49 protein-coding genes (1 of these 49 running past the window's edge) are annotated in these 57,671 nt (G+C 48.6%); 28 read left to right on the forward strand and 21 right to left on the reverse strand.

Annotated features, from left to right (window positions below):
- Positions 1-114 precede the first annotated feature (114 nt).
- The 3 genes from FJ444_RS13560 to FJ444_RS13570 are packed head-to-tail and all read right to left on the reverse strand — an operon-like array spanning position 115 to position 2,593.
- Positions 115-426: a putative signal transducing protein gene (locus tag FJ444_RS13560; RefSeq protein ID WP_140958989.1), complete on the reverse strand. Its 312-nt coding sequence runs from the start codon at positions 424-426 to the stop codon at positions 115-117.
- Positions 426-1,541 (reverse strand): PilT/PilU family type 4a pilus ATPase, encoded by a 1,116-nt coding sequence (locus tag FJ444_RS13565; protein ID WP_140958991.1) that lies wholly within the window; start codon positions 1,539-1,541, stop codon positions 426-428. The genes FJ444_RS13560 and FJ444_RS13565 overlap by 1 nt, the downstream gene beginning before the upstream one ends.
- Before the next feature lie 11 nt (positions 1,542-1,552).
- On the reverse strand, positions 1,553-2,593 hold the full coding sequence (locus FJ444_RS13570; RefSeq protein WP_140958993.1) for a type IV pilus twitching motility protein PilT: 1,041 nt from the start codon (positions 2,591-2,593) through the stop codon (positions 1,553-1,555).
- Positions 2,594-2,629: 36 nt separating this feature from the next.
- On the opposite strand from FJ444_RS13570, the gene FJ444_RS13575 reads away from it, so the two are divergent.
- From FJ444_RS13575 to FJ444_RS13590, 4 genes are read left to right on the forward strand one after another with little or no spacing between them, the layout of a single operon-like run.
- Positions 2,630-3,316 (forward strand): YggS family pyridoxal phosphate-dependent enzyme, encoded by a 687-nt coding sequence (locus tag FJ444_RS13575; RefSeq protein ID WP_140958995.1) that lies wholly within the window; start codon positions 2,630-2,632, stop codon positions 3,314-3,316.
- A 58-nt stretch (positions 3,317-3,374) separates the two neighbouring features.
- Entirely contained in the window at positions 3,375-4,196 is an 822-nt protein-coding gene (gene proC / locus FJ444_RS13580) for a pyrroline-5-carboxylate reductase (RefSeq protein WP_140958997.1), read from the forward strand.
- A gap of 16 nt (positions 4,197-4,212) precedes the next feature.
- On the forward strand, positions 4,213-4,752 hold the full coding sequence (locus FJ444_RS13585) for a YggT family protein (RefSeq protein ID WP_140958999.1): 540 nt from the start codon (positions 4,213-4,215) through the stop codon (positions 4,750-4,752).
- Positions 4,753-4,763: 11 nt separating this feature from the next.
- Positions 4,764-5,204 carry a DUF4426 domain-containing protein gene (locus FJ444_RS13590; protein WP_255439173.1) on the forward strand — a complete coding sequence of 147 codons (441 nt, stop codon included), beginning with the start codon at positions 4,764-4,766 and terminating at the stop codon, positions 5,202-5,204.
- Here the strand turns inward: FJ444_RS13590 and FJ444_RS13595 are convergent.
- Positions 5,201-5,692 (reverse strand): GNAT family N-acetyltransferase, encoded by a 492-nt coding sequence (locus tag FJ444_RS13595; RefSeq protein WP_140959003.1) that lies wholly within the window; start codon positions 5,690-5,692, stop codon positions 5,201-5,203. The two genes, FJ444_RS13590 and FJ444_RS13595, sit on opposite strands and share 4 nt — an antisense overlap.
- A 139-nt stretch (positions 5,693-5,831) precedes the next feature.
- Here FJ444_RS13595 and FJ444_RS13600 point away from each other — a divergent pair, with 139 nt between their 5' ends.
- Complete coding sequence (locus FJ444_RS13600) at positions 5,832-6,305, forward strand: tetratricopeptide repeat protein (RefSeq protein WP_140959005.1); 474 nt, start codon at positions 5,832-5,834, stop codon at positions 6,303-6,305.
- Positions 6,306-6,426: 121 nt separating this feature from the next.
- Complete coding sequence (locus FJ444_RS13605; protein ID WP_140959007.1) at positions 6,427-8,718, forward strand: S9 family peptidase; 2,292 nt, start codon at positions 6,427-6,429, stop codon at positions 8,716-8,718.
- Positions 8,719-8,801: 83 nt separating this feature from the next.
- Here the strand turns inward: FJ444_RS13605 and yaaA are convergent, their stop codons facing one another.
- A complete protein-coding gene (yaaA, locus tag FJ444_RS13610; RefSeq protein WP_140959323.1) occupies positions 8,802-9,578 on the reverse strand; it encodes a peroxide stress protein YaaA in 777 nt (258 codons plus the stop codon).
- A gap of 298 nt (positions 9,579-9,876) precedes the next feature.
- Here yaaA and tal point away from each other — a divergent pair, with 298 nt between their 5' ends.
- The 3 genes from tal to FJ444_RS13625 all read left to right on the forward strand — a co-directional run bounded on the left by tal (position 9,877) and on the right by FJ444_RS13625 (position 12,946).
- Positions 9,877-10,839: a transaldolase gene (gene tal, locus FJ444_RS13615; RefSeq protein ID WP_140959009.1), complete on the forward strand. Its 963-nt coding sequence runs from the start codon at positions 9,877-9,879 to the stop codon at positions 10,837-10,839.
- Positions 10,840-10,887: 48 nt separating this feature from the next.
- Positions 10,888-12,537: a glucose-6-phosphate isomerase gene (pgi, locus tag FJ444_RS13620; RefSeq protein WP_140959011.1), complete on the forward strand. Its 1,650-nt coding sequence runs from the start codon at positions 10,888-10,890 to the stop codon at positions 12,535-12,537.
- A 232-nt stretch (positions 12,538-12,769) separates the two neighbouring features.
- Positions 12,770-12,946, forward strand: a complete 177-nt coding sequence (locus FJ444_RS13625; protein WP_140959013.1) for a DUF3545 family protein — start codon at positions 12,770-12,772, stop codon at positions 12,944-12,946.
- A 63-nt stretch (positions 12,947-13,009) separates the two neighbouring features.
- Here the strand turns inward: FJ444_RS13625 and ung are convergent, their stop codons facing one another.
- The 7 genes from ung to FJ444_RS13660 form a co-directional block, all read right to left on the reverse strand.
- The gene (ung, locus tag FJ444_RS13630; protein WP_140959015.1) at positions 13,010-13,669 is read right to left on the reverse strand and encodes a uracil-DNA glycosylase; all 660 of its coding nucleotides are present in this window, start codon (positions 13,667-13,669) and stop codon (positions 13,010-13,012) included.
- Positions 13,669-14,958, reverse strand: a complete 1,290-nt coding sequence (gene thrC, locus FJ444_RS13635; RefSeq protein ID WP_140959017.1) for a threonine synthase — start codon at positions 14,956-14,958, stop codon at positions 13,669-13,671. Before thrC ends, ung begins: the two co-directional genes overlap by 1 nt.
- Positions 14,959-14,970: 12 nt before the next feature.
- Entirely contained in the window at positions 14,971-15,927 is a 957-nt protein-coding gene (gene thrB / locus FJ444_RS13640; RefSeq protein ID WP_140959019.1) for a homoserine kinase, read from the reverse strand.
- A gap of 21 nt (positions 15,928-15,948) precedes the next feature.
- Positions 15,949-18,414 (reverse strand): bifunctional aspartate kinase/homoserine dehydrogenase I, encoded by a 2,466-nt coding sequence (gene thrA / locus FJ444_RS13645; RefSeq protein ID WP_140959021.1) that lies wholly within the window; start codon positions 18,412-18,414, stop codon positions 15,949-15,951.
- A 393-nt stretch (positions 18,415-18,807) separates the two neighbouring features.
- Entirely contained in the window at positions 18,808-19,326 is a 519-nt protein-coding gene (locus FJ444_RS13650) for a PepSY domain-containing protein (RefSeq protein ID WP_140959023.1), read from the reverse strand.
- Between the two features lie 115 nt (positions 19,327-19,441).
- Positions 19,442-21,499 carry a PAS domain-containing hybrid sensor histidine kinase/response regulator gene (locus FJ444_RS13655; RefSeq protein ID WP_140959025.1) on the reverse strand — a complete coding sequence of 686 codons (2,058 nt, stop codon included), beginning with the start codon at positions 21,497-21,499 and terminating at the stop codon, positions 19,442-19,444.
- Between the two features lie 51 nt (positions 21,500-21,550).
- Positions 21,551-23,653 (reverse strand): bifunctional diguanylate cyclase/phosphodiesterase, encoded by a 2,103-nt coding sequence (locus tag FJ444_RS13660; protein WP_255439175.1) that lies wholly within the window; start codon positions 23,651-23,653, stop codon positions 21,551-21,553.
- A gap of 376 nt (positions 23,654-24,029) precedes the next feature.
- Here FJ444_RS13660 and FJ444_RS13665 point away from each other — a divergent pair, with 376 nt between their 5' ends.
- Positions 24,030-27,422 carry an ATP-binding protein gene (locus tag FJ444_RS13665; RefSeq protein WP_181405163.1) on the forward strand — a complete coding sequence of 1,131 codons (3,393 nt, stop codon included), beginning with the start codon at positions 24,030-24,032 and terminating at the stop codon, positions 27,420-27,422.
- Positions 27,423-27,430: 8 nt separating this feature from the next.
- Here the strand turns inward: FJ444_RS13665 and FJ444_RS13670 are convergent, their stop codons facing one another.
- A complete protein-coding gene (locus FJ444_RS13670) occupies positions 27,431-27,820 on the reverse strand; it encodes an STAS/SEC14 domain-containing protein (RefSeq protein ID WP_140959028.1) in 390 nt (129 codons plus the stop codon).
- 148 nt (positions 27,821-27,968) lie between these two features.
- On the opposite strand from FJ444_RS13670, the gene aceK reads away from it, so the two are divergent.
- Positions 27,969-29,747, forward strand: a complete 1,779-nt coding sequence (gene aceK / locus FJ444_RS13675; RefSeq protein ID WP_255439176.1) for a bifunctional isocitrate dehydrogenase kinase/phosphatase — start codon at positions 27,969-27,971, stop codon at positions 29,745-29,747.
- Positions 29,748-29,865: 118 nt separating this feature from the next.
- On the opposite strand, the gene FJ444_RS13680 is transcribed toward aceK, so the two are convergent.
- Genes FJ444_RS13680 through FJ444_RS13690 form a run of 3 tightly spaced genes read right to left on the reverse strand, consistent with a single transcriptional unit; the run spans position 29,866 to position 31,299 of the window.
- Positions 29,866-30,249, reverse strand: a complete 384-nt coding sequence (locus FJ444_RS13680; protein WP_140959030.1) for an MAPEG family protein — start codon at positions 30,247-30,249, stop codon at positions 29,866-29,868.
- Positions 30,250-30,304: 55 nt separating this feature from the next.
- Positions 30,305-30,832, reverse strand: coding sequence for a DUF3833 domain-containing protein (locus FJ444_RS13685; RefSeq protein ID WP_140959032.1), 528 nt, complete (start codon positions 30,830-30,832; stop codon positions 30,305-30,307).
- Positions 30,832-31,299: a chalcone isomerase family protein gene (locus FJ444_RS13690; protein WP_255439177.1), complete on the reverse strand. Its 468-nt coding sequence runs from the start codon at positions 31,297-31,299 to the stop codon at positions 30,832-30,834. Before FJ444_RS13690 ends, FJ444_RS13685 begins: the two co-directional genes overlap by 1 nt.
- 221 nt (positions 31,300-31,520) lie before the next feature.
- On the opposite strand from FJ444_RS13690, the gene FJ444_RS13695 reads away from it, so the two are divergent.
- The 4 genes from FJ444_RS13695 (at position 31,521) to nspC (ending at position 35,388) form a co-directional block, all read left to right on the forward strand.
- Positions 31,521-32,417, forward strand: a complete 897-nt coding sequence (locus FJ444_RS13695; protein ID WP_140959034.1) for a 1-aminocyclopropane-1-carboxylate deaminase/D-cysteine desulfhydrase — start codon at positions 31,521-31,523, stop codon at positions 32,415-32,417.
- Between the two features lie 99 nt (positions 32,418-32,516).
- On the forward strand, positions 32,517-32,924 hold the full coding sequence (locus tag FJ444_RS13700; protein ID WP_140959036.1) for a hypothetical protein: 408 nt from the start codon (positions 32,517-32,519) through the stop codon (positions 32,922-32,924).
- Between the two features lie 115 nt (positions 32,925-33,039).
- Positions 33,040-34,242, forward strand: coding sequence for a saccharopine dehydrogenase family protein (locus FJ444_RS13705; RefSeq protein ID WP_140959038.1), 1,203 nt, complete (start codon positions 33,040-33,042; stop codon positions 34,240-34,242).
- Positions 34,243-34,257: 15 nt separating this feature from the next.
- Positions 34,258-35,388: a carboxynorspermidine decarboxylase gene (gene nspC, locus FJ444_RS13710; protein ID WP_140959040.1), complete on the forward strand. Its 1,131-nt coding sequence runs from the start codon at positions 34,258-34,260 to the stop codon at positions 35,386-35,388.
- Between the two features lie 36 nt (positions 35,389-35,424).
- Here nspC and FJ444_RS13715 read toward each other — a convergent pair whose 3' ends face one another.
- Entirely contained in the window at positions 35,425-35,691 is a 267-nt protein-coding gene (locus FJ444_RS13715) for a hypothetical protein (RefSeq protein ID WP_140959042.1), read from the reverse strand.
- Between the two features lie 177 nt (positions 35,692-35,868).
- On the reverse strand, positions 35,869-36,702 hold the full coding sequence (gene rsmI, locus FJ444_RS13720) for a 16S rRNA (cytidine(1402)-2'-O)-methyltransferase (RefSeq protein ID WP_140959044.1): 834 nt from the start codon (positions 36,700-36,702) through the stop codon (positions 35,869-35,871).
- A 247-nt stretch (positions 36,703-36,949) separates the two neighbouring features.
- Here rsmI and FJ444_RS13725 point away from each other — a divergent pair, with 247 nt between their 5' ends.
- The 11 genes from FJ444_RS13725 (at position 36,950) to FJ444_RS13775 (ending at position 49,296) form a co-directional block, all read left to right on the forward strand.
- The gene (locus FJ444_RS13725; RefSeq protein ID WP_181405164.1) at positions 36,950-38,857 is read left to right on the forward strand and encodes a penicillin-binding protein activator; all 1,908 of its coding nucleotides are present in this window, start codon (positions 36,950-36,952) and stop codon (positions 38,855-38,857) included.
- Positions 38,854-39,204 carry a YraN family protein gene (locus FJ444_RS13730; protein ID WP_255439178.1) on the forward strand — a complete coding sequence of 117 codons (351 nt, stop codon included), beginning with the start codon at positions 38,854-38,856 and terminating at the stop codon, positions 39,202-39,204. Before FJ444_RS13725 ends, FJ444_RS13730 begins: the two co-directional genes overlap by 4 nt.
- Before the next feature lie 45 nt (positions 39,205-39,249).
- Entirely contained in the window at positions 39,250-39,849 is a 600-nt protein-coding gene (locus FJ444_RS13735; protein WP_140959048.1) for a phosphoheptose isomerase, read from the forward strand.
- Positions 39,830-40,438: a BON domain-containing protein gene (locus FJ444_RS13740; RefSeq protein ID WP_140959050.1), complete on the forward strand. Its 609-nt coding sequence runs from the start codon at positions 39,830-39,832 to the stop codon at positions 40,436-40,438. Before FJ444_RS13735 ends, FJ444_RS13740 begins: the two co-directional genes overlap by 20 nt.
- Positions 40,439-40,783: 345 nt before the next feature.
- Positions 40,784-41,446 carry a GntR family transcriptional regulator gene (locus tag FJ444_RS13745; protein WP_140959333.1) on the forward strand — a complete coding sequence of 221 codons (663 nt, stop codon included), beginning with the start codon at positions 40,784-40,786 and terminating at the stop codon, positions 41,444-41,446.
- 17 nt (positions 41,447-41,463) lie between these two features.
- A complete protein-coding gene (gene prpB / locus FJ444_RS13750) occupies positions 41,464-42,342 on the forward strand; it encodes a methylisocitrate lyase (protein WP_140959052.1) in 879 nt (292 codons plus the stop codon).
- A 96-nt stretch (positions 42,343-42,438) separates the two neighbouring features.
- Positions 42,439-43,563 (forward strand): 2-methylcitrate synthase, encoded by a 1,125-nt coding sequence (prpC, locus tag FJ444_RS13755; RefSeq protein ID WP_140959054.1) that lies wholly within the window; start codon positions 42,439-42,441, stop codon positions 43,561-43,563.
- A gap of 68 nt (positions 43,564-43,631) precedes the next feature.
- The gene (gene acnD, locus FJ444_RS13760) at positions 43,632-46,223 is read left to right on the forward strand and encodes a Fe/S-dependent 2-methylisocitrate dehydratase AcnD (protein WP_140959056.1); all 2,592 of its coding nucleotides are present in this window, start codon (positions 43,632-43,634) and stop codon (positions 46,221-46,223) included.
- Between the two features lie 78 nt (positions 46,224-46,301).
- Complete coding sequence (gene prpF, locus FJ444_RS13765) at positions 46,302-47,480, forward strand: 2-methylaconitate cis-trans isomerase PrpF (protein WP_140959058.1); 1,179 nt, start codon at positions 46,302-46,304, stop codon at positions 47,478-47,480.
- A 131-nt stretch (positions 47,481-47,611) separates the two neighbouring features.
- Positions 47,612-48,043: a hypothetical protein gene (locus FJ444_RS13770; RefSeq protein WP_140959060.1), complete on the forward strand. Its 432-nt coding sequence runs from the start codon at positions 47,612-47,614 to the stop codon at positions 48,041-48,043.
- Between the two features lie 374 nt (positions 48,044-48,417).
- Positions 48,418-49,296, forward strand: coding sequence for a hypothetical protein (locus FJ444_RS13775; RefSeq protein ID WP_140959062.1), 879 nt, complete (start codon positions 48,418-48,420; stop codon positions 49,294-49,296).
- On the opposite strand, the gene FJ444_RS13780 is transcribed toward FJ444_RS13775, so the two are convergent.
- The 3 genes from FJ444_RS13780 to FJ444_RS13790 all read right to left on the reverse strand — a co-directional run bounded on the left by FJ444_RS13780 (position 49,274) and on the right by FJ444_RS13790 (position 52,682).
- Positions 49,274-49,720, reverse strand: a complete 447-nt coding sequence (locus tag FJ444_RS13780) for a hypothetical protein (protein WP_140959064.1) — start codon at positions 49,718-49,720, stop codon at positions 49,274-49,276. The two genes, FJ444_RS13775 and FJ444_RS13780, sit on opposite strands and share 23 nt — an antisense overlap.
- Before the next feature lie 61 nt (positions 49,721-49,781).
- The gene (arcB, locus tag FJ444_RS13785; protein WP_140959066.1) at positions 49,782-52,145 is read right to left on the reverse strand and encodes an aerobic respiration two-component sensor histidine kinase ArcB; all 2,364 of its coding nucleotides are present in this window, start codon (positions 52,143-52,145) and stop codon (positions 49,782-49,784) included.
- 336 nt (positions 52,146-52,481) lie between these two features.
- On the reverse strand, positions 52,482-52,682 hold the full coding sequence (locus FJ444_RS13790) for a hypothetical protein (RefSeq protein WP_140959068.1): 201 nt from the start codon (positions 52,680-52,682) through the stop codon (positions 52,482-52,484).
- 106 nt (positions 52,683-52,788) lie between these two features.
- On the opposite strand from FJ444_RS13790, the gene gltB reads away from it, so the two are divergent.
- Together gltB and FJ444_RS13800 are read left to right on the forward strand one after the other, a co-directional pair.
- Positions 52,789-57,252, forward strand: a complete 4,464-nt coding sequence (gene gltB / locus FJ444_RS13795) for a glutamate synthase large subunit (RefSeq protein WP_140959070.1) — start codon at positions 52,789-52,791, stop codon at positions 57,250-57,252.
- 15 nt (positions 57,253-57,267) lie between these two features.
- A protein-coding gene (locus FJ444_RS13800; protein ID WP_140959072.1) for an FAD-dependent oxidoreductase crosses the window boundary here: on the forward strand, positions 57,268-57,671 show its start. 1,012 nt of this gene lie beyond the right edge of the window; the window shows 404 of its 1,416 coding nt (coding positions 1-404); the start codon lies at positions 57,268-57,270; its stop codon lies beyond the right edge, outside the window.

The raw sequence follows: 57,671 nt of genomic DNA on the forward strand, positions 1-57,671 counted from the left end.
ACCTGCGAACATGCGCCGCGATCGCTGAACACCTAGAACGAACAAAATTAATACAGCAAAGATCAACACGCCCTAATTTCACAATAGAAAACCAGTCGCCGATGCACCATTTAGCTACTCACAAATACGAGGCTGCTGGCACTGCCAACACAAATTGAAAGCAGCCTCCTGAGGCTCATTACAACTACCGCATACCCACTCGCCGTGTTCACATTGCGCAGAAAGTTCGTCCAACACTTTGTTGGCTATAATCAGGTCGTCTTTGTCCATCAGCCAGAGTTCAGGTTGTGTGTCCTGAATGGGCAAATCTCCGGCTGCGCCACTGATGAACTGATTGCGGATTAAACAGGCGATGCCCTGCGCTTGTAGGGCATCGTAGTATTGCTGAAGGGTAAAAGCGCTATCGCTTTGACAGAGTCTGATCATTAGTCCATATCAATTGAAACGCCAGACAACGAACCCAGACCGTCGCCCTTATTGCTGTTGGCATCAAGCTTAATCATTAACCTTAAATCATTGGGTGAATCAGCATGATGCAGCGCTTGTTCCATGGTGATGCGATCGGCTTTGTAAAGATCGAAGAGGGCCATATCAAAGGTTTGCATACCTTGCTCACGCCCTTTCTCCATGGCTTCTTTCAAACCGCCCATTTCGTTGCGCTGAATCAGATCGCGAATAAGCGGTGAATTCAACAGTATTTCAATGGCGGCAACCCGCCCTTTGCCATCAACAGTTGGCACCAATTGCTGTGCAACAATCGCCCGAATGTTCAGACTCAAATCAAACCGCAGCTTGTCGTGCATGTCTTTGGGCGCTAAATGCATAATGCGTTCAATCGCCTGGTTGGCGTTGTTGGCGTGCAAAGTTGCCACACATAAGTGCCCGGTATCGGCAAATGACATCGCGTACTCCATCGTTTCCATGGAGCGAATTTCACCAATCAGGATCACATCCGGCGCCTGACGCAATGAGCTTTTTAACGCATCATCAAACGACTGAGTATCAATACCCACTTCACGCTGCGTAATCACACAGTTTTTGTGCTCGTGTACAAACTCAATGGGATCTTCGATAGTAAGAATGTGCCCGTGCGAATGCGTATTGCGATGCCCGATTAACGCCGCCAGCGATGTTGATTTACCAGTACCAGTGCCCCCCACAAACAACACCAGCCCGCGTTTAGCCATAATAATGTCTTTGAGTACGGGCGGTAGGCCCAGATCGTCAGCATTGGGAATTTGCGTCACGATACGACGCACCACCATGCCAGCTTGGTCGCGTTGCCAGAAGGCACTGCAACGGAATCGCCCTACCCCTTCCCGGGCAATGGCAAAGTTACACTCCTTGGTACTGTGGAAGGTCTTTTTCTGGTCCTCGTTCATTGAGGCATGCACTAAATCCAATGCACCTTGTTCGCTAAGTGCCTGCTCAGTAAGCGGTGTGAGTTTACCGTTAATCTTGGCACTCACAGCAAACCCGGCGGTTACGAATAAGTCTGACGCGCCCTTGTCTACCATCATCTGTAAAAACTGATCCAACATGCGCTCGCTCCCTAGAATCCCGGTCGTTGCTTATCGATCATTTTAGACATGGCATCCTGCTGTGTGATCACGCCGGTTGCCACCAGGCGCTGTAAACACTGATCCATGGTTTGCATGCCGTGCGACTGGCCGGTTTGAATAACCGAGTACATTTGCGGCACTTTGTCTTCGCGAATAAGGTTGCGAATTGCGGGTATACCTACCATGATTTCGTGTGCAGCTACCCTGCCACCGCCAATTTTCTTCAGCAACGTTTGTGAAATAACCGCGCGCAGTGACTCCGATAGCATGGAGCGCACCATGGCCTTCTCTTCCGCTGGAAACACATCAATGATACGGTCGATGGTTTTAGGTGCAGAGTTAGTGTGTAACGTACCAAACACCAAATGGCCGGTTTCCGCCGCTGAAATGGCGAGTCGAATGGTTTCCAAATCACGTAACTCCCCCACCAGGATCACATCCGGATCCTCACGCAGAGCGGAACGCAATGCGTTCGAGAAACTATGTGTATCGCGGTGCACTTCACGCTGGTTAAGTACGCTCAATTTATTTTGGTGCACAAATTCAATGGGGTCTTCAATGGTGAGAATATGTTCGCGCTTGTGCGCGTTGATATGGTCAACCATGGCTGCCAGCGTAGTACTTTTACCCGAGCCTGTTGCGCCGGTTACCAGCACAATTCCGGTTGGCTGATTGATGATTTCTTTAAAAATGGGTGGCGCACCCAGTTCGTCCAAGGTGAGTACTTTGCTGGGAATGGTACGTAATACAGCAGCAGCACCGCGGTTTTGCACGAAGGCATTAACCCGGAATCGCGATAAATCTTTTACCTCAAACGAAAAGTCGGTTTCGAGGTTTTCTTCGTACTCTTTACGCTGCTTGTCGTTCATGATTTCGTAAATTAATGCATGAACCTGTTTATGATCCAACGGATCAACATTCAGTCGTCGCATTTCTCCGTCTACACGAATAATCGGCGGCAATCCGGCCGACAAGTGCAGATCCGATGCGTTATTCTTTACACTGAAAGCTAAAAGTTCGGTAATATCCACAACCTGGTTTCTCCCAACCACTAGATGAGTTCGTTAATGCAAACAATAGCAGATCGCCTGACAAACGCACGTCAAGAAATTGAACACGCCATTGCTGATGCACACCGTCCTGCTCATTGTGTCCGATTACTGGCAGTAAGCAAGACTAAACCGGTATCGGATATCAAAGCAGCGTATGAAGCCGGACAACGACAGTTCGGCGAGAATTATATTCAGGAAGGCGTTGCCAAAATTGAACAATTAAAAATGCTCTCAGACATTGAATGGCACATGATTGGCCCCATACAATCAAATAAGACAAAATTAGTGGCGGAGCATTTTGACTGGGTACAATCGGTTGACCGCCTTAAAATTGCCACACGATTAAACGAGCAGCGCCCGGCTGGTATGCCGCCGCTGAATGTGTGCATTCAGCTAAACCTGGAACAAGAAGCCACTAAATCTGGTATTTTACCGGCAGAGTTACCCGGTATTGCAGAAGCAATTTGTGCTCTGCCGAATCTGAAGTTGCGGGGCCTGATGGCAATACCCGCAACCAACGTAAGTGAGGCACAGCAGTGCGATACGCTAAGCCAGCTGCACGCTCTGTATACAGAATTACAGGCTTCGGCAGATGGCATAGACACACTATCGGTAGGTATGAGTAACGACATGGCACTGGCCATTGCTCATGGTTCAACCATGGTGCGTATTGGCACGGCCATTTTTGGGTCGCGCAACTAAGAACAGGTTGTGTCAGCAATACCCGTTTTTTAACGTCAACAGAATCAACAGGAGACGCATGCAACATCGCAAACTTGCCTTCATTGGTGCAGGCAACATGACACGCAGTATCATTGCGGGATTGGTTGCTTCAGGTTACCCGGCAGGTCATATTATGGCCAGCAACCGTTCACGCCCGAAACTCGATGCGTTGGCTGCCGAGTATGGCATTCAGGTAACTCAATCTAACGGTGATGCCTGTGCATTTGCCGACGCCGTAGTGCTATCGGTAAAGCCGCAAATGATGGAAGAGGTATGTGCTGCTTTGCAACAGGACACTGATTTAACCGGCAAACTGTATATTTCTATCGCGGCCGGCCTGCCTGTACAACGATTACAGCAAATGCTGGGCGCTGAATACCCGGTTGTGCGGGTTATGCCTAATACCCCCAGCCTGCTGGGTCTTGGCATGTCAGGACTGTATGCCGATGCGTCGGTAAGTGAAAGCGATCGGAAATATGTAGATGCGGTGATGGCTGCCGTAGGGAAAACACTTTGGGTAACCGAAGAAAGTGGCATTAATGGCGTGATTGCAGCAGCAGGCAGCAGCCCTGCCTATTTCTTCTTATTCCTGCAAGCCATGCAGGAAGAAAGTATGCGCATGGGTTTCAGCGAAGAGGATGCAAGGTTGCTGGTTCAGCAAGCGATGTTGGGCGCCGCGCAAATGGTATGTGAAAACCCACAGCTAATGCTGAGCGAACTGCGCGCGCAGGTTACGTCTAAAGGCGGAACAACCGCCGCAGCGATTCAGTCGTTCATGGATGACAATATTTCCGGTATGGTATCAAAAGCAATGCAAGCGGCGGTATCCCGGGCCGAAGAAATGGCTAATTCTCTTTAACTAATAGGAACGCAACATGAACGCGATGGTGTTTTTAATTAGCACTATTTTTAATTTGTACCTGATGGTGGTGTTACTGCGATTTTGGCTGCAACTCAGCAAAGCTGACTTTTACAACCCACTCAGTCAGTTTGTGGTAAAAGCTACGCACCCGGTGATAGGCCCAATGCGCAGGATCATACCGTCGGTGGGCTCCATTGACGTGGCTACCCTCATTCTGGCGTTGTTGGTTGCCATGGGTAAATACCTTGCGCTCAGCTTATTGCTGGGCGGCAATATCAACCCATTAGGCATGATCATCATTGGCGCGTTGTCGGTTTTAAAAGAATTCCTCACGCTGGTATTCTGGGTATTAATTATGCGCGCCATTTTGAGCTGGGTGTCGCAAGGCGGAAGTCCGTTTGAATATGTACTGCATCAGCTTACAGAGCCGCTATTAAGCCCTATTAGACGCGTGCTTCCCCCCATGGGCGGAATGGATTTATCAGTGCTGGTGGCCATTATCGGGCTTAAATTCGTAGAAATGCTACTGGCCGATTTTTTACCCTTTTATTAATGAGGTTTGCGATGCTTAAGCAGTTGAGTCAGCAGTTCTGGCAACTGTGTTGCCTCACATTAGCGTTACTCACGTTTACCGTGTCCGCTGAGCAAAAAATGCAACTTGGCGAATGGGACGTTCACTATATCGTGGTGAACTCTACGTTCTTTAGCCCCGACACCGCTCGTGAATACGGTATTGTACGCAGCAAATACAACGCGCTGGTGAACATCTCAGTACTCGACACTGCGACGCAAAAAGCGCAGTTTGTAGGCGTGGAAGGCAGTGCAACCAATTTGCTGGGCACCGAAAAAGCGCTAACGTTCAAACGGGTACAGGAAGGCGATGCCATATACTATCTGGCGGTATTGCCTTTTCGCGACCAGGAAACATATCGGTTCAGCATCCGCATTCAACGCGGTAACGACAGTGAGACACTGAAGTTTCAGCAAAAGATGTACGTTGATTAGGCAAGCGATTCCTCACACAAAAATGGGTGCCGATACTGAATAAAATCGCACCCACTTATCCTTACAGTCTGCTCATCTGTAAAACCCACACGTTTCAGTAAGCGGCTACCCGGCCGGCTTAACGGTAATACAACCAGCATACTTCCAGCACCAAATTCCCCAAGCGCATACTCAAGCACCTGTTTGAGCAAAGATAAACCGGCTCCCATTGCACGTCTTTGTACTACCAGCACAAACTCTCGCTCGCCATTGAATACCTGACATCCGCCCCAGCCAATGAATTCACCATCCCGTTCGATTTGCCAAATACCGTAACCATGCTCTTGCCAGTGGGCACGCGACCGTGCAATCCACTGCTGAACAAATTCAACCGAAAAGCTGCCAGCCATTGATGCAAGTGGCAAATGCCGCCGAATTGCGGTGTCGTTCAATAAACGGCAAACATCATCCGTATCCTCGATGCACAGTTGACGAAAACTAAGTGACATAGTGGTTCATATTTCAGTTAAGTGGTAATGCACTCAATAGACCGGAGTAGTAGCGGATTCATTCCCAAGTAGCATATTTTCAGATTGTTCCACCGCTTATAGTGTTTACAAATCATTTACACCAATAAGGGAAATGGCCATGCGATACGCGCTTGTCGTATTTTGTTTGCTTCTCGCTTGCCGGGCTGCTCACGGCACAGAAGAAACCGGCAATGAATTAAGCTACGAGCACTTTGTGCATAGTGATAAACCCATCAAGTGTTTGTACGGCTACGCCGCCGAAAAAGTGGGCGATCACGATGCAGCCATTGCCATTTTTGAAGACTGCATTGCACGCTGGGAAAGCGTGTATTCGATGATTTGGCTGGCACAAATTTACGATTCTGGCATAGGCGTACCGCAGGACCTGGAAAAAGCCGCTGCGTTGTTAAAACGGGGCGCACATACCCAGGATGAAGCGGGTTACACCAGTCTGGCTAAGTATCATTATGGTATGATTTTGATTGAGGGGCGTGGCGTAGCAGCCGATAAGCAAGCTGGCATAAACTGGTTACAACGCGCCGCCGACGAAGGTGTAGACGAGGCGCGGGAATATTTGGCATCCATGCCGTAAGCACGCATACGCCCAAAACGCCACAAACCGCGTTATTTTTGCTACCAAGCGAGTTTGTTGTTACGCGTAATTTTCCTATACTGGCTCCCATTAAATAACGATAACGAAGGTGGGAGCTACATTGAAAACACTAACGACAACACTACTGGCCAGTTTACTGGCTGGTCTTGCCTTAACAGCCTGCAGTTCAACGTCGAGTACGACGACTGAACCAGAAAAGCCAGCCTTGTCTCTTGAACGCATCTATAAAGACAACACATTCAAAAGTGAACGCGCGCCCTATTTCCGCTGGTTAGACGACGGCAGTGGCTACACGGTATTAGAGAGCCGAAGCATTGGATCCAACATCGACACTGAACACGGTGTAACGGGCAATGACATTGTGTTCTACCAGCCAGACGGAAGCGGTAGAAAAGTCCTTGTCACCGTAGAGCAGCTCACTCCGCAAGGCGCTACCGCTGCTCTGAGCATTGAAGATTACCAATGGTCTGCCGACGGTAACTGGGCGCTCATCTTTACCAATGGGCAAAAAGTCTGGCGTCATCGCACCCGCGGCGACTACTGGGTATTAAACCTCAACACCAACCAATTGTATCAGTTAGGTGGTGAACAGCCGCCAGCAACCAGCCTTATGTTCGCCAAATTCAGCCCGGACAGTCAAAAGATAGCGTATGTCAGAAACAACAATATTTATGTGGAAACGCTGGGTAAATCTCAGGTTACCGCACTGACAACCGATGGCAGCGACACCATTATCAATGGTAATTTCGACTGGGTTTACGAAGAAGAATTCACCATAACTGATGGATTCCGCTGGAGCCCCGATAGCCAGAATATTGCTTACTGGCAGTTGGATGCGTCCGGGGTGAAGTATTTTACCATGATCAACAACACCGATACGCTGTACCCTACCCTCACTCAGTTTCCCTACCCGAAAGCGGGAGAGCAAAACTCAGCGGTAAAAGTAGGTGTAGTGGAATTGGCCTCCAAACAAACCCATTGGGCAGCATTACCTGGTGATAATCGCGATCGTTATATTCCGCGCATTAGCTGGGCTGGCACCAGCGATGCCGTACTAATTCAGGACGTTAACCGCCCGCAGAATACCAATACCCTGCGGTTATTTAACTGGAAGGCCAACGCGCTCAACACCATTTACACCGACAAAGACGAGGCTTTCCTTGAATGGTTTTACGAAGCTGAATGGGAACAGGATGGCAGTCACTTTGTGTGGCATAGCGAACGCGATGACTGGCGTCACCTGTATCGTATCGCCCGCGATGGCAGTGAGATCATCGACCTTACCCCAGGCAACTACGATATTGTGGATTTAATTACGCTGAATGAAGCCACCAATAGCTTTTACTTTACTGCAGCGCCTGATCACCCTGAACAACGCTTTTTATTTAAAGGTACCCTTGACGGTAGCAAACCGGTAGAGCGCATCACGCCAGACGCGTTTGCGGGTAACAACCGTTATTACATGTCGAAAGACGCCAGTTATGCCATGCATACCCACAGCCGGTTTAATCAGCCGCCGGTCAGCCAAATCATTAAGACTGACGGGCACAGCACCATTACGCAACTCACCACCAATGCGGAATTAAAGACGCTGCTGGCTAAGGAAGTGCTACCTTCCCACGAATTCTTCACGGTAACGGCACAGGACGGTATGGAACTGGACGGCTGGGTCATGTTCCCGGCCAACATGGATCCCACGAAAAAGTATCCCATTATTTTCTACGTATACGGTGAACCCTGGGGCTCAACCGTGCAGGACAGCTGGGGTGGCAACAGCTATCTGTGGAATAGTATGATGACCCAACAGGGCTTTATCATGGCGTCGGTTGACAACCGGGGTACCCGCGCACCGAAAGGCCGCGACTGGCGCAAGTCGATTTATAAAAAGATTGGCAGTGTTACCGTACGTGACCAGGCCGATGCGCTGGATGCTATGGCTGCCCGCTGGTCGCAAATCGATACCAGCCGCGTTGGCGTGTGGGGGCATTCAGGTGGCGGTAGTTCAACGCTGAATTTATTGTTCCGCCATGGCGATAAATACCATGTTGGCGTTGCCCAGGCACCGGTTGCTGACATTCGCTATTACGACACAATTTATCAGGAAAGGTATTCGGGCAACCCCAATACCGACCCGGATAGCTTCACACAAACCTCGCCCATAACGTTTGCCAAAGATCTGCAAGGCAAGCTTTTACTGGTGCACGGGACCGGCGATGACAACGTGCACTATCAGGGTACGGAAGCGCTGATCAATGAGTTAGTGAAGCACAACAAACAGTTTGAATTTATGTCGTACCCCAATCGCAGTCACAGCATTGCGGAAGGCGAAGGCACGACGTTGCACCTGCAAACTATGAAAACACAGTATTTTATTGAACACTTAAAGCCCTGATCATGCTTGAGCATGTTTAAACAAAACAGGCCGCTGATTGCGGCCTGTTTTGTTTTCACTCATTTTGCTTATGCGAATTGGTATTACACCTGCTCTTCGCGCAAAAACACCAGTTCAGTTGCACTGCTTTGCGCTTCGCTGTAGTAGTAACCGTCGGTATCGAATCCCTTCAGGCCAGCCACATCATCAACGCGATTCTGAATAATATAACGGGCCATCAACCCTCGCGCTTTTTTGGCAAAAAAACTAATGATCTTGTATTGACCATTTTTCTTGTCTTTAAATACCGGCGTTACAATCATGCCATCAACCTGTTTTGGCTTAACCGACTTAAAATATTCGTTTGAAGCCAGATTAACCAGCACGTTATCGCCCTGCGCTGCCAGCGCTTTGTTTACCTCAGTGGTAACGGTATTACCCCAAAACTCATACAGGTTTTTACCACGCGAATTAGCCAGCCTGGTACCCATTTCCAAACGATAAGCCTGCATCAGATCCAATGGACGAAGCACGCCATACAAACCCGACAAAATACGTAAATGCTGCTGAGCATAGGTAATATCGTCCGCAGATAAGGTGTGTGCATCCAAACCGGTATACACATCACCATTAAATGCAAACAACGCCTGGCGCGCGTTTTCCGGTGTGAAAGGAGTGCTAAATTCTGCAAACCGGTTGGCGTTTAACGTTGCCAGCTTGTCGCTGATTTTCATGAGCGACGACAAATCCGCCGGCGTCAGTGCTTTACATTCTTGCGCCAACGTAGCGGCATCACTCAGTAAAACGGGCTGAGTATGCTCAGATACGGGTATCTGGGTGTCAAAATCGAGATTTTTCGCAGGGGATACTACAACTAACATCATTTCTCCTTACATTTGAGCCGAAGTATACCATTGTCAGGGGAGAAATTGGGCCGGTAAAACCGATTGAACGGTTCGCATTTTCCGGTTAACGAAAACCGTACTGGGATTGTTAAAAAATGACATATCCGACCGCCACCAAAGAGGTTAAACAATCTGCCAGATTGTTATACACTAAACGTCAAACATATCACTATAAGTCAACAATGACGCCCTACAGTAGGCTGTTACAGGCACAAACACTGTAAAGTTGATTACTGCACTATCATATTCAGGCATATTCAGGATTAGGAACATCATGAGCAATCAGTTAGCATCACTTCGTAAAATTACTACCGTTGTTGCCGACACGGGCGACATTGAAGCCATTAAAAAATACCAACCGGTTGACGCCACCACCAACCCTTCGCTGCTGCTGAAAGCGGCGGGCATGCCACAATACGCAAGCCTGATTGACGAAGCTGTTGCATGGGCAGCCAAACAATCAAGCGATCCAGCACAGCAACTTACTGACGCAGCTGACAAACTGGCAGTGTCAATTGGAAAAGAAATCTCCGCCACTATTCCAGGCCGTATTTCTACCGAAGTTGATGCGCGTTTGTCGTTTGACACCGCAGCCACCATTGCTAAAGCAGAGCGTTTGGTTCAGTTGTACGCCGATGCCGGCATCGATAAGTCGCGCATCCTGATCAAGATCGCATCTACCTGGGAAGGCATCAAAGCAGCAGAAGTACTCGAGAAACAGGGTGTAAACTGTAACCTTACTCTGTTATTCAGCTTTGCACAGGCCCGTGCTTGTGCGGAAGCAGGCGTATTCCTGATCTCTCCTTTCGTAGGGCGTATCCTTGACTGGTACAAAAAGAGCACAGGAAAAGACAGCTACGAAGCCAGCGAAGATCCTGGCGTAGTATCAGTAACCAGTATTTATAATTTCTACAAGGCCAATGGTTACAACACCATTGTAATGGGCGCAAGTTTCCGCAATACCGATGAAATACTTGAGCTGGCCGGATGCGACCGCTTAACAATCAGCCCTAACCTGTTAGAAGAACTGGCAAATACTGCTGGCGAAGTAGAAGCTAAACTGGTTGATAACGGAGCAACAGAAGCCCCGGGTGAACGTTTAAGCGAAGCAGGATTCCGCTGGGAAATGAACGAAGATGCCATGGCCACTGAAAAACTGGCAGAAGGTATTCGTAACTTTGCTGCGGATCAGGACAAGCTGGAAACAATGTTAAAAGACAAGCTTGCCAAATTGTAATACAATATTAACATTGTCTCACATTACATCGATTCAAAGGAAAAGAGTATGACTACCCTTACTCAATCTGCACAATGGCAAACGCTCACCAGCCTGGCTGAGTCAGTAAAAAGCGCACATATGCGCGACTGGTTTGCCAGTGACGCTCAGCGTGCTGAGCGCATGCAAGCGTCTGCCTGCGGCATTTTCGTGGATTATTCAAAAAACCGTATTACTGATAACGTCCTCGCCGCATTATTTGACCTGGCAGATGCCCAGGGCGTTGATGCGCAAAAAGCCGCTATGTTTAACGGCGAGACCATTAACACCACAGAAGGACGCGCAGTGCTACATACTGCTCTGCGTAACTTTTCGGGTAATCCGGTGATTGTCGACGGTCAGGACGTAATGCCAGAAGTACTGGCTACGCTGGACAAAATCAAGGCGTTTACCCATAGCATCCACTCGGGTGAACACAAAGGTTATACCGGAAAGGCCATTAAGCATATCGTGGCCATTGGTATTGGCGGCTCGTTCCTGGGCCCCAAAATCATGACCGAAGCACTCAAGCCATACCGCACCGACGCAGTGCAAGTGCACTTTGTTGCTAACGTTGATGGTTGCCATATCCATGATGTGCTAAGCGAGCGCGACCATGAAGACACCTTAATTGTGATGTCATCTAAATCATTTTCTACCCAGGAAACGCTGCAAAATACATTGAGTGCCAAAGCCTGGTTTCTGAAACAAGGTGGCACCCAGGAAGACATCGCCAAGCACTTTGTTGCAGTGTCTTCAAACGTAAAAGCCGCCACCGAGTTTGGCATTGCAGCGGAAAACATTTTCCCAATGTGGGACTGGGTAGGTGGTCGTTACTCTTTGTGGTCTGCTATTGGTTTGCCTATTTCTCTGGCACTGGGTTTTGATAATTTCAAAGGCCTGCTGGAAGGGGCTTATGCAATGGACGAGCACTTTAAAACGGCCCCGAAAGAGCAAAACCTACCCGTGTTGCTGGCGGTCATTGGCGTGTGGTATCGCAACTTCTTTGATGCCCAGTCGCAGGTGTTACTGCCTTACTATCACTACCTGCGCGGTTTGCCTGCCTATGTGCAGCAACTGGACATGGAAAGTAATGGCAAACTGGTAACGCAGGCTGGCGAAGCCATTGATTATGAAACTGGCCCAATTATCTGGGGCAGTGAAGGCACCAATGGTCAGCACAGCTTCCATCAGTTGATTCACCAGGGTCATGGTGTAATCCCGGTAGATTTCCTGATGCCTCTGAATGTGCCTAACCAGGACGATACCCACCACGCTATGCTGGCGTCAAACTGCTTTGGTCAGGCACAAGCACTTATGCAAGGTAAAACCTTTGAAGACTGCTATGCAGACCTTAATGGTAAAGGCCTGGATGAGGCTGAGCAAACCCGTCTCGCGCAGCACAAAACTATGCCGGGTAACAAGCCAAGTAACACTATTTTGTTCGAAAAACTGGATCCGTTCACACTTGGCGCGTTGGTTGCTATGTATGAACATAAGGTGTTCGTTCAAGGTGTTATCTGGCAGCTTAATTCCTTCGACCAATGGGGTGTGGAATTAGGAAAAGTTCTGGGAAATCAAGTATTAGCAGGCATCCAGGGAGATGCAGGCAGCAATGAGTTCGACAGTTCTACCCAGCAACTGATTAATCGCTTCAAGCAGGCCAATGCACCAAAATAAACATTACTGGTCCAACTTGTTCCAATAATGTGCAATACGTCCGGTTACCAGCCTTCACTTACGGGTAACCGGATTATCTGAACACCACGGAATTGTCATCACAGCGTCACAAATTGTTAATCAAAAGTAAATAAAAGTATTTTAATTTAGCAGTAGCTGTGGTACATAACATGTCAGGGGTCAAAAAAGACACACTGACAGTGTAGTTAGCGGTAATAATAAGGAGATCTCCGTGGATACTTCAGATCTATTTGAAATGCTCGATTTAGATGACAGTTCTACCAAAACCAAAAGTAAAAAACGTAAGTGGAGAGAGATTGAAGCAATTAAGGACCGGTATCAGTTAGAGAAAGAGTTGGCCGATATCGATTTAAGTTTCGACCTTAGCTTTGAGGAAGGCGTACGCTAAATACCAAACAGCCACATGGTGCAAACCTTGTGGCTGTTTTGCTTTATAGTGTTCGTTGTTGGTCTATACCTGCCAGTTAACAGGCTGTTTGCCTTGCTGACTGAGTAACGCATTGGTTTGACTAAAGTGGCCACATCCCAGAAAGCCCCGGTGCGCAGAGAGTGGCGACGGGTGCGGTGCATTCAATACGTAATGCTTTTGCGTATCGATGTTTTGTCCCTTTTTCTGGGCGTGACTACCCCAAAGTAAAAACACAACGCCTTGTTGGGTATCGTTAACCGATTTAATCACAGCGTCGGTAAACGCTTCCCAGCCCCATTTCGCATGACTGTGCGCTTTACCCTGCTCTACTGTGAGTACGGTATTGAGTAACAGTACTCCCTGCTTCGCCCATTGCGTTAAATTACCGTGTGATGGAATGCGAAACCCGTCGATATCCTGCGCCAGCTCTTTGTAAATGTTTACCAGTGATGGTGGCGTTTTGATGCCGGGAAGCACTGAAAAACACAAACCATGAGCCTGTCCTGGACCGTGATAGGGATCCTGACCCAGAATAACCACTTTCACCTCTTCCAACGGGGTGAGAGTCAGCGCATTGAATACATCAGAGGCCGGCGGATAAATTGCTTTACCCGCCATTCGTTCGGCATCAACACGGGCCATTAACTGCTGAAAAAAATCAGCGTGCTTTACCGGCCCGAGAACGTCTTGCCAGCCTGGCATTACTCGCCTTTTAGCAAAGAAAACAAATGCGCTTTTAAAGCGGCATAGTCAGCTGGCAGTTCAGCTTCGAGACTTTCTTTGTTAGCACAGTCAGCCAGAGGTTGTGGCAGGCTAAGCGGTGTACCCAGCACGTTTTCAACCGTTTCGCGGAATTTTGCAGGGTGCGCTGTGCCAAGGAAAACACCAATTTCGCCCGGTTCCAAATCGTGGCTTACTGCGCGATAGGCAATCGCCGCATGCGGCTCACTGGTATAGCCCTCTTTCAGCAACTGACGCATTGCTAACTGGGTGTATTCCTCATCTACTGACTCACCACGGATCACACTCTTATCCAGATAACCGCGCTCAATTAATGCTTCAATACGAGGCCAGTTATTGGGCTGACTTACGTCCATAGCATTCGACATAGTCGCTACGGTCGCGTTTGGCGCCCACTCACCGGTCTTCAGGTAGCGCGGTACGGTATCATTCAGATTCGTTGCCGCAATAAAGCGCTTAATCGGCAGGCCCATGGTCTTGGCTATCATACCCGCAGTCAGGTTACCAAAGTTACCGCTCGGCACGGAGAACACTACTTGGTCGCGCTTGTCAGCAGGCAATTGCGCCACGGCTTCAAAGTAATAACATACCTGTGCCAGCAAACGGCTGATGTTAATGGAGTTGGCAGAGTTTAAATGTAATCCTTCGCGTACGTCCGGATCGTCAAACGACTGCTTAACTAACGCCTGACAAGCATCGAAGTCACTTTCAATCGCAACGGTGTGAATATTATCACCCAGCGTGGTAAATAGTTTCTGCTGTAACGGGCTGATTTTGCCTTTCGGGAACAAAATTACCACATTGATGTTATCCAGACCGTGGAATGCATGTGCAACTGCCGCGCCGGTATCACCCGAGGTAGCGGTTAGAATAGTGATGGGTTTACCGTCGCTGATACGCGATAACACCTGCGCCATAAAGCGGCCGCCAAAGTCCTTGAACGCCAGCGTAGGACCGTGGAACAACTCCAGGCTATATACGTTGTCGGTCACTTGCACTACCGGCGCTGGAAAGGTAAAGGCCGTATTCACGACATCTGCCACCAACTCTTCGCCTAATTCACTGCCAATCAGGGTTGAGAGGATCTTAATAGAGCGTTCAGCGAACGGCAGTGCTAATAAGCCATCGATATCGTCGAGCACTGGAATGTCAGTTGGGAAAAACAATCCCTGATTGCGTCCAAGGCCTTGTTTTACTGCTTGCGCAAATGACACCTGTTCACTTGCGTCTTTTAAATTTACCAATTGCACTGTTACTCTACCTTACTCTTGTTCCTGCTGAGAACCTGCACCCTGTGCAGGAATACGACATACGTGGCTAAAGCCATCTTCGTTCTGGATATAGTGCTTGCTTAGCCAGCCCGAAATGTCATTGGCTTTGCGGTAATCATCGCATACAGCAAATACCGTTGGGCCTGAACCCGAAATACCAAACGCCAGGGCGCCATTACCCATACTGTAAGCGCGTGCTTCATCGAATGCCGGCAACAGCGATTTGCGATACGGCTCAGCAATGACGTCTTGCATTACACTGGCAGCCAGCGCGTAATCATCGTTATACAATGCGTGTACGAAAATACCCAACTGACGACCAAAGGTTAACGTATTCGCCATTGAAATTTCTTTTGGCAAAATATTACGCGCGGCCGATGTGGACACACTGATACCCGAATAGCACACCACCCAATACCAGCTTTTCACAACTGGTAACGACACCGTTACCTGGTCTTGCTGACCGGTCATTAGGGTCATACCACCCAGGTAACATGGCGCAACGTTATCGTAGTGAATACTGCCGCTGATTTGTCCTTCCAGCTCGCCCATCATGGTTAACAGCGTGGTTTTATCGAATGGACGACCGAAGTGTTCATTAAGGCCATGAAATGCAGCTACAATCGAGCTCGCACTGGATCCCAGCCCACTGCCAATTGGCAGACTCTTCAGTAGTGTCATGTGTACTGGCGTTACCGCCAGCCCTTTAGCCTGCATGGCTTTTTCAAAATGAATATAGCAGTCTTTTACAATGTTATCGTCAGGATCGGCTGGCAACTTATGGGCAAATACACCCGCCACAGACAGGCCGAATTCATCGGCATCACTAACGATGACTTCATCGCCTAACAAACTCCCATCAAGAGGTTGTAAGGCCGCGCCCAATACATCGAATCCCAGGCTGACATTGCCTATGGATGCCGGGGCGTACGCTCTGGTTGTTTTCATGTTTGCTGCTCTCAAAACCGATTAATGTGCATTTTGCCGCCAGGGCATTGTGCGAAGAATATCGGCAAATACCCCTGCTGCTGTTACGGTAGCGCCAGCGCCGTACCCGCGAATAACATAAGGGATTGGATTATAATAGTCACTGTGAATCGCCAGGGCGTTTTCACCGTCTTTTACTGCTGCCAAGGGGTGTGAAACCGGTACCGCCTTGATCATTACCTTACATTTGTCACCTTCAATGGAGCCAATGTATCTGAGTACTTTACCGTCTGCTTTCGCATTAGCAACCCGCTCGGCAAAATCTGCATCAAGCTGGGGTAATTGATCCATAAATGATGCCACGTCGCAATCTTCGGCAAACCCGGCCGGCAATACCGATTCAATCTCAATATCCTTCAGCTCTAACTCCAGATCGGCTTCACGCGCCATGATCAGCAGTTTACGAGCCACGTCCATACCACTCAGGTCGTCACGCGGATCCGGCTCAGTAAAACCGTTTGCCTTCGCGGTGCCGGTTGCCTCAGACAGGCTCATGCCTTCCTCCAGCTTACCAAACACATAAGACAAACTGCCCGACAGAATACCTTCAAAGCGATGCAGTACGTCACCGGCAATAAACAGCTTTTGCAGGTTGTCGATTACCGGCAAGCCCGCTCCAACGGTGGTTTCGTACAAATACTGACGATTGGTTTGCAGCGCCGTTTTGCGTAATTTTTTGTAGTAAGCCAGCGAGTCAGTGTTAGCCTTTTTGTTCGGCGTAACAACGTGGAACCCATTTTCCATCATATCCACATACTGGCTGGCGATAGCCGCATTGCTGGTGCAATCCACAATGACCGGATTCACCAATGCATTGTTGTTCACAAACTCATGCAAACGCTCAACCGAGAACTGGTCCAGAGATTCAGCCAGCTCAGCCTGCCAGTTGGCAGACACATCGATACCATTGCTGCTAAGTAACAGCTTACGGCTATTGGCAATACCATACACACGAGCCTGAATGTTGCGTTTCAGCAGCACGGGTTGCTGTCTGGCAATCTGTGCAAGCAGTTCAGCACCCACCACACCGCAGCCAATCAGGAAAATATCCAGTGTATGGCGATCCGAGAAAAAGTTCTGGTGAATCACTTTTACCGCTTTTTTAGCGCGTTTGGCTTCAATTACAGTAGAAATTGAACGCTCAGACGACCCCTGGGCGATTGCGATGTTATTTACACGGGCCTGCGCTAACGCATTAAAGAAGCGCGCTGCCAGTCCTTTGGTGTGACGCATGCCATCCCCCACCAGAGTGACAATAGCAAGGTCGTGACGCACTTCAATCGGATCCAGCAACTGGTTCTGTAATTCCAGTGCAAAGGCATCTTCCAGCAGGCTTTGTGCGCGCAGCGCATCTTTGCTGTGAATACAGAAGCTGATGGAATACTCAGAGCTGGACTGCGTGATAAGACTAATGGAGATATGGGCGTTAGACATGACCTCAAATACGCGACTTGCCATGCCCACCATGCCTTTCATGCCCGGACCCGCAACATTGAACATGGCGATGTTATCTAACTGGGATATCCCTTTCACGCTGGTCCACTGGGTACTGGCTTCATTGCTGATAAGCGTGCCCGGAGCGCTTGGATTTAAGGTATTTTTAATTAAACACGGAATATGATGCTGAGCGATTGGACCAATGGTTTTCGGATGCAGAACTTTGGCGCCAAAGTACGAGAGTTCCATGGCTTCCTGGTAGGTCAGTTTATCCAGAAGTACTGCCCCTTCGACCTGATTTGGATCAGCATTGTATACGCCGTCTACGTCTGTCCAGATTTCGCAGCAATCAGCATCGATACACGCAGCCAGCACAGCGGCAGAGTAATCCGAGCCGTTACGGCCTAACGTGACTTTTTCGCCTGCGTCATTCGCTGCCACAAACCCTGGCATAATGATCAACTGGCTGCCATCGGTATTTACATCGCTAAAGCGCGCTTTACTCAGCGCAACATCGGCAATACTGTCGAGATAATCACCTTCGGCAAGAATATATTTCACCGGATCAATAATAGTATTGCTTACACCTTTGGCAGTGAGGATAGCGCTGAATAAGTTAACGCTGATGTATTCGCCCAGGCTCATGATCCCTGCGGTTACCGGATCAGGTGAACAGCCCAGCAGCGCAATACCCTGAAGCTGTTTATTCAGTGCGTTAAGATGCGTTGTGATGAAGCTGCTGATTCCGTCAAAGTTAAAACCTGGCAACTGTGCATGCAGTTCTGCTGCAATGCCATTGACTGTTTTATCCAGTTCAGCAAACAGTTCGCTGTAATCTTCCCCTGCCGCTGCCTGGTCGCACAAGGCACCTAGCGCATTAGTAACGCCTTTCGGAGCAGACAAGACTACAGCAGCACCATCTGCCTGGTGAATGGTCGTGCTAATCTCGGTCACCCGCAAGTAACGCGTTGCATCGGCCAGAGATGAACCACCAAACTTTAAGACTTTCATTGAATGCTCCTTGACTGCATTGTTATGGGCCAGCTTGCCCCTTTCGTTACCGCAAAAAAAAACCCGCTCTTTTCAGGGCGGGCTTTCGATGTCTGTTTGCTTACGCGCACTAGCCAGCGACCGCCCTCCAAGAGGTGGTAATCATCATGCCGGTAGTGCTAATAATCGTCTTCATGCGTTCAATTTGCCGTATAGACGTCTATATGTCAACAGGCTTTGCGCATTTTTCAGACCGTTCCGTTGCCAATCTGGTCGGAATCTTTGTATTTGGGCGCGCATAATAGCACGTTATTCCCTTGTTCGGCTAGGGATCTGCCCTGCAAATAATAAAAAGGGGCGATACTCTATTTTCCCCCCTCAATGTGTTAATAACGTACGAATAACGGCTGGAATTTATGAACCAAACAGCACCATCAGCACCATAAACACAAATCCAATGCCCGCAATTTTCAACCCGTTTTTATACGGTAGCGCTTTGGGGATAAACATTAAAAACGCTGAAATAACGAAAAACAACAACGACACGCCAAACGCAATATTCACAAAAAACAGTGGGCTGTTAGTGGTAGCTTTATGCAACTTAACCATTTTGGCCAGCGGTGCCGGGTAATCTTTCACAGAATACACTACATCACCGGTTTGTTTGTTGTATTGTCCCTGACGGAAGCGGATGGTGTCACCATTGTCATCTTCTACGGCGAAGCCTTTGAGGCGCAGTTGTTCGCCCAGCCCTTCACCACTCAAACCTGTCTCTAACTTGCGCTCATAGGTAGTTTCGAATTTTAGAAATTCAGTATTTCTGAAAATCAGCAAAACTCCGCTCACCGCATACACGGCCATGATGCCGGCAAGAAAAAAACCAATCCAGCGGTGATACTGTCGAAAACTATGATGAAATTTTGGTGAAGCCATGTTCTTCCTTATGATTAAATTTTGGGGTATTTTGCCGAAAAAGCCCGTGTGAATACAGTGAATTAACATTTCTTAACGTTGTGTGCGTTTTACACAAATAAGAAAAAAGCAAACATTAGTGAAAACGGCGCTCAGAAATAAGCAGTAATGTGTCGCGAATTTCATCAACAGAAAGCGGCTTTGTTAAGAAAGCGTTCATACCCGCATTGAAACATGCTTGCCGGTTCTCACTGGTGGTATTGGCGGTCATTGCAATAATAGTGAGTGACTTGTGATCATATCCCAATTCCCGGCGAATTTTCCGTGTAGCCTGAAAACCATCCATTACGTCCATCTCGCAATCCATAAAAACCACATTATAATCCCGGCTTTGTTGCAATTGTTTCACCGCTTCCAGACCATTCACCGCGTAATCCGCGGTTAAGTCCAGCTCCGACAGCATCGCCTCCATTACAATGCGGTTGATTTCATTGTCTTCCACTACTAGCACCTTCATGTTGCGAAGCTGAGCAAGCACAACCGGATCAGCTATGCGAAATGGTGTACTGTTGATCGTATCAACAGCTGGAAACTTGACTGAAATAACAAACTCCGAACCGGCGCCGGGATGACTGTGCACATTAATATCACCCTGCATGGATAGGCACAGCTCTTTCACAATCGACAACCCCAATCCAGTGCCCGCATTAGCCTGATTGTCGAACTGCTGAAAGGGTTTAAATATGCGCGAAATTTGCTCGCGGGTCATGCCCTTACCCGTGTCTGCTACACGTGCCACCAACTCAATCATGCTGCCACTGTGTATTGTGGTAATGGTAACCTTGATTTGTCCGCCAAAGGTAAATCGCAGCGCATTATTTAGTACGTTGCTAAAAATTTGCTTTAACCTTACTTCATCTGCATCAACCCAGTCCTGTTTGCAATAATGCGTTTCGAACTCCAGTTGAATTCCTTGCTTCTCACACAGCGGTAAATAAAGAACCTGAAGGTCGCTGAAAACCCTGGCTAACGAAACAGGGGCAGGAGCTAACTGTAATTCACCGCTGTCTATTTTTGAATAATCCAATACATCATTTATGAGCCGGACCAAGGTTTGTGAGCTTTGTAAGGCGATGGCAATCTTGGTTTCGAGAATGTCTTTGTCGAGCCCGGCATGCAGGGTTTGCAACATCCCTGAAATGCCATTTATTGGGGTACGCAGTTCATGACTGACTTTCGCAATTAACTGGCTACGGGCAAGTAATAAGGCTTCTGCTTCCTGCTTTTTCTCTGCCAGTTGGTTTCGGTTAATTACGTCGGTGTGAATATCCTGAAATGCACCAAAAAGACGAACGCACTGCCCATTCTCAAATTCCGCTTCACCTAAGGCAGCAACCCACTTCTCTTGCCCACTATAGGTGACTAAGCGCACTTCGATATTCCAAGGCGTACCGTTTTCCATGCCCGCCTCTACCGCTGCGAGAATGCGTTCTCTATCGCTACCTTCTTTGTAGAAATCAATAGCGGATTCCAGATTGGGCTCAAAATCGTCCGGTACTTCATGAATAAATCGGGTTTGATCACTCCAGTACACTTTGCCTGATTGCACATCGACTTCCCAAAAACCAATATTTGCCAAACGCTGCATAGAACGCAGGGAATCCAACCGGCGCTTTTTCCACACAAGGCTTTCCTCACGGGATAAGGCAGATTCAATTACCGCCGCAATGGTTTTAATCAGTGCGATATCATCACCACTCAGTACCTGCTGTTGTTTGTCAGTGAATAAAAAAAACAACGTTCTGGGTAGTTTTCCATCACTAAAAATGGGCGCGCCTAAATAGGTGTGAATTGAGAATAAATTGACAAACGGATGTGACGCCACTTCTGACAGTTGACAGTTTTCGTAATAAGTCAATTCACCGCTTTGAATGGGATTGTTACACAGCACATCCACAACGGGTAAGGTAATCCCGGCCTGAAAGTTCAGCTCAGGCGACTGTTTAATACTCAGCAGGCGGTATAGCGTATGATCAACTTCGTCAATACCACCAAAACCCACAGCATCAGCACTAAAGGTAGTTCTGCACATCTCCAGTAGTTGGTCGATCATCACTGGTGTAGTCAGCGACTTATCCGAGGAAATCTCCAAAATGGATCTATAAATGAGTGGGTTACCGCGCTCAAACTGCATAGGGCTTACCGAAGATAGATCTGAAAGCAGGATCTTATTAACATTTCTGTATCATACCATTTGTGGCAAATTAGCCAATAGCGAAAAAAAATCGTTCTCATTTATCGGTTTTGAAAAATAGTATCCTTGTCCTTCATCACACCCTAACTGTTGTAAAACCTGCCTTTGCTCTTTAGTTTCAATTCCCTCACCTACCAGCTTTAAATTCAATGTCCTGGCAAGGCGAACAATCACATCCACAATGTCCTTTGCTTGTTGGTCTTTGAACATATCATTTACGAACGAACGGTCGATTTTTAGCACATCTAATGGGAATGAGCGCAAGTAATTCAGGCTGGAATAGCCCGTGCCAAAATCATCCAGCGCTATCGATATACCTAAAGCAGAAAGCCGGTTCAATATTCCCCGTGTCTCGGCAAAATCCATCATCAGGGCCGACTCAGTGACTTCCAGCTCTATCAGATTACATGATAAATCGGCATCGTTCAGCATCGTTTCAATCTGTTCGCAAATATCGCTTTCATGAAATTGCTGCGCCGCGATATTTACCGCAATCTTGAGAATCTTTCCGTGCTGGTAAAATCGCTTTGCCAGATTAATACTTTGCTGCAAGACCTGACGGCCAAGCTCATGAATAAGACCTGACTCTTCGGCAAACTCAATAAACCGGTTGGGAAGAATCAGACTTCCGTCATCTGCTGCCAGTCTTACCAAGGCTTCAGCGCCGGTAATCTCACCGCTTGCTAAATTGTATTTTGGCTGATAAAGCACAACAAGCTTGTGTTCTTCCAACGCGCTGCGTAACAATTTCTCGATGCGCACGCGCTCGTTTAACTCCAACTGTAAGTTAGTAGAGAAATAACAATATCGATTCTTTCCGGTGGTTTTGGCCCGATACATAGCGGTATCTGCGTGCCGCATAAGCTCTTCCGCACTGGATGAATCCGACGGATAGATACTCACCCCAATGCTCACGCTAAGGGTGTGTTCATCACCAGCGACAGAAAACGGCTCCTGCATGGCATCAATGATATTTAATGCGGTGATATCGGTTAAATTTGGCGAGTGCACTTCCGGTAACATCACTACAAACTCATCGCCCCCCACGCGCGCGAGAGTAGTTTTGCTGTCACACAAATGTTCAAGTCTCTGCGCGACTTCAGTAATAATCAGATCACCAACGGAGTGCCCCTTCGCATCGTTCAGGTACTTAAAGTTATCGATATCAATCAACAGTAATGCTACTGATCTGCGGGTTATTTGAACCCGCGAGATACTTTGCAGCACCCTGTCGTGTAACAACATTCGGTTGGGCAATCCGGTTAACTGGTCGTGATTAGCCAAATGGGTCATTTGGGTTGCCAGCGCGATGGATTCAGTTACATCCTGAAACACAATCACGCAACCCAGTAAATTTTGATGTTTGTCACGAATTAGAGCCGCTGAATCTTCAACACGGTACTCTCCCCCCAAACGGCTGGTTAATTTGGCATTTAACGCCATAGCTACCGTGCGCTTCTCTTTTAACGCAATTTCTACCGGGTTGGGTAAAACCTGATTGTTGGAAGCATCAGATAACACCATCACCTCTTTTATATGATGGCCTATTGAGGACGTTTTGTGCCATCCCGTCAGCCTTTGCGCAACGGGATTGATAAAGGTAATTCGTCCATCTGGGTCTGTTGCAATCACCCCGTCTGCTATGGAATTGAGTACCACATTCAAGTACTGACGTTCTTCTTCAACCTGGTGCCGGGCTGCTAACACTGCCTGTTCCTGCTTTTTTAACTGCAAGTGATTACTTACTCTGGCTCTACAGAGTGTTAGATCAAACGGTTTGGTTATAAAATCGATGCCCCCAGCTTCCAGTGCCTTGCGCTCTGTATCGTAGTCCTGATGCGACGTAATAAAGATGATGGCTGGTGTTCTGATAAACGCGTGAGTCTTGATTCTGCGACAAACTTCGAATCCACTTACATCAGGTAGCTCAATGTCCAGCAATACAATATCCGGCTGACGCACCGCAACCAATGCCAATCCTTCGCTGCCACTGCCTGCTGTCTCAATATTTGCCAAGTCAGCCAAGCCACTCTCCAGAATAGCCAGCGAACCAAGGTCATCATCAATTACAACGATGTTAAGTGACTTTTCCATTTGCATATCCAAAGACCACGCCTTCAATTAACGAGAATTCCCCACATACCCGCCCACTTGTACCCAGAGTACTGCGTAACTCAAATTTACTATTTTACTCTTCAGCTTGTTAATTACAGGTTAAAAAACAAATCAACACCTATACTGACATACAGCTTCTCATACCCAGACTTGGACGTTATCTGTTACAGCCTCAAAATCGGCTCAGGCGGGATCAGTCAACAATGAATATGCGTCTTGAATGAGTATAGGAGAATGCTGGGGTTACACTAAATTTTTGAGACGATATTTTTTCAGGCAGGTTAAATTGAGCAGTGTTAAAAGTAATTCCTTATGGTTACTCGCATTAGTGGCTCTTCTAGCTGGTATGTCTTTCATGCACGAAAGATACATTGAGCGCGAAGCTTTTACCGACCTTGCCAGGCAGCACCAGGTAAACCTGCGTGAGATTAAATCGGATATAACCAGCAGGCTGAATGATTCTGTTAATGCTATCTACTTTCTTTATTCTACGCCGCCAATCAGCGGCTTAGTGAGGGCAGCCGAAGACCCAGAACGCATAGACCGGCATGATAACACCAGCTTTGACGGCTGGCGGTACCGGCTGGAAACGATCTTTGTAGCCTTTTTAAAAAACAATGAGCAATACTCACAAGTCCGATTAATTTATGCAGATTCGGGTGAGGAGTTTATCAGGGTAGACAGAGTCAGAGGCGACGTGCGTACTATTGGCGCACAAATGCTTCAGGACAAGAGTGGCAGAGACTATATAGAGGTCGCCAGACAACTCAAACGCGAACAATTGTATATTTCTGGTATAAACCTCAATCGCGAGCACGATGAACTGAGCATGCCTTATGAGCCCACCGTGCGCTTTATTCTTCCAGTATATTCAGAGCAAGGCGAGCTGTTTGCCTTTCTGGTGCTTAACAAGAACCTCAACGTGCTGTTTAGTTCAACCGAAGCATTGATCGTTCCTGGTCAGCACCTTGTCTATAACGATGCGGATGGATTTTTTCTGAATCACTTCAACCAGGCCCTGTATTTTACCAAGGACTTAGCACCAGAGAAAACCTATAACGCTGTTTACACAGATAACGTATTACTCCCCAACAAACTGAGACGGGTTACCAATAAGGCTGATCCGAGTGAGCAATACTACGTGTCGAGCGAAAGCATTCTGGTGCCGTCGGGATATGAAGCTTATCCGCTCACAATCTCTATTTTTAGCGACAATACCTGGCTGTCGTCGTTTCTTTGGGGTCGCCGCTTAACCTTTTATTCCGGCACAGGCTTAATTTTACTGATATTTCTGTTAGCACTAACGATATTAAACCGCTCCGCCAGCAAAAATCGCAAACTGGCTGAGGCAAGAGCAGAAGCGCAAGCTGTTGTAACGGGGGCAACTGATGCAATTATTACGCTTGATACAACCGGCGCTATAACGTCGTGTAACTTCGCTGCAGAAAAAATGCTCGGTACAGACAAAGGTCAGTTAGTAGGTGAAACGCTGCACGATTACTTTAACCCGTTTACCGAAACCCCTATCGAAGTCATCCTGAACAATGAAGATGCGGATATTGACATTGTCTGGCGAAAACAGCAGGAAGATATTCACTACCACTGCAGTAAATGCGTTATTAAACAAACAAAGGGCGTCTCGGCATTGGCCTTGTTTTTCCGTGACATTACTCAGGACATCCGGGCCAAAGAAGAAGCAGCCAATATCAACCAAATATTGGAAAGCAAGATAGCCCAGCGTACCCAGGAACTCGAATTAGCGCGCAACGAAGCAGTTGAAAACAGTAAAGTAAAAAGCCAGTTTATCTCTAATATCAGTCATGAAATGCGCACGCCACTCAATGGCATACTTGGCGCACTCACCATGCTGCAGCGTCAGAAACTGCAACCTGAAACTTCAAAATTTATCAATATGGCAGCGATCAGCGCATCTAACTTAACCACACTGATCAATGACATTCTGGACTTATCGAAAATTGAAGCCGGTAAGCTGGATCTAGAATGCAAACCATTTAATCCTGAAACTCTGGTTAACAGCCAGATTATTCCTCATGCAATGAAAGCCGCCGAAAAGGGGCTGGAGTTTTACCTGGATACATCGGCTATACGTTTTCGGGAGTTCAATAGTGATCCCCATCGCATCGCGCAAATCCTCAATAATATTATTGGCAACGCAATTAAATTTACTGAATCAGGTTCAGTAACGGTAACGGTTACCTCTAAGATAACAAACCAAAATGGTCTGTTGACCGTCTCTGTTACCGATACGGGAATTGGGATCGAAAAAAGTAAAATCCCTAGGTTGTTTAACGCTTTTCAGCAAGCGAATAGCCAGATATCAACTCGTTATGGCGGCACTGGATTAGGTTTAATGATCTGCAAACAACTGGTTAATTTGCTGGGTGGTAATATTGCTTTGTCTTCTGCGCAACACAAAGGCACAACGGTTGATATTACGCTGTCATCCAGCGACTGGACTGAATTCGATAACGCTGAACTTACGCTGTTTCGTGGTGCAGTATTTGGTATATTCGCCAGTTCAACGCAGTCGGCTTCTATTATCGCGAAAACGGTACAGAATTTAGAAGGCACTTCACGCATTTTTTCAATGGACGAAATGCCAACAACAGCCGACAATTTGCCTGCCAATATAATCATTGATTTACCCTTGACGCAGGCAGAAGAACTTTGCCATCAATTACAGGCACTTAAGGCATCCGTACAATTGTTTGTTCTGCGCCAGTTCACCCAACCCGCTAGCATGCAAAGCGAATCAATTCACTATCTCACCAAACCGCTTATGCGAAATGAATTAATTGCCAAAGTGCTAAAAGTGCCAGAACATCAGGCGGGTTTTGGCTACGATAACGGGTATCATTCCAGAACAGATGATATTAAATTACAGGATGAGAATTTACGCATTCTGGCAACTAAAACACTGCTCATCGTAGACGACAATGATATAAACCTGGAGGTTGCTGCCAGTTTATTATCGAGCTTGCCAATTAACGTTATAACCGCCAGTTCAGGCGAGGATGCCATTGCGCTGCTCTCCAGTTTTAAACACTCCGGCAAAGCAATTCACGCTATTTTGATGGACTGCAACATGCCTGGTATCAGCGGCTACCAAACAACGGAATTAATTCGTCAGGGTAATGCAGGGGAAAAAGTCGCAACGATTCCTATCATTGCCATGACCGCAAATGCGTTAAAAGGCGAGAAGGACAAGTGCTTAAGTTCAGGCATGAACGACTTTATAACCAAACCACTCGACCCAAACGAATTTGTAAAGCTTACCGTAGCCTGGCTATTAAAGTACGATAGCAGTTTTGTGTACCCGCCTTCGATAACTGAGAGCCAAAGTAGTAAGCCTGAATCCGATACATCTCAAACGGCTCCCGAAAGCTCTTCACTTTGGAACAAAGAAGAGGCACTTTCACGTTTGATGAACAACGAAGCACTGTTAAATAAATTGGTGAGTTTATTTCTAGCTAATGCAGACACGCTATTTAACGAGCTTTCAGAGGCAATTCAACAACGCGACTTTGAAACGATTCGTCAACGCAGTCACAAGCTAAAAGGGCAAACCGCAGAATTGGGCGCTGAGCAATTCTGTAACACCCTGAAAACGCTTGAGGCACTCGCCAAAAGTGCCAACCCCGACGTTATCGAATTATTGAATACCGCCCAACAACACTTCAATGATTTGGTGCTACATTTGCGTGCACAACACCCTGATGGCCACTGAGTGTTGTGTTATTCGCATAACCAGTTTATTGCTTCGGCGGGGTCAGTAAAATAATTGACTTCGCCACCAATAAACCAATCACCCAATGTTGCCATAAGCGCCTGCCAGTCGGCATGACCGACAATGGCTATTTTTTCAAACTCATTGCCGTGCTTTAAACCAATCTTCAAGTCGTCCCACGCCGCTCTCAGTTCCCATCCGGTAAATTCGGTGGCGTCCATCAATAAGCGGACTTTAGGTTGTGCTATGGTGCCTATAGCGCCTTCAAGTAACGGTGTAAACGCCTGATAGTCGGCATGCGTAAGCTTACCAACGGCTTTCATAGTGATATACAAGGTATGTTGAAATCGCTCTATTCCAATTGAAACGCTATGCGAAACGCTATGGGTGTTGCTCATCGCCAACCCCTATGTCTGACTGAAAGACATCACACTAGCGAATATTCGCCATCTCTATGCTGACATAAATCAACAAAAATAGCGGTCCCGTTCGCCTGCGTAAAGTCATGTGGTAAGGTAATACCAATTAGCAACATTGAGTGATACCGTGACAGAGCACGCCCAAGCCAAAAAGATGGCCTACCAGATCATGACCAGCTTCGACAAAAACTATCGCTGGTTCAGTCGCATCACCCGAGGCGCACAAGAGCGTTTTGAGAAAGGCCACTGGCGCGATGCGTTGGCTGCGTCGAAAGAACGCATCAGTATTTACGAGCAAAGCCTGGCCGAGGCGGTTGCCGACATGTACGAGCAGATCATCGTTCACCAAAAAGACGTTGAATTCTGGTATGCGTTAAAAGCGGCATTTGCCAATCTGATCGAAAACCATCCTCAGTATGAACTGGCCGAAACCTTCTACAACTCGGTTGTGGGTAAGGTTTTCCGACACCGTTCTATCGACAACAACATTATGTTTGTGTTGCCAAGTCGATGCTTTTTACCCGGCCAGGACCGCGCAAAAGTTATTCACAGCTTTGATACCAAAACCACAGTGCGCGAAATGTATGAAGCCATTTTTGCCTGCTACCGGTTTAACATTCCCTTTGAAGATCGGGCGCGCGACATGCAGTACCTCGACGACGCCCTTCGCGACCGACTGAGCAAGGAAGAATTAGCCAGTGTCACTGCCGTAGAAATGCTGAAGTCCGTATTTTACCGGGGTAAAGCGGCCTATTTAATTGGCCGGATTCGCATGCCGGAGCAAACGCTGCCGTTCGTGATTGCACTACAAACCAACGACACCAACGCCTTATTTGTGGATGCACTGCTCACAGAACGGCATGATCTCAGTGTTATCTTTGGTTTTGCCCGCTCCTACTTTATGGCAGACACGCAGTATCCGGGTGAGCTGGTAGCCTACTTGCACGAATTAATGCCAAACAAAAAGGTGTTCGAACTTTACATTGCACTTGGCCATTACAAACACGGTAAAACCGTGTTTTATCGCAACTTTCTGCAACATATGGAAAAGTCTGTCGACGCCTTCGAAATTGCGCCTGGCATTCGGGGTTTGGTGATGATGGTGTTCCACCTGCCATCCTACGGCGTGGTATTTAAAATCATCAAAGACGAATTTGCCGAGAGTAAGAAAATCACCCGGGAGCACGTAATAGACCGCTACAAACTGGTGAAAATGTCAGACCGGGTCGGCCGTATGGCCGATACTCACGAATACGTTAACTTTCGCTTCCCGCTGCAACGTGTTCATCCGGACTTATTAGCAGAATTACAGGAAACCTGTGCCTCCAGTGTTGAAATAACTGGCGATGAACTGGTGATCAAGCATTTGTATATTGAACGAAAAATGACGCCGCTAAACCTGTTTCTGCAACAGGAAACCGACCCGCAGAAACTCGAAAACGCCATTGATGAACTTGGCACCTGTATTAAACAAATTGCCATGGCGAACATATTTCCCGGCGATATGTTGCACAAAAACTTCGGCATTACCCGTCACGGCCGGGTGATTTTTTATGATTACGACGAAATTTGTTATATGAGCGAGCGCAATTTCAGAGACATCCCCAAGTCTGACGATCCTTATGCGCTGGATACCTTGTCGGTTGCTCCCAATGACGTTTTCCCCGAGCAGTTCGAACATTTCATTGTGGGCAAGCGGCCATTTAAAGAAATGTTAAAGGCTAAGCACGGTGACTTAATGACGCCGGAATACTGGCGACGCGTTCAGAAGGAAACCTCAAAAGGGGAAATTCATAACTTTACGCCTTATCCGCAGTCGCGGCGCTTTAGCCGTCGTCCGGACAGGTTGGCGGGCGCCGATTCCAAGCCGTCGAAGCCAGCCGAGCCAACGCAAACCAGCGAATAACAGCCATTGTTTTACGGTTGAAAGTAACTACTGTCGCCTGTTTAACTTTTCGAAACAGCGCTCGCGTTAACCCCGTGCGTTTGAGCGTTAGCGCGGGGTAACTGAACGTGCGCTTGCATTAGAATGCAGTAAAGAATAGCCCTACGCTTAATGCCAGCCCTACAACAAAAGCTACACTGCGAAGGGTATCCCACGCGTACCAGTAACAAAGCAAATATACCAACCGACACACCACAAAACTAGCCGCTAATGCAACATGTAAGGATCCAACCGACGAGGTAGCCAGCACTACTAACGCTGCTGGTGCAAAGTAAGTAATGGCTTCAAAACAATTGTAATGCGCGGCAGTTGCACGCGCGCCAAAGCCTTTGAGCTGTTGTTGCTGTTCACGGGGCAGCGAATTGTTGTATCCGCCATGCCGATGCATTGCCACCGCCAGCGGTATTTTTGCGAGAAACGGCATAATGCATACAATCAGCAGACAAGACAGGAATAACGTCATCAGATTCACTCCATGAATAATGTAATGGTACTTACTTTTTACTATTAACTATTGGCTATTGGCGCTGCATAAAAATGGTCACTTCCGCCATCACCAGACCGAACTTTTTAATGTACGAGCGATTCATTAGTGTGTCATTGTCCAGCGCCCAGAACCAATCGTCAAATGCCACTGTGTAAGTAGTATCATCAACCGGCAAGTCCATAGAATACGTAAAATTGAATGCGTTGCCATAAGGAGTACCTGTAGCAACATCAAGTATGTCTGACGCCTGTCCGGTGTAGGTGCCATTGGTTTGCGGAGTGATTCTCCATATTCTCGATGCTGGCCCTTCGCCCAACGAATACGTAAAGCGCTCGTCTAACACCAGCACGTTACCGTCTTTGGTGCCGCTAATATCCACCGTAAAACGCTGAAGGACTTCGCCTGAGCGGTTTTGCACAATCCCCCAAGCTTTTACCTCACCGGTAAAAAACTGCTCCAGGGAAAACTCAGGTGTTTGTTGCTTGTATATATCACCCTCAATTGAAACGCTACACCCCGCCATGCCAATACACAACAATAACCCCAATAAGTAACGCATTACCTGGTTGCTCCTGCTAATAGTTTATCGCGAAATTCGGGCTCGCTGGTTTGATCGCCAAGCCAGATACCAAAAAAATGATTGGCGAATCCCGTATCGGTCACATCGCCAGCCAATTGGCCGTTGTGGAAAAAACGGGCACTGCCGTTGGGTAAATAAACGCCGGTCAGCGTATCGCCGCGTTTTACATTGGGGAACACGCCTTCCATCAGTTTTAGCCAGTTTTCGAGTTGCGTACTGGTAACGCCAGACTGCCTGCGCATTTCTTTCACTGAGCGCGCGGCAATATCCTTGCCGTCAAAGTCTCTGAGATACGTTAACGACAATGCATAGGGCGGTTGCGATGCCCATTTGCCATCGGGCGCCAGCAACACTGCATCGTACACATCCCAAAACAACACAGAAAAACGTGCGCTGCCGACTGCTTTCGCACCAGGTACGTCTTGCGAAATAAACGCATTGCTCACATTATCGCTCCGGGCCATGGTTGGTGGCACCCAACACATTAGCGTTAATAACCATACGGCAGTCATACACCGCAAGCTTGAATTTACTGAGAGAGGTTGTAATTTCACTTTGCACGCAGTTAATTTTACACTATGCACCTTATACCCAGACTGAGAGTAAATTGATCACTCAGTTTGAAACACAACGCTAAACGTCGATAAGGGCGGTGAAGTAAGCCACAATGACTATCGCTCAACATCTCAATATTGCGCTTCCGTCGCCCGTGCAGCGTTTTAAGCCAGACTGGCCGGGCGCCGAAAAAGTGAATATCTACATTAAACGGGATGATCTCATTCACCCTGTTGTGTCGGGTAATAAATGGCGGAAATTGAGTGGGCTGTTTGCTAATGCCGATACCCTTCCACGAGAAATTATTAGCTTTGGAGGCGGATTTTCGAACCACCTGCATGCTTTAGGTTATTGCTGCGCACAACTGAATATTCCCTTTACAGCAATGGTGCGCGGCGATTATTCGCTGCATCCCACCCCTATGCTTCAGGATTTGGCGAGTTGGGGAGTTACAATCAGGTATATCACCAAACTGGAATACCATCGTCGCCACGACCCTGCTTATTTAACGTCTTTACAAAACTTGTACCCCTTAGCCACTATTGTGCCCGAGGGCGGAACCCAGCAACTGGCATTAGCAGGGGTGCAACAAACGTTACTCGAATCCCAGCAAACGTTCGACGTGGTGATGAGCCCGGTAGCCAGCGGTGCTACACTGGCAGGGTTAATTACCGCATTAACACCAAAACAACACGCTCTGGGTATTGCAGTTCTGAAAGGGGTTGGTTATCTTGAGTCACTGGTTGAGCAATTTTTGCCCGAAGGTTGCTGTAGTAACTGGCAGATCGAACACGCATTCCACCACGGTGGTTACGCTAAGTCGGGAAGCGAGCTCACCGCGTTTATCAATACCGCCTGGGAACGCTATCAGCTTCCCCTTGAACCCGTATACAGCGGTAAGGTGTTTTTTGCGCTAAAAGTACTTCTTGCACAGAATAAGTTTGCCGAAGGAACAAACCTTCTGATCGTGCACACGGGGGGGCTCCAAGGCGCGCGAAAGGACGCGTGAACACTTGTGAATAAAGGCAGCAAAGTGATCTGAAAACCCAGGTATTCCGTTACATAACCAAGCACATAAGTACCCTATTAACTACGTCAGGAATCCAATATGAGCGATGTCCATACCGGCTTTTCCCGCCCCAGTCAGCTGCTGATTGACCGCGCGTTAGTGCTGTGTAAGGTGCTGCTGGGTATGGAAAATTCGTTCTACCCTTTCGCTGCTATTTATGAAAATGGCCGGATTGGATGCTTGTTCTCCGACGACTATGGTTTAGAAAACCCGAGCGAAATGCAGTTAATGGAACATCTGCAATGGCGTATCATCGATAATATAACCGACAGCGACGCCTATGCTACCCTCGTTTACGCCGCACAAATAGAAATCAACGACAAACAGGCACAAGATGCTATTGTTATAACGTTGTGTGAACCCAATAAACCTGAACGCTCGGTGGTATATCCCTATTACAGGAGCAACCAACGCATTATTCTGGCGCCTCCTTTAATCGAAAAATAACTGTCACAAAAAGCGGTTAGTTTTATCACCACAGACACACGACTTTGCTTGCCAATTTTCGGGTGTCTGTTAGCATTCACCCCAAACTTACCTCCAAGATAGAAGGGATAAAAATATGTCTCGTGTTTTGATTATTGGTGCCGGTGGCGTCGCGACAGTAACCATAAAAAAATGTGCCCGATTACCAGAGTATTTCGATGAAATTTACCTGGCCAGCCGCACCGTTTCAAAATGTGAAGCGCTGCAAAAAGAAGTGGGTGCAGACCGCGTAAAAGGCGTGTTTGCTGTAGATGCAGACGATGCAAAAGCGGTTGAAGCTTTAATTAATCAGGTTAAACCAGACCTGGTGGTTAACCTGGCCCTGCCGTATCAGGACCTGCCCATTATGGACGCATGTCTGGCAACCAAAACAGACTATCTGGATACCGCGAATTACGAGCCAAAAGACGAAGCCAAATTTGAATACAGCTGGCAATGGGCATACCAGGATAAGTTTAAAGAAGCAGGCATTATGGCGCTGCTGGGCAGTGGTTTCGATCCGGGTGTAACCAACGTATACACCGCCTATGCTGCCAAGCACTACTTCGACGAGATCCACTACCTGGATATCGTTGATTGTAACGGCGGCGACCACGGCCAGGCGTTTGCAACCAACTTCAACCCTGAAATCAACATTCGTGAAATAACCCAGCGCGGCCGCTTCTGGGAAGATGGCGAATGGAAAGAAACCGATCCGCTGAGCGTACGTGAAGATCTGGATTACCAGAATATCGGTGTGCGTGCGTCATACCTGATGTTCCACGAAGAGCTGGAATCCATTGTTAAGCATTTCCCTACCCTGAAACGCGCGCGTTTCTGGATGACCTTTGGCGACGCTTACCTGAACCACCTTCGCGTACTGGAAGGCATTGGCATGACCAGTATTCAGCCGGTAGAGTTCCAGGGCCAGAAAATCGTTCCGCTTGAGTTCCTGAAAGCCGTATTACCTAACCCAGGTTCTCTGGCGGAAGGCTACACAGGCATGACCTGTATCGGTACATACATTACCGGCGTGAAAGACGGCAAAGAAAAGACTATCTTTATTTACAACAACTGTGACCACGCAGTATGTAATGAAGAAGTAGGCGCACAGGCAGTGTCGTACACCACCGGTGTACCTGCAATGATTGGCGCGATGATGATGTTACAGGGCAAGTGGCACAAGCCTGGCGTATGGAACATGGAGCAATTCGATCCGGATCCATTCATGGATGAATTGAACAAGCATGGCTTGCCATGGCATGTGATTGAGTGTGACGCCAGCCCGTTTGCCGAATAATCTGGGAGAGCAGCTTTGACTGATTTAACCCAGCGTACCGAGATCCCTTCGCCCTGCTACGTGCTGGAAGAAGCTAAATTGGTGCGCAACCTCGAGCTGATGAAACGCGTACAGGATGAGTCCGGTGCGCGCATCATTCTGGCGCTGAAAGGCTTCTCCATGTGGTCCAGTTTCGACATTATTAAACCCTATCTGCACGGTGCTACTGCCAGTTCAGTTTGGGAAGCGAAACTGGCCAGTGAAATGGGCAAAGAAGTGCATGCCTTTTCACCTGCCTATAAACCGCAGGACATGGTGGAACTGGCCAAGCTTGTTAACCATATCTCGTTTAACAGTTTAGGACAGTGGCAACGCTACAAAAACCAATTGCCAGGGGTGTCTCAGGGCTTACGCGTAAACCCTGAGCATCAGGAAGCAGAAACACCGCTGTACGACCCTGCTGCGCCGGGCTCCCGCCTGGGTATTCGCGCAGCGGAGCTTGAAGGGGTAGATCTCACCGGTATTGAAGGCTTTCACTGTCACAACCTGTGCGAGTGTGATTCGTTTGCTACCGAGCGCACGCTCAAAGCACTGGAAGTGCGCTTTGGTAAGTGGTTCGGGCAACTCAAGTGGTTAAATCTGGGCGGCGGCCATTTAATGACCCGCGCAGGTTATAATGTTGACCATCTGATCAACACGCTGAAAGACTTTAAGGCCCGTTACCCAAACCTGGACGTTATTTTAGAGCCTGGTTCGGCGGTAGCCTGGCAAACCGGACCGCTGATTGCCGAAGTGGTAGACATTGTTGAAAACGAAGGCAAGATTGCGATTCTGGACATTTCTGCCACAGCGCACATGCCAGACGTGCTGGAAATGCCTTATCGCCCGGCCATCCTGAATGCGGCATTGCCTGGCGAAAAAGCCTATGATTACAAACTGGGTGGGAATTCCTGCCTGGCCGGTGATGTGATTGACGTTTATAGCTTCGACAAACCACTGAACATTGGCGATCGTCTGCAATTTGAGGACATGATGCATTACACCATGGTGAAAACCACCTTCTTCAATGGTGTGGAACATCCGTCTATTGGTATTTTGCGCAGCGACAACACCTTTGAGCTGGTTCGTCAGTTCGACTACAGCGACTTTAAAGGCAAATTGTCTTAAGTATTTTCAATGGGCAGCAACAGGCTGCCCATTTTTTTACAAGATCCCTCTGCCCCGCTTGATTCCGCTCTCCCCAATTCTGCCTTCGGCCAGCACTTCATCGTTTAACTTAATGGTGAACGGCGCGTTTGTTTTGCCCACAATACTGTACTGAAAACCGTAAATATGGTCTTCGTGAAGGTGCAAGGTGGTACTTCTTACTGGCGAAACCAACTCGTAAATGCCGTCATCGATGTGCTCATCTATTACATCCACCAGCCAGTTTCCGCGTTCAATATCAATTGATAGCTGCTTTTCGCGCATGAAAAACTCTCCCTGGGTGTTACCCGAATATCGATATGACCTGATAAGAAACGCTGAACTGAAATCAAACCAACGCACATACGCTAGTTTGAATGTTCAGCACAGTAGACAATTGCAGGGCGATTTATTATTGGCTCGCGTGTTACTCACGTTTTAATTAACACGCGTTGTTTGAAATTATTCTAGGTCCAATCCGGCCTGGTACAAAGCGTTTTTCTTTAGCTGATAATGATCTGCAACAATAGCAGCCGCTTTTTTTAGCGGAAGGTCAGCCTTCAGGCGTTTTAGCAATGACATAGCGTCTGCCGGAATGTCATTTTTTTCAATTTGCACACCGTCTATCATAAGCACAAACTCGCCTTTTTGATGCACGGCATCCGCTTCCAGCCAGTCGATAACCGTTTGCGCATTGCCACTGATATAACGTTCGAATGTTTTGGTCAGTTCTTTTGCCAGTACGATATGGCGCGCATCGCCCAAAACGGCCTGCACGTCTTTAAGGGTATCCAGTACCCGTCGAGGTGCTTCGTAAAACACCGTGGTATGAGGGCGGGAAGTCAGTGCTTCCAGTACCGTTTGACGTGCCACGGTTTTAGCTGGTAAAAAACCTTCAAAAATAAATTTATCAGTAGCCAGCCCCGAAGCGCTAAGGGCGGTAATTGCCGCACAAGGACCAGGCAGCGCAATCACATCAATACCCTGATCTCTGCAGCGACTCACCAGCTTATACCCGGGATCGCTGATTAGTGGTGTACCTGCGTCACTGATCAACGCCACCGTTTCGCCGTTAAGCAACTTTTGACACAACATCTGGCTGCGACTGTCTTCATTGTGGTCGTGCAAAGACAGGGTTTTGGCCTGAATTCTGAAGTGCTGCAGCAACTTTGCGCTGTGCCGGGTATCTTCGGCAGCAATCCAGGCAACCGACGATAACACGTCGATGGCACGCTGGGTGATGTCCTGAAGATTGCCAATGGGGGTAGGCACAATGTAAAGAGGAGCTGAACTCATGGGTGTAATCCGGGCAGTAAATTGCGCGTAATATACCCTGATGCGTGGCAGGTTAAAACCTACTACTGAGTTTTAGCCTGAATTGAACCGTGAATTGAGCCATGAATTACGCTGTAAATTACCCTGATCCTAAGTCCGTATTTGCCAATAGTGCTTAGATTTTATCGGCGAGTCAGTTACACTGGCAGTATTGCAATCCGCCGCGCGCCGCCGGGCAGATTCTTCATTGAACATTTGCAGGATGATTATGGTTCGATTGAGCACTTCGATACTGTTTGTAACCAGCACACTACTTATTCTGAGTGGTTGCGGGTCAACCCCGGTTACTCGTACGCTCCCCTCGCGCGTAGCGCCGGTAGAAACGCCAGCGAGTGAGGACGTATCAGAACAATTAAGTCCGGAAGCCTTAATTATTCTGGCCGAACAACACTGGCAAACAGATAGCGCCAACACCCAGGCTCAGGATTATCTTATTCAGGCGGCAGAGTTGTGGCAATCGGCTGGTGAATCCCTAAAAGCCCAACAAATCGTCTACTCACTGCGCAACGCATCGCTGCCAGCCAATCTGCAGGCTCGTTACAACCTGTTATTAGCGCATCAGTACGCTGACGACCCCAAAGTAAGTAGCGAGCAAATTCTGGCGTTATTGTCTGGATCGTTATCCGATGCGCACTTACGGCAGCAACAATTTGCCATAAAAGCCAATCAGTATGCGCGGCTGGGCCAGTGGTTACAGGCAACTGACGCCTTATTGCAAAGCACCGACATCACCCCTGACATTGTTAACCAGGCCTGGAACTGGGTAAACCGAGCCTCTGTAAAAGACGAAGCAGGTGTTGCCAGATTAAAGGCCGTAACGCCGTTTGTGTCACTTAAACAACTGGTGCGGGAACATGGCTTTGATCAAGCCAATCTGATTCAGCAACTCATCAATTTCAGACAAGTCTACCGTGGCCATCCATTAGTGACTTACTGGCCAGAATCGCTAACCAAAGTAACCGACCTTGAGCCGGTAAGGCGCGACAATGTAGCCGTATTTTTGCCATTGAGTGGCCGCTTGCAAGCAACCGGCATGGCCATAAAGGAAGGCATTCTGGCCGCCTACTTTAACGATCAGAGTGCACAGCGCGCAAATCAAATTCCCCTGTTACAGTTTGTAGATACCAATAGTACAACCCCAGAACAACTGGCAGCGATTGCCGCCGAAGCAGACTGGGTAATTGGGCCGCTATTAAAAGAAAACGTGGATGCGCTGCTGCCGCTGCTCTCGCCTAAAGTAAAGATGCTGGCACTGAATCGCCCTGACGCTCCCCTTTCGCCTTTGGCGCAGGCATCGGAAGAACTGCTGCCTTCATCATTTGGGGTGCAAATTTTTTATGCACTGGCACCGGAAGATGAGGCTCGTCAGCTGGCCAACGAGGTTTTCGAGAAAGGCAAATCGGCTCCTATTCTGGTTGCCTCTGAACAATCCCTGCATCAACGAATGCAGGAAGCCTTCATTGATCAATGGGCAAAGCTCACGGCTGGGTTGGCCAGTCATCAGCACAGTGCACCTACGCTGGTAACCTATACCGACAACGCGGGCCTGCGCGACGGTATTCAGGAAGCACTGGATGTTGCCCAAAGCAAAGAACGCATCAAAGAAATTCAGGGCTTTGTAGACGATGAACTGTACAATTTGCCCAGAAACCGGTTAGACATTGATGCTATCGTGGTTTTCGCCTCGCCAGAGCAAACCGAACTACTGAACCCGGTTATCGAAGCCAGCATAAGCCCTTTTAATGGTGAATCTGTGCCCGTTTTTGCCACCTCGCGATCGGTGGATTACAGCAAATCACGCAATCAGTGGCGCGACTTACAAAACCTGCATTTCTTAGATATGCCATGGGTGTTGCCAACCAACCCCAACAAACAACTCGAGGCGCTTACCAAGGAGCTTTGGCCACAGCGCCCAACCAGCTTACAACGCCTGTTTGCCTTTGGTGTGGATGCTTACAATATCATTCCATTACTGGGTCAAATGGTGTGGCTGCCTCAACTGGAATATCAGGGCCTTACCGGCACACTTAAAATAAACGGTCAGCGTGAAGTGGTGAGAAAACTGCCTGAAGCCGTGGTTAACCAGGAAGCCATTCAACTGGTTGGTACCCAGTGAAAACAGCCCGGCTGATTGGATTTGCTCAGGAATCACAGGCCTGTAAATACCTTCAGCAGCAAGGGCTCACACTGGTTGCACAAAACGTTTGTTACCGCGGCGGAGAGTTAGATCTCATCATGCGAGACAACCAGACCTGGGTATGCGTAGAAGTGAAATTTCGCCGCCAGAGCCATTACGGCAGCGCCGCAGAGACTATCAGCGCAGCAAAAATCCGCAGAATGGGTGCTGCCTTTCAACGTTATTTAAGTGATAATGGCGTAAATCCGGCCATGGCGCCTATGCGTCTGGACGCTCTTGTAATCGACAATAAAGAAGTGAACTGGATAAAGAACATTGGTGTCTGATGCACTAATGTGTCTGTTGTATTTCATTTGAACCTTTGCAAATCAATGATTGAAAATATAAAAGCTAATTTTACAGAAAGTATCCAAACCAAAATTGCAGCATCTGAAATGTTACCGGCTGCCATTGAAAAAGCCGCCAATATGATGGTAGATGCCCTGATCCACGGCCACAAAATCCTCAGTTGTGGAAACGGTGGATCAGCAGGTGATGCCCAGCATTTTTCATCTGAAATGCTCAACCGGTTTGAACGGGATCGCCCAAGCTTACCGGCTATCGCACTGTCTACCGATACCTCTACAATCACCTCTATTTCGAACGATTACAGCTACGATGAGATTTTCTCTAAGCAAGTAAGAGCGTTAGGACAACCCGGTGACATCCTGCTGGCAATTTCTACCAGTGGTAACAGCCGAAATGTGATTAACGCCATGGAAGCTGCGTTATCCCGCGATATGACTATTGTTGCGCTAACCGGCAAAGACGGCGGTGAAATGGCAGGCTTTTTAAGTGAACACGACGTGGAAATTCGCGTCCCCTCTAACCGAACCGCTCGCATACAGGAAGTGCACCTTCTTGCGATTCACTGTTTATGCGAGTGTATTGATAACAGTTTATTCCCGGCCCATGATTTCGACGATATGTAATTGGCAACAAACCAAACGCTTACTGTTAGCGTTTGGTTCAGTGTTACTGCTTGGCCAGTTGAACGGCTGCGCCGTTGTAGCTGTCGGTGCAGTGAGTGCAACGGCAGTATCGGTGTCGGTTGACCGGCGTACTGCTGGTACCCAATTGGACGACATGAACGCCGAGAGCAAAGCATCGCGACTCATTGGCGATAACGACAATTTGCGGGAAAATGGCAATGTGGAAGTTACGGTATACAATCGCGTTGCCCTGTTAACGGGTCAGGCGCCCAGTCAGGAAGCGATTGCACAGGCAGAAGCACTGATTAAAAGCATCAGCTACATTCAGAAAATCCACAATCAAATTCGCGTGGGTGAGCCTATTGCGCCATCAACAGTAATATACGACCGCTGGCTGGCCACCAAAATTCGCACAAAAATTCTGGCATCAGATCAGGTGCCCACCTCGCAGGTGAGTATTATCGTTGAAGACTCGGAAGTATTTTTAATGGGTTTGGTCACCAATCAGGAAGCCACTGCCGCGGTGGAAATTGCCCGCCACGTAGACGGTGTAGCCAGGGTTATACGGGCTTTCGAGATTTATCAGTGAGTTGCTGATAGTTTCTGTTCCGCTGTTATCAAAGAGCCTGCGCCCTGCAGGCTTATTTATTTTTGAATTCCTTTCTAAACAACAACACATCCCAACCCGCATAACAAGAAACGCAAGACACCTAATACTTTGGTGGTATCACCGGTTAAGTCTGATTCTGTTCGTTATACTCACTCAGCGCGCTAAACGCTTGCTTTCCAGCTTGTTTTCGGTTTTATGCAAACAACTTGAGGGCGAGTAGCAATGTCTGCTTTGTCGACAATCCATCGATTAGCGGGTTGACTAAACCCCTAACGAACGCTATATTGTCGACATTCCTCTGAATAACAGTGAATTCGTGTGAGTATAGCGGTGATTACAGAACAAGCAGTAACCAGTGCCGACAAGACATTCTTCCAGCTTCGCAGCGATATTGTGGAAGGTGTAATTCCATCTGGTAGCAAGTTAAGTGAAACCGAACTGTCGACAAAGTACCAGGTTAGCCGCGCGGTGATCCGGGAGGCCATTAACCGCCTGGAAGCCTGTCATCTGGTTGAGCGTCGTGCGAATGTGGGCGCGCGCGTGGTGTCGTTAACGCCAGCGGGCCTGATTCAACTCTATCAGGTGCGCGAAGCGCTGGAAGGCATGGCCGCCAGACTTGCCGCAAAAAATATGTCAGACGATGAAATCGCTGACCTCACCTCATTGTTAGACAATCATTTTCAGACCGTAAAAGACGGCAACAGCTATTACCAGGAAGCCGGCGATTTGGATTTCCACTATCGCATTATTCTTGGCAGTAAAAATCAGCACCTTATTGAAGTACTGATCAACGGTATATACCACCTGATACGCATGTACCGGGTACAACTGGGCATGGCGGGACCAAGGGTTACCACCGCTTTCGACGAACACAAACATGTGGTACAGGCCATTGCCAACCGCGATGAAGAGCTGGCTGAAATACTCATGCGCCGTCACATTTTGTATTCAAAAAACAACATTGAACGCAAGTTGCTTCAATCCTAAAGACAGGAGAACTCTTAATGAGCGCAGGCAAAAAATTCCGACAAGCTCTGGCAGATAACAAGCCTTTGCAAATCGTAGGTACCATCAACGCCTACAGTGCCATGATGGCAAAACGCATTGGTCATCAGGCCATCTACCTGTCTGGCGGCGGTGTTGCCAACGCCTCTTACGGTTTACCTGATTTGGGCATGACATCATTGAACGACGTAATTGCCGACGTTCAGCGCATTACCTCTGCGTGTGATTTGCCACTGTTAGTGGACATCGATACCGGCTGGGGTGGCGCATTTAACATTGCCAAAACCATTAAAGACATGGAAAAGGCCGGTGCTGCAGCAGTACACATGGAAGACCAGGTTGCCCAGAAGCGTTGTGGTCACCGCCCTAACAAAGAAATCGTGTCTACCGAAGAGATGGTTGATCGCATCAAGGCCGCGGTTGACGCGCGCACCGATCCTGATTTCTTCATTATGGCCCGCACCGATGCATTTGCTCAGGAAGGCTTGGAAAAGGCCATTGAACGCGCCAAAGCCTATGTCGCAGCGGGTGCAGACGGCATTTTCGCCGAAGCGGTAAAAACCGAAGAGCACTACCGCGCATTCGCAGACGCACTGGACGTACCCATTCTGGCCAACATCACCGAATTCGGTCAAACCGAGCTGTGGAACAAAGAGCAACTAGGTGAATGGGGCGCCGCTATGGTGCTGTATCCGCTGAGTGCGTTCCGCGCCATGAACAAAGCAGCGGAAATGGTGTATCAGTCTATTCTTAACAACGGCGACCAAAAAGCGGTTGTCGACATGATGCAAACGCGCATGGAGCTTTATGATTATCTGGGCTACCACGATTACGAGCAAAAACTCGACGCACTGTTTGCTGAAGGCAAGAACAAGTAATTACCACAGCCAGCATTGCCCAATTAAGGCTAAGAATGACCTTAGTGCTGGCTGATACAACTGTACCCTACAAAAAAATTAACGAGGAGATAAACAATGGCTAAAGCTCTAAGTGGCGCAGGTTTGCGTGGACAGGTTGCCGGTAAAACAGCCCTTTCAACGGTAGGTGTTTCGGGCTCAGGCCTGACGTACCGTGGCTACGACGTAAAGGATCTCGCCAACAATTGCCAGTTCGAAGAAGTTGCCTATCTCATTTTAAAAGGCAAGCTGCCTAACCAACAGGAACTCGACGCATACAAAGCCAAGCTGAAAGGCATGCGTGGCTTACCCCAGGCTCTGAAAGACGTACTGGAACGCATTCCGGCTAATGCTCACCCAATGGACGTACTGCGCACCGGTTGTTCGATGCTGGGCAACCTGGAAATGGAGAGCGACTTCAGCGAGCAGGACGCCGTTACCGACCGCATGCTGGCTTGTTTCCCAAGTATTATTTGCTACTGGTACCGCTTTACTCACGACGGCGTGAAAGTAGACGTTGAAACCGACGATGACTCTATTGGCGCACACTTCCTGCACTTATTGCACGGCGAAAAGCCTAACGAATTGCACGAGCAGGTTATGCACGTATCGTTAATTCTGTATGCAGAGCACGAATTTAATGCCTCAACGTTCACAGCGCGCGTATGTGCTTCAACGCTTTCTGATATGCACTCGTGTATCACAGGTGCGATTGGCTCTCTGCGCGGCCCACTGCATGGCGGTGCGAACGAAGCGGCGATGGAAATGATTGAAGGCTTTACCTCGGCCGATCACGCTGAAGAAGAAATGATGGGCAAACTGGCTCGCAAAGAAAAAATCATGGGCTTTGGTCACGCGATTTACTCAGAATCCGATCCTCGAAACGAGATCATCAAAGGCTGGTCTGAAAAACTCGCAAAAGACGTAGGCGACGAGGTGCTTTACCCGGTTTCAGTGCGTTGCGAAGAAGTTATGTGGCGCGAGAAGAAACTGTTCTGTAATGCCGACTTTTTCCATGCATCGGCCTATCACTTCATGGGCATCCCAACCAAGTTGTTTACGCCCATTTTCGTAATGTCACGACTAACAGGCTGGGCCGCTCACGTAATGGAACAACGCGCCGACAACCGTATTATTCGCCCCTCAGCAGAATATACCGGTGAAGAATTACGCGCAGTTACTCCTATTGCAGAGCGCGCGTAAGCATCAATTACACAGAGCGACCGCTTCATACCGTCGAAGCGGTCTTTACCAGACCGTGTGGAACCCTCATGAATACCCAATACAGAAAGAACCTGACAGGCACAACATTAGATTTTTTCGACGCAAAGGAAGCCGTTAATGCCATTAAACCCGGCGCTTTCGACACGCTGCCCTACACGTCGCGCGTCCATGCGGAAAACCTGGTACGCCGTTGCCCACCAGAAACACTGCGCGATTCGTTAATTCAGTTAATCGACCGTAAACGCGATCTGGACTTCCCGTGGTTTCCGGCCCGGGTAGTGTGCCATGACATTCTGGGTCAAACCGCACTGGTCGACTTAGCAGGCTTGCGTGACGCCATTGCCGAACAAGGTGGTGACCCGTCTAAAGTTAACCCGGTAGTGCCTACACAGTTAATTGTGGACCACTCACTGGCCGTTGAGCACGCTGGTTTCGAACCCGACGCCTTTGAGAAAAATCGCGCCATTGAAGATCGCCGTAACGACGACCGTTTCCACTTCATAAACTGGACCAAAACCGCGTTCAAAAATGTGGATGTGATCCCGCCAGGCAACGGCATCATGCACCAGATCAACCTGGAAAAAATGTCACCGGTGGTACACGCCAAAGACGGCGTTGCCTTCCCCGATACACTGGTAGGCACCGACAGCCATACCCCTCACGTTGATGCGCTGGGCGTTATTGCAGTAGGCGTAGGCGGTTTAGAAGCAGAAAGCGTAATGCTAGGCCGCGCGTCTTATATGCGCTTACCCGACATTGTGGGCGTTGAACTAACTGGCAAACCACAGCCCGGTATCACCGCTACCGATATTGTATTAGCGCTTACCGAGTTTTTGCGCAAAGAACGCGTTGTGTCAGCTTACCTGGAATTCTATGGCGAAGGCACTACCCACCTGACCCTGGGCGACCGCGCCACCATTTCCAACATGACGCCAGAGTACGGTGCCACTGCTGCGATGTTCTACATCGATCAGCAAACACTGGATTACCTCACCTTAACTGGCCGCGATGCCGCTCAGGTGAAACTGGTAGAAACCTACGCCAAACAAGCTGGCTTATGGGCTGATACCTTAACTGGCGCAGAGTATGAGCGCGTGCTGACATTTGATTTATCGTCTGTTACCCGCAACATGGCCGGCCCGTCAAACCCGCATGCCCGTTTGCCCACCAGCGAATTGGCAGCGCGTGGCATTGCCGGAAAATTTGAAAAGCAAGATGGTTTAATGCCGGACGGCGCAGTAATCATTGCTGCTATCACCAGTTGCACCAACACCAGTAACCCGCGTAACGTTATTGCGGCAGGCCTGCTGGCCCGCAACGCCAACGCCAAAGGCCTGGTTCGGCAGCCCTGGGTAAAATCCTCGTTGGCACCGGGTTCCAAAGTGGTGAAAATGTACCTGGAAGAATCCGGACTACTGCCTGACCTTGAGAAGCTCGGCTTTGGTGTAGTCGCCTTTGCCTGTACAACCTGTAACGGCATGAGTGGCGCACTGGACCCGGTCATCCAGCAAGAAATCATCGACCGTGACCTCTACGCCACCGCCGTACTGTCGGGTAACCGTAACTTCGACGGCCGTATTCACCCCTATGCCAAGCAGGCATTCCTGGCATCACCGCCCCTGGTGGTCGCTTACGCCATTGCCGGTACCGTACGCGTGGATATTGAAAAAGATCCACTGGGCTTTGACCAGAATGGCAATCCGGTCACACTCAAAGACATCTGGCCTACCGATGAAGAAATCGATGCGGTAGTAAAAACCTCTGTAAAACCAGAGCAATTCCGTCAGGTGTACGAACCCATGTTTGACCTGTCTGTTGATTATGGCGAGCACATTGACCCGCTGTACCAATGGCGTGAAATGAGTACTTACATCCGTCGCCCGCCCTATTGGGAAGGCGCATTGGCGGCAGAACGCACACTTACCGGTATGCGTCCGCTGGCAATACTGCCCGACAATATCACTACCGACCACTTGTCTCCGTCTAATGCCATTCTGGCGAGCAGTGCGGCGGGTGAATACCTGGCTAAAATGGGCTTGCCGGAAGAAGACTTTAACTCTTACGCCACGCACCGCGGAGATCACCTCACCGCCCAGCGCGCAACCCTGGCTAACCCTAAACTGTTCAATGAAATGGTGAAGGAAAATGGCAAGGTGAAGCAAGGCTCATTGGCGCGCATTGAACCAGAAGGCAAAGTTACCCGCATGTGGGAAGCCATTGAAACCTATATGGAACGCAAACAGCCGCTGATCATTGTGGCCGGTGCTGACTATGGTCAGGGCTCTTCACGGGACTGGGCCGCCAAAGGCGTGCGTCTTGCCGGTGTTGAAGTGATTGTAGCTGAAGGCTTTGAGCGCATTCACCGCACCAACCTGATAGGTATGGGTGTGTTGCCACTGGAGTTTAAAGCGGGCACCAACCGTATCACCCTGGGTCTTGATGGTACCGAAACCTACGATGTAAAAGGCGATAGAACGCCAGGTACAACACTAACACTGGTAATTAACCGTACCAACGGCGAGTGCGTTGAAGTACCGGTAACCTGTCGTCTGGACACCGCAGAAGAAGTGTCGATTTACGAAGCAGGCGGTGTGCTGCAACGCTTTGCCAAGGATTTCCTCGAAGGCCAGACAAACTAAAATCAGGCGAACTAACCAAGCCAACGACAGTACGGAGGGGTTTTGCCCCTCCCACCTAATAAACAGCGAGTATTTATCATGGCATTTGCACCGCAAATTAAAATTCCGGCCACCTACATGCGAGGCGGTACCAGTAAAGGGGTCTTCTTCAACCTTGCCGACTTGCCTGTTGAAGCACAACAGCCAGGCGCCTATCGCGACGCGCTGTTACTGCGCGTAATTGGCAGTCCGGATCCCTATGGTAAACAAACCGATGGCATGGGCGGCGCAACGTCCAGCACCAGTAAAACCGTGATCCTGAGCAAGAGCCAGCAAGAAGGTTATGATGTGGATTATCTGTTTGGGCAGGTAGCCATTGATAAAGCGTTTGTTGACTGGAGTGGTAACTGCGGCAACTTAACCGCGGCAGTGGGCGCGTTTGCCATTAACAATGGGTTAGTCGATGCGACGAAAATCCCCGACAACGGCATCGCAGTAGTGCGGGTATGGCAAGTTAACATCAGTAAAGAAATCGTAGTACACGTGCCCATTACTAACGGGGAGGTACAGGAAACTGGTGACTTCGAGCTGGATGGCGTAACCTTCCCGGCGGCGGAAGTAAAAGTTGAGTTTATGGATCCGGCCGACGGCGAAGGCGATATGTTCCCTACCGGCAATTTGGTTGATGAACTTACTGTACCTGAATTTGGCACCCTGAAAGCCACCATGATCAATGCAGGTATTCCCACCATTTTTGTGAATGCAGCCGACATTGGCTACACAGGTACTGAGCTGCAGGATGCTATCAACAATGACACTGAAGCATTGGCTCGCTTTGAATCACTGCGCGCACATGGCGCGATTAAAATGGGGTTAATTAAAGACCTCTCTGAAGCAGCCAGTCGTCAGCATACACCTAAGATTGCCTTTGTGGCACCGCCAACGCCTTACACCTCGTCAAGCGGCAAAGCCATTGGCATCGACGACATCGATGTACTGGTAAGGGCGCTGTCGATGGGCAAACTTCACCATGCCATGATGGGCACAGCTGCTGTCGCTATAGCCACCGCAGCGGCCATTCCGGGCACGCTGGTGAACGATGCGGCCGGCGGCATTGATCGCGAAAACGTGGTATTCGGCCACCCGTCTGGCACGTTGGCCGTGGGCGCACAAGCTCAGCAAATTAACGGGAAATGGCAGGCCACCAAGGCCGTAATGAGCCGTTCTGCCCGCATCCTTATGGAAGGCCGGGTTCATATTCCGGCACCAAAACTGTAACGCAACGCTTCCTCAGGGTGGCTGGCTATCATTGGGCATGGGCCAGTCACCTCTTTTACTGGTATTCATATCAAAATAGATGCACACTGTTTGGTCAGGGATTCTGATATAAACTGGTCGAGAAGGATTATATGGTTCGACGATTTAGCATGCATGGCTCGCTGGATGTACACGTTGAAAGCCGCGTACTGGTGTTATCGGGAAGTGGCCCGTGGAACAGCGAATCCTTGCAGTTAACCGATGCATCGATTATGCAACAGGTTAAAGCACTTTACGGCAGCCCCTGGGGCGTACTCGGCTTGTTTTCCGGGGAAGCCGTGTATGTTCCCGAAGCCATTCAAACACTACAAAAGCAGGTTAGTCAGGAATTAAAGCTGGGCCGGGTTGCCACAGCGGTTGTACTGAACAACGTGCAGGCACCTCGATTATCCCAGTATCAGTTTGAGCTCATCTATAGCAGCTGCGGACACGCTTTAGAATTTTTCGATGACGAAGCAATTGCCAGGCGCTGGCTACAGGCACAAATTGCCGCTGCTCAATCTGATGCCCGTTTTCAGGCATAACATGTAAAGTACTTTGGCCAAACGATGACTGAACTTGTCAGGTACAATAGTCTTCCCTAGGGCGTGTTGATCTTTGCTGTATGATTTTGCAGCAGTCTGTGCGACGTTTATACAATGAAGCGCAAGTGAAGTGTAGTCATCTACATGAACTTGGGCTGAAGCAGTAGAAATGTTACACAGGCGCTGCCCGAAGGGTTCGCTCTAGGTGTCCACCGCTCTTTGTTGCATGCTCTTGATGCAGAACCACTGCGCCTGCGAACATGCGCCGCGATCGCTGAACACCTAGAACGAACAAAATTAATACAGCAAAGATCAACACGCCCTTGGCTCATCATGCACTATACTCATTATATTAGAGTGTGTTCGGGATAAATATGTATAAATGGCCTGTTCGATTGTGTTGGTGTATCGTATGTGTATGCAGTAATGCGAATGCAGCACAAATACTGCGGGCCCCCACCTTTACCACCTCTCACGCCATTATTGACTATTTCTACGAACAACTGGACTTAGCGGTTGAAGCCACCCAGGAAGACTTCGGCGAACTAAAAGTGGTGCGGGTTGCTATACCGGTTGAGGAAGAACGCCAGTTACGCAATCTCAATGAAGATATTGCCGACATCGCCTGGGCGACTTGTTCCCGCGAGCGGAATGAATTATACACCCCGGTTGCTATACCCTTTTCTGCCGGGTTATTTGGGATCCGATTGGCGGTAGTACGTGAAAGTGATCAGACTATTTCCCGCGTTGATTCACTCCCATCCTTGCGGTCGCTGGTAGCCGTGCAATCCTCGAAGTGGCATGATTTTATAGTACTTCAGCAAAATGGTTTAACGGTTCTCGCTTCCGATCGCTTTTCTGCTTATCGCGCTGTTGAGCGGGGTCTGGCCGATTTCTACCCCAGGGGCGTCGCCGAGATTACCGAAGAAATGGCCGCGGCCAATGTTCCGCAACTAGCCATTGCCCCTAACTTTGCCTTGCGCTATCCGGTGTTTTTTATTGTCTATGTAAAAAAAGACAATGCCTTGTTGGCCAAGCGATTAACGACTGGCTTTGAACGAACCATAAACTCCGGGCAGTATAAGGCGCTGTTACACGAAAAAGCCTGGTTTCAGGAAGCCATGCAATTACTTCAACACCGGCAGTTTGTTGATCTGGAAAATCATCAGGTTGATGATAAGTGTATGCAAGCCGGGAAGTATATTCCCGACTTATTAGGTGTGGTTAAATCTAGTAGCGATAAGCCAGGCTGATAAACGGAAAGCTATCGCCGTCCGGGGAGTAATTATAGGTTGCGCCTAGCACAAAACCGGATTTGCCCTGTCCACTGAAGTAGATTTTCGCGCCGATAGAACCACCCAGCTTTCGGTCGTATTCAATGTAGCCGGTCCCATCATCTACAGAGTCGATTTCCATGATGCCGCCGTACAAACCCAGCGCAAAATGACGATTCAGAAAGTAATTAGCCCCTACCCCGGCCCCCACGCTGTACTCCTCTTTCGAAGGGTCGTCTAACATGCCGGTGGCCACATACACTTCAAGTGATTTGATGGGGGTAGGCATGCCCACCTGAGCCCCAAATCCGCCGTACTCAATACCTGCGCCAGTTTCAAAGTACGGCTGCTGTTTCGCAACGACCAGTGTTGGCAACAGGGCCAGTAACATCCATGCTTTCATTGTGTTCCTTTTCGCTTGAATAATAACAACGACTACGTGTTCCATATGATTAAAAGGCGCATTAATCATCAATCATCTGTTCGTTTAACCAATTGTGCAGAGTATCCATATCCTGTTGCACCGCCATTTGCAGCTCTTCTACCCAGTCATGCACATTCTGCCACCATGCCGGGTGGTCGCCCTGCTGAATTTGGTTGGCTATACGCTGTACGCGGGCTAAGCCAACCGAGCCGGCTGCGCCTTTAATTTTATGCGCTTGCGCACACACTTCTGATTTTTCATCGGCACTTAAGCTCAGTTGCAGAATTTCCATATATTCGGGCATTTTCTCATGGAATACCTTCACGCTGGCGCGCACCATGTCTTCGCCAATGGTATCCACTAGCATTTGCAGTAAGTCCATGTCCAGAATATTGGTAAGCTGCTTACTGGTGTCTACTTTAGGTACATCACCTGATTTAGGCAGTGGTGCTCTCTCAGGTTCAGGCTCGGCAAACAATAGGTTCAACACTTCTATTACCCGGCTTTTCTTCACAGGCTTGGCAATAACGTCGTCCATGCCGTTTTGCAGGTATTCCTCGCGCTTTTTAATCACGTTTGCAGTAAGCGCCACAATTGGCGTTTGCATTACCAGATCTTCTTCGATCACCGTGGCGGCAACGTCGAAGCCGGTCATGTCTGGCAGTTGTATGTCCAGCAAAATAAGGTCGTAGGTGGTTTCGCGGATCTTATCAATGGCCTCTTGCCCGGTCATGGCAACATCAACGTGTTGACCAAGCTTTTCAAGTAAGGCTTTGGCTACCATTACGTTTAATTCAATGTCTTCCACCAGCAGAATGTTCAAACCAGTTACCTGGAGCTGTTCAACCTGCATTGGACGCTTGGAGATTTGCAGGGGTAACTCAACAGTAAAGCGCGTACCTCTGCCCTGCTTACTCTCTACGCGAATATCGCCTTTCATTAAATCGACCATTTGCTTACAAATCGCCAACCCGATGCCAGTGCCGGTTGCAGATTGATGATCCGGGTGATCAACCTGATAATACATGGCAAAGATCTTGTCGATTTCGCTTTCAGGAATTCCCACGCCGGTGTCTTCAATCACAAACGTCACCAGCGACACATCATTGTCTGGGCGCGACGCAGATACCGTTAACGTTACATGCCCTTTTTGAGTAAATTTCACCGCATTAAACAGGATATTCCAAAGGATCTGGCGCAACCGCGTGCCGTCAACTTCAACCAGCTTTGGCAGAGGGTCATTAATATTGGTGATCAGTTCCAGCGATTTGTCTGCAGCAAGCAGGCGGATAATAGAACTCAGTTCTTCGGTGAAATCACGCAACGACACGGTTTTCAGCGACAGCTCAAGTTTGTCGCGCTCCAGCTTGTCCATGTCAATAATGTCATTAAAGATATTCCCCAAGGTTATAGCACTGGCATAAATGGTACTTACCCAACTCCACTGTTCACGGTTCAGTTCAGTATCCCTTAGCATGCGACTCAGACCAACAATCCCGTTCAGAGGCGTTCTTAACTCGTGGCTGATAGTAGCAATAAAGCGCGTTTTATCATTACTGGCTTTTGCAGCGGCGTTTTCTGCCTGTTTGCGCTCCGTCATATCACGGCCAAACGCCAGTAGTCCCAGTCGGTTTCCGTCCTGATCAAAAAACGGTACTTTACGCATTTCAAAGTAACGCCTGCGGCCATCGGCAAAGCGAAGCCAAAGTTCTTCGGTAATACTGGCATTCGCTTCCAGTACTTCGTGATCGCTGGCCACCACCTGACGCGCCAGATCTTCTTCATATACGTCGTGCGGTGTAAGACCAAGTAACTGCTTTTCAGTTTTACCTGTCATCTGTTCGGCTATCCGGTTGCAACCGGCAAACCGCCCTTCTTCGTTGCGGTAATAAATCAGATCGGGCGAGGCATCGATAATAGAGCGCAACAAGGTGGACAAGCGTCGCGCTTGAGCTTCCTGCTCTGATTTGTTTTCAATTTCCTTTTCCAGCTCTTTGAATACCGTTTCACGTTCATCCTGAGCATTCTTGCGCTGTTCAATTTCGTGATTGAGCTGACGAATGTTGTTTTGCAGTTCGCGGTTAAGAAATACGTCTTCTTCACGCAGATGCTCCAGCTGACTCACCACTTCTTTTAAGTTAGTACGCGAGTTTTCCAGTTGCTTTACCAACTCGCTGAAAAAGTACAGAACCCAGGGCGCAGACAGCATGGTTAAAATAACCGCGCTGATGAAGTCATCGGGCTCCACCGCACTACCCAGGCTGAGTCGAATAACGTACGAGCCACCTACGGTAAACCCCAGCGTTAAAACCACGAACAATACACTTAACTTTATGGTGCCAAACCGCTGCACAAACTGCGCAAATCTGATGGCCCATGAATCGTTGGGAGTTTCCTGATGCATAACAACACTATACCGGTAAAATTTGCAGCCATCCTAACAGACCTTGCCTGACAGGAAAATAACCAGATTCTGGTTGTAAAAAACGAAAACATTCCAATTTCGATAAAACAGGGTAAAATAGCGCCAATAAAACGTTGATTGCCGTTCGCGCGTCAAATTTCCCTGCATCCAGCCGCACTGCGTCAACAAACTTAAGATTCAAATACAAGTTTCTCATATGGGTACTTACCCACAATAGATGAGTATTTATGCAACTTAAGTTTAATTAGACTTACCGTATCTGCGAATAAAATTGCATCAACTATAAAAAAATAAGCGTTTTTTTAGCGGCAGAAATTAAGCACAAAGTACTGAATAAAAACAAAAATAAAGATGGTATACGATTTCTGGTGTGCTATCCCTCACATTCCGATTGATTTTAACCGGCAATGTAGGTATGTTGTACGGCCCGCTAGGCAATAGTGCATAAAAATGCGGTACACGACTGGTATCCACAATAATAACTAACGACATATCCAGCGCAGACTGATTTTTCATTTATTTTCAGTCATTAGACAACGCGTTGTAACGCAGCTGTGAAGCCGACTCTGGTTTGAAAACACAGCGCATACCTTGCCCAGTCAAAGGTTGAAGGAGTTAAGAGATGAGTTTATATAATCCCAACGATTCACGGGATAACTGTGGATTCGGTTTGATTGCCCATACTTCCGGTGAAGCCAGTCATACGCTGGTGAGAACGGCTATTGAAGGTCTGGATCGCATGCAACACCGCGGCGGTATCGCTGCCGACGGTAAAACAGGCGATGGCTGTGGCTTGCTTTTGCAAAAGCCAGATGCCTTCTTTCAACATGTTGCAGAACAACATGGCTGGAAGCTCAGCAAGAAATATGCTGTAGGTATGATTTTCCTTAATCAGGACGATACGTTAGCGCAAGCTGCGCGTGATGTATTAAACGAAGAGCTGGAAAAGGAAACCCTGTCTGTTGTGGGCTGGCGCAAAGTGCCGGTAAACCATGACGTGCTGGGTGAACTGGCTCTGACTGGCGTGCCGCAAATCGAACAAGTATTCGTCAATGCACCTGCAGGCTGGCGTAAGCGCGATCTGGAACGCCGTTTATACATGGTGCGCCGTCGCACTGAAAAACGTCTTGAACAAGACAAAGAATTCTATGTAGCCTGTTTATCTGGTCTGGTGACCATTTATAAAGGTTTGGTAATGCCACGCGACCTGCCGGCCTTCTATAAGGATCTGGCAGACGAAAAAATGAAGAGTGCGATCTGCGTATTCCACCAGCGATTTTCAACCAACACATTACCCAAGTGGCCACTGGCCCAACCGTTCCGCTTCCTGGCGCACAACGGCGAAATCAACACGATTAAAGGTAACCGTGACTGGGCGTTAGCGCGTACCGGCAAATTTGCCACGCCACTGATTCCGGATCTCAAAGACGCATCGCCTTACGTGAATACCGAAGGCTCTGACTCGTCGTCGCTGGACAACATGCTGGAATTGTTCCTGGCTGGCGGTATGGATTTATTCCGCGCCATGCGTTTATTGGTACCACCTGCGTACCAGAACAATGACACCATGGATCCTAAGCTGCGTGCATTCTATGAATTTAACTCTATGCACATGGAGCCGTGGGATGGCCCGGCCGGTATCGTAATGACCAACGGCCGTCATGTAGCCTGTAACCTGGATCGCAACGGCTTGCGTCCGGCGCGTTATGTGGTAACCAAAAACGGCTTTATTACGCTGGCGTCTGAAATTGGCATTTGGGATTACCAGCCTGAAGACGTAATCGAGAAAGGCCGCGTTGGCCCGGGTGAAATGCTGGCAGTGGATACCTACACAGGTAAAATCTGGCGTTCAACCGAAATCGACAATGAGCTGAAAGAGCGTCACCCGTACCACGAGTGGCTGGAAAAGCACATCCGTCGCTTAACGCCTATCGAGAAAATGGACGCGTCACTGATTGGTCAGCGCGTATTCGATGACGATACCATGGCGGTTTACCACAAGCTGTTTAACTACAGCTACGAAGAAATCCATCAGGTGATTAAAGTACTGGGTAAAGACGGTCAGGAAGCCGTAGGCTCTATGGGCGACGACACCCCAATGGCAGTATTGTCTTCCAAGCACCGTACGCTGTACGACTATTTCCGTCAGCAGTTTGCGCAGGTAACTAACCCGCCAATCGATCCATTGCGTGAAAACCACGTTATGTCGCTGGCTACTTGTGTGGGCCGTGAGCAAAACGTATTTAACGAAACCAGTGGTTACGCTGATCGCGTGTTGTTCTCATCGCCAATCCTGATGTACACCGATTTAAAACAGCTGCGTGAATTTAACCCGGACAACTACTATTCAGAAAAAGTAGAGTTGCAATACAGTGCGGAAGAAGGCCTTAAAAAGGCCATCGAGCGCATTTGCAATGAAGTGGAATATCTGGTTAAACAAAAACGTGCTGCATTTGTGATCCTGTCAGATCGCAACATCAAGCCAAACCGTTTGCCGATTCCTGCTGCGATGGCAGTTGGTGCGGTGCACCGTCGTCTGGTAGACAACCAGCTGCGCTGCGACGCCAACATTGTGGTAGAAACCGCCTCCGCGCGTGATCCACACCACTTCGCAGTACTTATTGGTTTGGGTGCAACGGCAATTTATCCGTTCCTGGCCTATGAAACTCTTGAGCAGTTATGCGAAAAAGGTGATTTGGATATTACCGCAATGCAAGCTGTGCTGAATTACCGCAAGGGCATCAACAAAGGTCTGTATAAGATCATGTCCAAAATGGGTATCAGCACCGTGGCCAGCTACCGTAGCTCGAAACTGTTCGAAGCGATTGGTATTAGCCAGGAAGTCATGGAACTGTGTTTCAAAGGCGTGCCTTCGCGCATTGAAGGCGCCAACTTCGACGATTTCCATCAGGACACCATTAACCTGTCACGCATTGCTTGGTTAAAGCGCAAAAAGATTTCGCACGGTGGTTTGTTGAAATACGTACACGATGGCGAATACCACGCGTACAACCCTGATGTAGTTCAAACACTGCAAAAAGCGGTAGTGTCGGGCAACTACGCCGACTACCAGGTTTATGCGAAACTGGTAAATGAGCGTGCACCCTCACACTTACGGGATTTAATGAAGCTCAATCCGGCCAATCAGCCAGTTGACATCAGCGAAGTTGAATCAGCCGAAAGCTTATACCCGCGCTTTGACACCGCCGCGATGTCTATTGGTGCCTTGAGCCCTGAAGCACACGAGGCGCTGGCGATTGCCATGAACCGGTTAGGCGGGCAGTCTAACTCAGGTGAAGGTGGCGAAGACCCTAAACGCTTTAAGACAGAGAAAAACTCTAAGATTAAACAGGTTGCATCGGGACGCTTTGGCGTAACACCGCATTACCTGGTTAACGCGAGTGTGATACAGATAAAAGTTGCCCAGGGCGCCAAGCCTGGTGAAGGTGGTCAGCTGCCTGGCGACAAGGTCAATAAGTATATTGCGCAACTGCGTTTCTCGGTGCCAGGTGTAACCCTGATATCACCACCGCCGCATCACGACATATACTCTATTGAAGATTTAGCTCAGTTGATCTTCGACCTGAAACAAGTGAACCCAACCGCACTTATTTCAGTGAAGCTTGTATCTGAGCCCGGTGTAGGCACCATTGCAACCGGTGTTGCGAAAGCCTATGCCGACCTTATCACCATTTCTGGCTACGATGGCGGCACAGGCGCAAGCCCGCTGACGTCGGTAAAATATGCCGGAAGTCCGTTTGAGCTGGGTCTGGCGGAAACGCAACAAGCGTTAGTAGAAAACGGTTTGCGCCACAAAGTGCGCGTACAAACCGACGGCGGTTTAAAAACCGGTCTTGACGTTATTAAAGCGGCAATTATGGGTGCGGAAAGCTTCGGCTTTGGTACTGGCCCAATGGTTGCCCTCGGCTGTAAATACCTGCGTATTTGCCACCTGAACAACTGTGCAACCGGTGTAGCAACTCAGGACGAAAAACTGCGTGCTGAGCACTTTATTGGCTTACCGGACATGGTAATGAACTACTTTAAGTTTGTTGCTCAGGAAGTGCGTGAAATCATGGCCAGCATGGGCGTGCGTAAGTTCGACGAACTGATCGGCCGCACTGAACTGCTGTCATTGGTTGAAGGTATTACCGCCAAGCAGAATCGTCTGGATTTATCTCCCATTCTGGCGAAGCCAGTTGCGGGTGAACACACGCATCTGTTCTGTTCAGAAACCACCAATGCGCCATTGGACAAAGGTGTGCTGAACGCCAAAATGCTGAAAGACGCCAAAGAAGCAGTTATCAAGGGTTGTGGTATTAACCTCAGTTACCCTATCCGCAACACCGATCGCTCTGTAGGTGCATTACTTTCAGGTGAGATTGCCAAGCACTACGGCAACCACGACATGGAAGAAATGCCAATCACCGTTACGTTTAAAGGAACGGCGGGGCAGAGTTTCGGCGTGTGGAACGCTGGCGGTCTGAATATGTATATCGAAGGTGATGCCAACGATTACGTAGGTAAAGGGATGACTGGCGGTAAGCTGGTCATTTATCCGCCGCGTAATGTGCAATACAACACCCACGAAAGCGCCATTATGGGTAACACCTGTCTGTACGGTGCAACTGGCGGCAAGCTGTTTGCAGCGGGCCGTGCCGGTGAGCGTTTTGCAGTTCGTAACTCAGGTGCCATTGCCGTTGTGGAAGGCGTGGGTGACAACGCTTGTGAATACATGACCGGTGGTATTGTGGCGGTGCTGGGCCCTGTGGGCGTTAACTTCGGTGCCGGTATGACAGGTGGTTTTGCTTACCTGTATGACGAAGGTGATCTGGATCGCCGCGTTAACCCTGAGCTGGTAGAGCTATTGTCGATTGACGACAAAGTGATCCTTGCAGAACATCTGCGTGGCTTAATCAACCAGCATTACGAAGAAACCGGCAGCCAGTTCTCGTTGAGCCTGCTGCATGACTTTGCCAGCACCTTATCGAAGTTCAAACTGGTGAAACCAAAAACCAGCGATGTGAAAAACCTGTTGGGCCATATTAGTCGTTCCAGCGCTGAATTGCGCATTCAGGCACAATAGTGAGGTGAGAAGATAATGGCTAAGAATGTTTATCAGTTTGTTGATGTAGAAAGAATTGATCCGCCGAAAAAGCCCATTATGGAGCGTAAATCGGGGTTCGCTGAAATCTATCATCCACTTACCTCTTCGCAAGCGGAAGGCCAGGCAGATCGCTGCCTGGACTGCGGCAACCCGTACTGTGAATGGAAGTGCCCGGTGCACAACTACATTCCACAGTGGCTGGCGCTGGCTAACGAAGGCAAAATCATGGAAGCGGCTGAACTGTCGCACAAAACCAATAGTTTGCCGGAAGTGTGTGGTCGCGTATGTCCACAGGACCGTTTGTGTGAAGGATCTTGTACCCTGAACGATGAGTTCGGTGCAGTCACCATTGGTTCGATTGAAAAGTACATCACCGATACCGCCTTTAAAATGGGCTG

Origin of the sequence: Aestuariibacter sp. GS-14, assembly GCF_006494365.1 — a bacterium.
GTDB lineage: Bacteria > Pseudomonadota > Gammaproteobacteria > Enterobacterales > Alteromonadaceae > Alteromonas > Alteromonas mangrovi.

Excerpts from the sequence above, each read along its gene's own strand:
- FJ444_RS13790 (WP_140959068.1), bottom strand. The coding sequence starts at position 52,682 with ATGAAAAATCAGTCTGCGCTGGATATGTCGTTAGTTATTATTGTGGAT.
- FJ444_RS13600 (WP_140959005.1), top strand. The coding sequence starts at position 5,832 with ATGCGATACGCGCTTGTCGTATTTTGTTTGCTTCTCGCTTGCCGGGCT.
- prpF (WP_140959058.1), top strand. The coding sequence starts at position 46,302 with ATGGCATTTGCACCGCAAATTAAAATTCCGGCCACCTACATGCGAGGC.
- thrB (WP_140959019.1), bottom strand. The coding sequence starts at position 15,927 with ATGAAAACAACCAGAGCGTACGCCCCGGCATCCATAGGCAATGTCAGC.
- tal (WP_140959009.1), top strand. The coding sequence starts at position 9,877 with ATGAGCAATCAGTTAGCATCACTTCGTAAAATTACTACCGTTGTTGCC.
- FJ444_RS13560 (WP_140958989.1), bottom strand. The coding sequence starts at position 426 with ATGATCAGACTCTGTCAAAGCGATAGCGCTTTTACCCTTCAGCAATAC.
- proC (WP_140958997.1), top strand. The coding sequence starts at position 3,375 with ATGCAACATCGCAAACTTGCCTTCATTGGTGCAGGCAACATGACACGC.
- gltB (WP_140959070.1), top strand. The coding sequence starts at position 52,789 with ATGAGTTTATATAATCCCAACGATTCACGGGATAACTGTGGATTCGGT.
- pgi (WP_140959011.1), top strand. The coding sequence starts at position 10,888 with ATGACTACCCTTACTCAATCTGCACAATGGCAAACGCTCACCAGCCTG.
- FJ444_RS13775 (WP_140959062.1), top strand. The coding sequence starts at position 48,418 with ATGTATAAATGGCCTGTTCGATTGTGTTGGTGTATCGTATGTGTATGC.
- FJ444_RS13685 (WP_140959032.1), bottom strand. The coding sequence starts at position 30,832 with ATGCGTTACTTATTGGGGTTATTGTTGTGTATTGGCATGGCGGGGTGT.
- thrA (WP_140959021.1), bottom strand. The coding sequence starts at position 18,414 with ATGAAAGTCTTAAAGTTTGGTGGTTCATCTCTGGCCGATGCAACGCGT.
- FJ444_RS13680 (WP_140959030.1), bottom strand. The coding sequence starts at position 30,249 with ATGACGTTATTCCTGTCTTGTCTGCTGATTGTATGCATTATGCCGTTT.
- ung (WP_140959015.1), bottom strand. The coding sequence starts at position 13,669 with ATGCCAGGCTGGCAAGACGTTCTCGGGCCGGTAAAGCACGCTGATTTT.
- FJ444_RS13770 (WP_140959060.1), top strand. The coding sequence starts at position 47,612 with ATGGTTCGACGATTTAGCATGCATGGCTCGCTGGATGTACACGTTGAA.
- FJ444_RS13735 (WP_140959048.1), top strand. The coding sequence starts at position 39,250 with ATGATTGAAAATATAAAAGCTAATTTTACAGAAAGTATCCAAACCAAA.
- FJ444_RS13655 (WP_140959025.1), bottom strand. The coding sequence starts at position 21,499 with ATGCAGTTTGAGCGCGGTAACCCACTCATTTATAGATCCATTTTGGAG.
- FJ444_RS13595 (WP_140959003.1), bottom strand. The coding sequence starts at position 5,692 with ATGTCACTTAGTTTTCGTCAACTGTGCATCGAGGATACGGATGATGTT.
- FJ444_RS13705 (WP_140959038.1), top strand. The coding sequence starts at position 33,040 with ATGTCTCGTGTTTTGATTATTGGTGCCGGTGGCGTCGCGACAGTAACC.
- FJ444_RS13700 (WP_140959036.1), top strand. The coding sequence starts at position 32,517 with ATGAGCGATGTCCATACCGGCTTTTCCCGCCCCAGTCAGCTGCTGATT.
- FJ444_RS13650 (WP_140959023.1), bottom strand. The coding sequence starts at position 19,326 with ATGGCTTCACCAAAATTTCATCATAGTTTTCGACAGTATCACCGCTGG.
- FJ444_RS13780 (WP_140959064.1), bottom strand. The coding sequence starts at position 49,720 with ATGAAAGCATGGATGTTACTGGCCCTGTTGCCAACACTGGTCGTTGCG.
- FJ444_RS13695 (WP_140959034.1), top strand. The coding sequence starts at position 31,521 with ATGACTATCGCTCAACATCTCAATATTGCGCTTCCGTCGCCCGTGCAG.
- FJ444_RS13665 (WP_181405163.1), top strand. The coding sequence starts at position 24,030 with ATGCACGAAAGATACATTGAGCGCGAAGCTTTTACCGACCTTGCCAGG.
- yaaA (WP_140959323.1), bottom strand. The coding sequence starts at position 9,578 with ATGTTAGTTGTAGTATCCCCTGCGAAAAATCTCGATTTTGACACCCAG.
- FJ444_RS13670 (WP_140959028.1), bottom strand. The coding sequence starts at position 27,820 with ATGAGCAACACCCATAGCGTTTCGCATAGCGTTTCAATTGGAATAGAG.
- FJ444_RS13565 (WP_140958991.1), bottom strand. The coding sequence starts at position 1,541 with ATGTTGGATCAGTTTTTACAGATGATGGTAGACAAGGGCGCGTCAGAC.
- FJ444_RS13740 (WP_140959050.1), top strand. The coding sequence starts at position 39,830 with ATGATTTCGACGATATGTAATTGGCAACAAACCAAACGCTTACTGTTA.
- rsmI (WP_140959044.1), bottom strand. The coding sequence starts at position 36,702 with ATGAGTTCAGCTCCTCTTTACATTGTGCCTACCCCCATTGGCAATCTT.
- acnD (WP_140959056.1), top strand. The coding sequence starts at position 43,632 with ATGAATACCCAATACAGAAAGAACCTGACAGGCACAACATTAGATTTT.
- prpB (WP_140959052.1), top strand. The coding sequence starts at position 41,464 with ATGAGCGCAGGCAAAAAATTCCGACAAGCTCTGGCAGATAACAAGCCT.
- FJ444_RS13585 (WP_140958999.1), top strand. The coding sequence starts at position 4,213 with ATGAACGCGATGGTGTTTTTAATTAGCACTATTTTTAATTTGTACCTG.
- FJ444_RS13715 (WP_140959042.1), bottom strand. The coding sequence starts at position 35,691 with ATGCGCGAAAAGCAGCTATCAATTGATATTGAACGCGGAAACTGGCTG.
- FJ444_RS13575 (WP_140958995.1), top strand. The coding sequence starts at position 2,630 with ATGCAAACAATAGCAGATCGCCTGACAAACGCACGTCAAGAAATTGAA.
- FJ444_RS13660 (WP_255439175.1), bottom strand. The coding sequence starts at position 23,653 with ATGGAAAAGTCACTTAACATCGTTGTAATTGATGATGACCTTGGTTCG.
- FJ444_RS13725 (WP_181405164.1), top strand. The coding sequence starts at position 36,950 with ATGGTTCGATTGAGCACTTCGATACTGTTTGTAACCAGCACACTACTT.
- FJ444_RS13590 (WP_255439173.1), top strand. The coding sequence starts at position 4,764 with ATGCTTAAGCAGTTGAGTCAGCAGTTCTGGCAACTGTGTTGCCTCACA.
- arcB (WP_140959066.1), bottom strand. The coding sequence starts at position 52,145 with ATGCATCAGGAAACTCCCAACGATTCATGGGCCATCAGATTTGCGCAG.
- prpC (WP_140959054.1), top strand. The coding sequence starts at position 42,439 with ATGGCTAAAGCTCTAAGTGGCGCAGGTTTGCGTGGACAGGTTGCCGGT.